Origin of the sequence: Bifidobacterium sp. UBA4282 (assembly GCF_002394995.1) — a bacterium.
GTDB classification, from domain to species: Bacteria; Actinomycetota; Actinomycetes; order Actinomycetales; family Bifidobacteriaceae; genus Bifidobacterium; species Bifidobacterium pullorum_B.
Genome location: NZ_DGVO01000040.1, coordinates 88,876 through 132,876 on the forward strand (window position 1 = coordinate 88,876; position 44,001 = coordinate 132,876).

Sequence of the window (44,001 nt, forward strand, 5' to 3'; positions counted from 1 at the left end):
TGGTGTTCCAGAACTACGCTCTGTACCCGCACATGACCGTCGCCGACAACATGGGCTTCGCTCTGAAGATCGCCGGCACCCCGAAGGACGAGATTCGCAAGCGCGTCGAGAAGGCCGCCGAGATCCTCGACCTGACCGAGTACCTCGATCGTAAGCCGAAGGCTCTGTCCGGTGGTCAGCGTCAGCGTGTGGCCATGGGCCGCGCCATCGTGCGTGAGCCGAAGGTCTTCCTCATGGATGAGCCGCTGTCGAACCTCGACGCCAAGCTCCGTGTGCAGACCCGTACTCAGATCGCCGCCCTGCAGCGTCAGCTGGGTGTCACCACCCTGTACGTGACCCACGATCAGACCGAGGCTCTGACGATGGGCGACCGCATCGCCGTCATCAAGCTCGGCATCCTGCAGCAGGTCGGCGCTCCGACCGAGCTGTACGATCGCCCGGCGAACGTCTTCGTGGCCGGCTTCATCGGCTCCCCGTCGATGAACATCAACACCCACCCGGTGATCAACGGTCAGGCCAAGATCGGTGAGGATACCATCGATCTGCCGCGCGAGGCTGTTGCCAAGCTGACCGCCGAGGACAATGGTCAGATCATCGTCGGCTTCCGTCCGGAAGACGCCGATCTCGCCGTTGCTGATGATCCCAACGCCTTCTCGCTGAAGGTTGTCAACGTCGAGGATCTGGGCTCCGACGGCTACATCTACGGCAATATCATCACCGATGGATCCGCCGCCGAGGCTTCGACGATGATGTCCGATCAGAACAAGCTCACCACGGTTCGCGTGAACCCGCGTGCGCTGCCGAAGATCGGCGACACCGTCAAGATCAAGATCGACCCGACCAAGATGCACCTGTTCGCTCCGTCGACCGAGCTGCGTCTGAACTAATGCTTGGCAGGGCTGCATAAGCCCGGTCAACCATTACACGAGGCATTCTCTTCCTCTCTTTGGCCTCGTGGGAAAAGGCTCCGCATGGCTGCGGGGCCTTTTCTTTTGCGATGTGTGCGTTTTGCATGGGAGCTGCCGCCCGCCCAGCCGTGGTCGGCGATTTGGCCTCCGTGCCGGTTACATTAGAGGCTATGGAATTGACTGATCTGCCGCAGATGGATCCGCGTGTGCTCAAGGCCACGTCGGTGAAGGCCGACCCGACCGCCCCGGCAACGGCGGAGCCGCAGGCGCTGAAAATCACCGCCGCGAGCTCGAACCCGAAGATGTTCACTCTGCCGTGGGAGAAGCCGCTGGCTACCTGGCCGGACGAGCTGCTCGCCAATCTGCCGCGAGGCATCTCCCGTCACGTCGTGCGCTTCGTGCACGTCGGCGATTCCGTGTACGCCATGAAGGAGATCACCCGCAACGTCGCCGAGCGCGAGTACGAGCTGCTGCGCCGTCTGGAGAAGCTCGAACTGCCCACCGTCGAGCCGATCGCCGTGGTGACGGGCCGTCATACCCGTGAAGGCGAGCCGCTGGAGGCGATTCTGGTCACCCGGCATCTGAAGTTCTCGCTGCCGTACCGCGCCCTGTTCGCCCGCAACCTGCGCCCGGACACGGCCGAACGGCTGATCGACGCCTTGGCCGTGCTGATGGTGCGTCTGCACCTCGCCGGTTTCTACTGGGGCGATGTCTCGCTGTCGAACGTCCTGTTCCTGCGCGACGCCGACGCGTTCTCCGCGTTCCTGGTGGACGCCGAGACCGGCGATCTGCACGTCAGCCTGTCTGAAGGCCAGCGCGAATACGATATCGACCTGGCCCGCACGAATATCATCGGCGAATTGATGGATTTGAGTTCCGGCGCGCTGCTGCCCAGCGAGGTCGACGAAGTGGAGGTCGGCAACCGTCTGGTGGAGCGCTACCATTCGCTGTGGAGCGCCCTGACCGATGTGGACAGCTTCAGCCCCGATGAGATGTGGAAGATTGAGAAGCGCGTCAATAGGCTCAACGAACTGGGCTTTGACGTGGACGAACTGGAGATGAACACCACGCCGGACGGCAACCGCGTGCTGGTGCGTCCGCGTGTGGTGGATGCCGGCTATGCCTCGCGCAAGCTGCTGCGTCTGACCGGTCTGGATGTGCAGGAGAACCAGGCCAAGCGATTGCTCAACGACCTGGACGCCTACCGCGCCTCCACCTGGCGTCAGGGCGAGGATCTGGAAATCGTGGCCACCGACTGGATGCGCGAGGTGTTCGAACCCACCGTGCGCATGATCCCGGCCGAATACCGCTCCCAGATCGAGCCGGCGCAGTTCTTCCACGAGGTGCTGACCCACCGCTGGTTCCTGGCCGAGCAGGCCGGGCACGACGTGCCGATGGTCGAGGCCGTGGAGAGCTACATCGCCAGTGTGTTGCCGAAGTACAAGCTGGATGCCTCGGTGATGGCCGCCATCAACTCTGAGGCTGATTCCGGCGTGATTGACGACGAGCGCACATTCGACACCAACACGTACGGCAATGGTGTATTCGACGCCGACGGTCGTCCCGTGCACCTGCGGGCTGACGATGACGACGATTACAACCCCGACGACGACCCCGACGCCGCCGTCTGGAGCCACTGAACGTTTGCAAACCGGAACCGGTTGACGGGGCCGCGACGCATCCAGGCGTCGCGGCCCCTGCCGTATGCGCCCGCCATGACTCCGGCGTCGTGCCCCGCTCGCATGACAGAATCGTGGCGTTGTCTACAGCAGAATCATGGTAATCTCTACTGCATAATTATGGTAATTTCTACAGCAGAATTATGGTAAACTCTATAGCAGGATTATGGGAGTTTGCTTCTTGGAGGAAAAATGATCATTCCTCGGGCGATGGCGCAGTTAGCGTCGCGAATGGCCGGTTGGTTCCCTGTGGTGTCGGTCACCGGCCCTCGGCAGAGCGGCAAATCGACACTGGTGCGTGAGGTGTTTCCGGACTATGAGTACGTCAATCTGGAAGATCCCAACCTGAGGGCTGTCGCCGCCGAGGACCCGGTGGGGTTCATCAGGAATCGGGCGCCGCATCTGGTCGTTGATGAGGCGCAGTATGTTCCCGATTTGTTCTCGATGATTCAGGTGGTGTCTGATGAGAACGGGACTCCGGGGCAATATATCCTGTCGGGCTCGCAGAACTTCTTGCTGTTGAAGAGCATCACGCAGTCATTGGCCGGCCGTGTGGGGTTGCTGAAACTATTGCCGTTGTCATACGCGGAACTGCTTGGCGGTGGGATCTCCTCCGGCGTGGACGAGCTTATGATTCGCGGTGGCTATCCACGTCTATATGACGTTGATATGGATGCCGACATCTTTTTTGAGGCCTATATCAGTACGTATGTGGAGCGTGATGTTGCCGGGTACCTTGATGTGCGCGATGCAGCTGCATTCCGGACGGTGTTGAGACTATGCGCATCCAATGCGGGGAATCTCATCAATTATTCCAACCTTGCGAGGGATGCGGACGTCGGTTTCCGGACGGTGAAGTCGTGGATGTCGATTCTGGAATCCAGCTATATCGTTTTCCCTTTGGAGCCATGGCATAGCAATCTGGGGAAAAGACTGACGAAAACGCCGAAGTTGTATTTCTATGATACGGGTTTGCTGTGCCATCTGCTTGGCATCCGTACGGTACCGCAACTGCTGTCGCACCCTATGCTGGGCGCGGTGTTTGAGAATCTGATTGTTTCTGAGACAGCAAAGCGGTATCTGAACCGGGGGAAAAATCCGGAGCTGTATTTCTACCGTGATGACAGCAAGCGGGAGATTGATCTCTTGGACTTTACCGACCCCAACAATAGGCTCGCGATTGAGATCAAGTCCTCGCAAACCCATCACGGCAGGTACGGTAAAACGCTTGTGGACGTTGGCGATATGCTGGGCGTTCCGGCTGATGGCCGCATGGTTGTGTACCGCGGTGACGTGGGGTTGCAGGCCAACGGGTTCGCTGTGACCACCGCCGCTGATTACATCGGGCAATCGGCGTGACATGATGTCGGGGAATGCTTGGTTAAGCGGTTAAAGTAGAGGGTATGCGCAAGACAACGGTCTACGATGTGGCGGAACGTGCGGGGGTGTCCACCGCCACGGTGTCGTTCACGTTCCGCCGCCCGGACAAGGTCAAGCCCGCCACCCGCGAACGGGTGCTCAAGGCCGCGCGCGAGCTCGACTACGTCCCCTCGGCCAATGCCCGTGGTCTGGCCCGCGGCAAGACCGGTGCGCTGGGTCTGTACTCCTTCGACATGATGATCGAACGTCCGCAGGGCAGCGATCTGGAGGATTTCGCCACCGAGGACATCTTCGAGCGTCCGGATGTGCTGGTGTACCCGTTGTATGCCGACGAAGTGCAACGTGGTTTCGAGGTGGAATGCTGGCATCGCGGCCAGACCGTGCTGTTGGGCACGGCGGTCTCGAAGCGGGACAATGGCTCGATCACCGATATCGCCGGCCGGGTGGACGGTTTGGCGCTGTTCCCGAACCGCGGCACGGATGACCTGCCGGTGGCGCGGTTGTGTCGAAGCATCCCGGTGGTGCGCATCGGCGAGACCGATGGCGAGTTGCCGTCGGCCGACGTGATCTGCGACAACGAGGGCGGCATCGAGGCACTGGTCGACCACCTGGTGGATGTGCACGGCGTCACCGAGATGTCGTTCATCGGCGAACTGGCAACCTACGACATGCATCAACGGTTCGAGATGTTCCAGTCGAGGGCGGCGGAGCGCGGCATCGCCATGGGCCGCCCGCTGCTGGACGATTCGACCTCGTCCTCCCGGGAATGGCTGGTCAACCTGTGCGAAGCCATCGACGCCGAACAACTGCCGCGCGCCCTGGTGTGCGGTAACGACCAGACGGCGTTGGCGGTGATCGACCTGCTGCGCGATGCGGGGGTGCGTGTGCCGCAGGATGTGATCGTGACTGGTTTCGACGGCATCCTGGCGTCGGCGCTCGCGCCGGTGACGTTGACGACGGTACGTCAGCCGTTGGGAGCGATGGGGCGTCTGGCGGCGAAGCTGCTGGCCGAATGTGACGGCATGCCGTGGGACGAACCAAGCGTGCACCGGATGCCGGTGAAGTTGGTGTTGGGTAACAGCTGCGGCTGCGCGTGACCGACGGTCGTATGGGGACAAGCGTCGCAGTGTCCGATCCACGGGGATATGTGTCCTAGGGTGGGCGTGATGCCTGATTTTCTGATGTCCTGATATTCGGCGTGTCGAAAATCTACGCGGTTTGACAAACATAAATCTACGCGATTAAATTTATATCGTAATCTACGCGGTTAGATTACGAGAATGGTTCAAGGAGGAGCAATGAAACATACACCGTGGAAAACCGCTGTGGCCGCAGTGGCCGGAACATCGCTGCTGCTCGGATTGGGCGCGTGCGGGCGTAGCGAGGACAAGCCCGCCGGCGCGTCCGAGGGCGCCGTCACCAGCATCGATTCCGAACCCGCCACCGGTGACCTGACGGTCTGGGCGATGGGCAACGAAGGCGACCTGCTGGGTGATTTCGTCGACGGGTTCAAAGAGGAAAACCCCGACGTCAACATCACCGTGACCGCCATCCCGTGGGCCTCCGCGCATGACAAGATCCAGACCGCCATCGCCGCCGGCACCGTGCCGGACGTCATCCAGATGGGCACCACCTGGATGGCCGACTTCGCCGATGCCTTCGCGCCGGTGTCTGAGAACTTCGATCTGAGCGACTTCTCGGCCGGTCCGCTGGAGGCCGGCCAGGTCGACGGCGAGCAGCTGGGCGTGCCGTGGTACGTGGACAGCCACGTCCTGTACTACCGCACCGACATCGCCGCGCAGGCCGGGTGGGATCACGCCCCGGAGACACTTGACGAACTCAGGCAGATGGCCGCGGACGTCAAGCAGGTGGACGGCGTGGAGAACGGCATGTACATCTCCCCGTCCGGCGCCGACTCCTGGCAGGGCACCCTGTGGGCGTTCTTCTCGTCCGGCGTCTCGCTGATGGACGACGAAGGCAACTGGACCCTGGACACCCCGGAGATGCACGAGGCCACCGAGTACATCGACGGCTTCTTCAAGAACGGCATCATCGGCACCAACCTGGACGTCACGCCGGGTGTATCCATCACCCAGTTCATCAACGGCCAGACCCCGATCATGACCGGCGGCCCGACCACCATCAGTCAGATCGCCGATCAGGGCGGCGACCCCGATACGTACGCCACCGCAGTCATCCCGAAGGGCGTGAGTTCCACCTCCTTCGTCGGCGGCGCCGACTTCGTGGTGATGGACGAGGCCGCCAACCCGGAGGCCGGCTGGAAGTTCATCCAGTGGATGACCCAGCCGGAGACGCAGGTCGAATGGTACAAGACCGCCACTGTGCTGCCGTCATCGCAGTCGGCCTGGGAGGACGAGGTCCTCGCCGGCGACGAGAAGCTGGCCGCCTACGGCGAGCAGCTCAAGAGCACGCAGGCCCCGCCGGCCGTGCCGACCTGGGCGCAGGTGTCCGCCGCGGGCGATCGCATCATGGAACAGATCTACAAGGGACAGCTCACGGTCGATGAGGGGTTGAAGAACCTGCAGGCCGAAGCCGAGTCGATCGGAACCGGTGAGTGACGATGGGCAAGCGTGCTCGTCGTGGGGCTGAGGGCGGCTGCAACGGCGCCCTCAGCCGCCGCCAGGCGCTAATCGCCTGGGGGTTCTGCCTTCCCTTCGTGCTGGTCTTCGGCGTGTTCATGCTGGTGCCGCTGCTCTCCTCGATGGGCATGTCGTTCACCGACATCACCTCGCGGGACCTGCGCACGCCGTTCAACGTGAACATCGTCGGGTTCGACAACTACGTCACGCTGCTCACCGATCCCCGGTTCCACAAGGCGTTGCTGACTACGGCGATCTTCGTCATCGTCGGCCTGCCGATCACCATCGCCATCGCCATGGCGTTCGCCGTGGCCCTGAACAAGGGACTCAAACACCTCAACGCCTTCTTCCGCGCCGTGTTCTACGCGCCGGTCGTCGCCAGCGTCGTCGCGGTCTCGGTGGTTTGGCGGTACATCCTGCAGGACGACGGCCTGCTGAACTCGCTGCTGGCCGTCTTCGGCATCGACGGCCCTGACTGGCTGCACGACACCAGGTTCGCCCTGCCGGCGCTGATGATCATGACGATCTGGCGCAACATGGGCACCCTGATGATCATCTTTCTGGCCGGCCTGCAGGCCATCCCCACCGAACTCAAGGAGGCCGCGGCCGTGGACGGCGCCGGCAAGTGGCGCACGTTCACCAGCATCACCCTGCCGCTGATGAAGCCCACGATCCTGCTGGGCGCCGTGCTCATCTCGGTGGCCTACCTGCAGTTCTTCGAGGAATCGTTCGTCATGACCCAGGGAGGGCCGCTCGACTCGACGTTGTCGGCCGCCTACTACGTCTACCAGCAGTTCGGATTCGGACGCTACGGCATCGCCTCGGCCGCCAGCTGGGTGCTGTTCGTCATCATCGCGGTGGTGAGCGTGCTGCAGTTCCGCATCCTCGGATCCGATGAGTGAAAGGGGAACGCACATGACCGCAATGACGCAACCCGTCGACGTGCCGGAGAACCGCCCCTCGCTGTGGAACAGGTTCCTCAAGGCCCGTGGCCCCGTGTACTGCGTTTTGGCAGTGATCGGCGTGGTGTGGATCTTCCCGTTCGTATGGATGGCCCTGGGCTCCGTCAAGACGCAGCGCGAGATCCTCGCCATCCCGCCCAAGCTGCTGCCCGAGCACGCCACGCTTGAGAACTTCACCAAATGGTTCCAGGAGCTGAACTTCGGCTCCTACTTCAGCAACAGCCTGATTGTGGCCGTCATCACCGTGCTGGGCAACATCGTGTTCTGCTCGATGGTCGGCTACGCGTTGGCCAAGATGAAGTTCGCCGGCAAGAACATCGTGTTCGGCGCGGTGATGGTCACCCTGATGGTGCCCAGCGTCGCCACGTTCGTGCCGTTGTTCGTCGTGGTCTCCAACATGGGGCTGTCGAACACGTACGCGGCGTTGATTCTGCCGTTCCTGACCCAGCCGATCGGCGTGTTCCTCATGCGTCAGTTCATCGCGGGCATCCCCGATGCGCTGATGGAGGCCGCACGCATCGACGGCGCGGGCGAACTGCGCATCTTCTTCCAGATCATCCTGCCGCAGTGCGGTCCGGCGATGGCCACGCTGGCCATCCTGACGTTCCTGTCCAGCTGGAACAACTTCCTGTGGCCGCTGGTCGCCGCGCAGACCGACGATATGTACACGCTGCCGGTCGCGCTCTCGCTGTACTCCACCGGCCAGAACGCCACGAACTACAGCGTGCTGCTCGCCGGCGCGGTGCTGATCATCACCCCGATCCTGCTCCTGTTCGTCTTCCTGCAGCGCTACTTCATCCAAGGCGTGGCGATGACGGGCATCAAGTGACCTAAGAAAGGCAAGGTTTCTATGACAGCACTTTCCTACACGTTCCCGAACGATTTCATCTGGGGCGCCGCCACCGCGGCACACCAGATCGAAGGGAACAACGTGTCCAGCGACTGGTGGGCGCGCGAGCACTCACCCAACACCGATCTGAGCGAAGCGTCCAACGACGCCTGCGACAGCTACAACCGCTTCGAGGAGGACATCCGCCTGTTGGCGGCCTCCGGGCTGCGGATGTACCGGTTCAGCATCGAATGGGCGCGCATCGAACCGGAATGCGGCTGCTTCTCCAAGGCGCAGCTGCTGCACTACCGCCGCATGATCGACACCTGCCGCCAGTACGGTGTGGAGCCGATGGTGACGCTGTACCACATGACGCTGCCGCTGTGGTTCGCCGAGCAGGGCGGATGGCGCCGGGCGGACGCGGTGGAGCGGTTCCGGCGGTACATCGAATATGTGCTGCCGATTCTGCACGACGTGACCTGGGTGTGTACGCTCAATGAACCGAATATGGTGGCATTGACGCGTGGCGGCACGGAGGGCTCCGACTTCATCGCCGCGTCGCTGCCCTATCCGGATCCGGAGATCTCGGAGAATCTCGTCGCCGCGCACCGCAGCGCGCGCGAGGTGCTCTCGTCCGTTCCATCCATCAAATCCGGCTGGACGATCGCCTGCCAGGCCTTCCACGCCGTACCCGGATGCGAGGCCGAGATGGAGGCGTACCAGTACCCGCGTGAGGACTACTTCACCGAAGCGGCCGCCGGCGACGACTTCATCGGCGTACAGGCCTACCTGCGCACCTTCATCGGCAAGGACGGCCCGGTGCCGACCGACCCGAACGCCGAACGCACGCTGACCGGATGGGAGTACTTCCCGCCGGCGCTGGGCATCGCCGTGCGGCACACATGGGAGGTCGGCGGGCATACGCCGATCTTCGTGACCGAGAACGGCATCGCCACCGCGAATGACGCGCGGCGCATCGACTACACCTACGATGCGCTCGCCTGCCTGCACGACGCGATGGACGACGGCATCGACGTGCGCGGCTACCTGCACTGGTCGCTGCTGGACAACTACGAGTGGGGATCGTTCCGTCCCACCTTCGGCCTCATCGGCTGGGACAAGGACACATTCGAACGTCACCCCCGTCCCTCGCTGGAGTGGCTGGGCAACGTCTCGCGCTCCGGCGTGCTGAGTCATCCCTCACGCTAGCGGTATCGCGTGCGGGATATCCCGGGGAGGGCCGACCATCGCGGGCCCTCCCCGTTTTCATATTTGCGACCGTCGTATCGCGACCGTCAGTTCGCGGCGGCCTCGCGGCGGGCGCGGGCGACCGCGTACAGGCTGATGCCCGCGGCCACGGAGGCGTTGAGCGACTCGACCATGTCGGAGATCGGGATGCCGGCCACGGCATCGCAGGCCTCGCGGACCAGACGGCTCACGCCCTTGCCCTCCGAGCCCAAAACCACAATCAGCGGGTCGGTCTCGAAACCGGTCTCGCCGACCAGCGCGTCGCCGCCGCCATCCAGCGCCACGGCGTAGTAGCCGCGCTCCTTCATGCTCTCGATGGCCTTGGTCAGGTTCACCACGCGGGCCACCGGCATATGCGCGGCGGCGCCGGCCGAGACCTTCCACGCGGCGGCCGTCACCGAAGCGGAACGGCGCTCGGGCAGGATCACGCCGTTCGCGCCGAACGCGGCGGCCGAACGGATCACGGCGCCGAGGTTCTGCGGATCGGTCACGCCGTCGAGCGCGATGAACAGCGGGCGTGCGGCCATGCGTGTGGCGGCGGAGTTCACGGCCTCCATGGCCTTGGCCTTCCTGTCGGCGGCCTCCACCAGATCATGCAGCGAGGAGTACTCGAACGGCTGCACCTTGAGCACCACGCCCTGGTGGTTGCTCGAACGGGCGATGCGGTCCATCTCCAGACGGTCCGCCTCCAGCAGATGAAGCCCCTGCTGGCCGGCCAGGCGCACGATGTCGCGCGTGCGGTCGTCATGTTCGATGCGCGTGGCCACGTACAGTGTGGACGAGGGCACGCCCACGCGCAGCGCCTCCAGCACGGCGTTGCGGCCGATGACCAGATCGTCTGAATCGGAGGTGAACTTGGCCGCGCGGCGGCGGGCCGCCAGACGCGGATCGGCCATCTTGCGGCGATCGGCCGCCTTCTTGGCCCGGTATGCCTTGTGGTAGACGCGATCCTCGGCCTTGGGCGTGGGGCCCTTGCCCTTCAGCTTGTTGCGGTGCTTACCGCCCGACCCCTTGGTCGGTCCTTTCTTCATAGCCATGCGCACCATTCTCCCAGCACCCCTCAACCTGCGCGGTGCGGTTCGGCGTTCATGACGGCGAAGTTCAGGCCAATCAGCACGCCGCCGCCCACGAAGTTGCCCAGCAGGATCACGCCGACCGCCGCGACCTCAAGCAGCGGATCGCCCACGCCGTGCAACCCCGCGATGAGGAACAGCACCGAGTCGGCCACCGAATGTTCGAATCCGAGGAACGCGAATACGAAGACCACCGTCACCATGATCACGCATTTGGTGAAGTCGTTGGTGAGCTTGCCGTTGTAGACCATCAGCATGCCGACGTTGATGCAGAAGTTGCACAGGATCGCCCGTACGAACAGATCGGCCACGCCGGCCGCCCCGGCCTGGAGGTATCCGGTCTTCAGCTGTACGGCGGCGACCATCTGTTCGAGCACCATGCCGTCGGTCACGGTCGAGCAACGCAGCAGCGCCGCCACGACCAGCCCGCCGATCAGATTGCCTGCGAAGCACAGCGCCAGAATCCGCAGGGACCGCGCCCACCCGATGCGGTGATGGTAGGCGCCGATCGACACGATCATCATGTTCGAGGTGAGCAGTTCCGAGTTCGTGTAGAAGATGAGCACCAGCGCCCACCCGAAGGTGACCGCGCCGAGTACGCGGCCCACCGTCGGCGCCCAGGCTGGGGCTCCGGCCGTCGAGAACGCCGCGACGATCGCGAAGTATGTTGTGAAGAAGATGCCCACGAACAGGCCGGCCATGATGGCTCGCTGCAGGTACTTGCCCGTCAGCTCGCCGGTCATCGTCTTCTTGCTGTCCAGCGCGTCGAGCACGGTGCTCACGAAGGTGCGCCCGGGGAACAGCGGGTCCACGGGCCGGGCGGAGGATGTGGTGGGCGATGGGGGTTGTACGTTCATGATTCCAGTGTGGCACGCCGCGGCCGCATCCGCCCCGCGTACGGGTGTGAGCTATCTCGCAGTGGCGGGCGTCGGGGTGCGCGGGCCGTGACCGGAACGGGGCAGAAACCGCTGATATGACCGGTTTCCGTGGCTCGCGCCGGGTAGAGGGTTTGCTTATAATAGCTGGGTATGCGTCGGCGGCAAAAGCCCCGGCGCCCATATCCGCGCAGTCGTGACTCGGCCGTGTGCGCACGCCGCCCGCGCCGGGAGGACTGAATACTCCGCGGCCTATTGAGGAGAACAACAACCATGGTTGATCGCAATGATCAAACCGATGTGTCGGAGGCGACGAAGGCGCAGGAGGCCCTGCTGCATGACGTTGACCCGTCGCTGACCGATGCCAATGATGTAGCCAAGGCGCTGAACGTCGACCCGGCCACCGGCCTGAGCTCCGACGAAGCCAAGCGCCGTCTTGAGAAGTTCGGCCCGAACGAGCTGGCCAGCGCGCCGCCGGTGCCGAAGTGGAAGAAGTTCCTGGCCCAGTTCGAGGACCCGCTGGTCTACCTGCTGCTGGCCGCCACCGTGATCTCCACGATCGCGTGGTTCGTCGAGCGCATGAACGCGGCCCCCGGATCCGAAGGCGGCGAACCGCTGCCGTTCGATTCGATCGTGATCGTGCTGATCCTGATCGTCAACGCCGTGCTCGGCTATATTCAGGAGGCCCGCGCCGAACAGGCCGTGGCCGCGCTCGCCCAGATGACCGCCCCGCAGACCTCCGTGCTGCGTGACGGTCAGGTCGTGCGCGTGAACACCTCCGAGGTCGTCCCCGGCGATATCGTCGTGCTCGGCGAGGGCGACACCGTCTCCGCCGACGGCCGACTGCTGACCGCCGCCTCGCTGCGCATCGCCGAGGCGAGCCTGACCGGCGAATCCGTGCCGGTCGGCAAGAAGCCGGAGACGCTGGAAAGCGCCAAGGCCCTCGGCGACCGCGCCAACATGGTGTTCAACGGCACGTCCGTGACCCAGGGCACCGGCCGTGCCGTCGTGACCGGCACCGGCATGAACACGCAGGTCGGCAAGATCGCCGACATGCTCTCCCAGACCGAGGATGAGGCCACCCCGCTGCAGAAGGAGCTCGCGCACGTCTCGAAGATCCTCGGTATCGCCGTGTGCATTATCGCCGCGCTGGTGATCGTGGCCCTGTTCATCACCGAAGGCTTCACCGGCATCGAGGACGTCATCGACTCGCTGCTGCTGGCCGTCTCGCTGGCCGTGGCCGCCGTGCCCGAGGGCCTGGCCGCCATCATGACCGTCGTGCTCGCGCTCGGCGTGCAGCGCATGGCCAAGCACCACGCCATCGTCAAGAAGCTCAGCTCCGTGGAGACGCTGGGCTCCGCCTCCGTGATCTGCTCCGACAAGACCGGTACGCTGACCCGTAACGAGATGACCGTCGAGCGCGTCGTCACCCCGTCCGGCGAGGTCTCGATCACCGGCACCGGCTACGCGCCGGTCGGTCAGATGGTCGGCGTGGACGGTTCCGACGTCAGCGAGGCCGTGCGCGCCGAGGTGCTGTCGACGCTTGTCGCCGGCACGCTCGCGAACGACGGCGACCTGCGCGAGAACAACGGCAAGTGGGAGATCGTCGGCGACCCGACCGAGGTGTCGCTGATCGTCGCGGCCCGCAAGACCAAGGCCGACAAGGCCACCGAGCGCTTCACCCGCGTGGCGGAGGTGCCGTTCACCTCCGAGCGCAAGCGCATGTCGATCATCGCCAAGGACAACACCGAGGGCGGCAACCTGACCGTGTTCGCCAAGGGCGCCCCGGACGTGCTGCTGAGCTTCTGCACGCGCATTGCGGTCGGCAACCAGGTCCGCCCGCTCACCGACGGCGACCGTCAGGACATCCTGGCCGACGTCGAGCGCCTGTCCGGCGAGGCCTACCGTACCCTCGGCGAGGCCTACCGCCCGCTTGAGACCGCGTCGCTGGCCGCGGTGCCGGGCATCCGCGCCAACGCCGCCGGCGAGGTCTCCGACATCGCCGAACAGAGCGACGTCATCGAGAACGACCTGATCTGGACCGGCATGGTCGGCATCATCGACCCGCCGCGCACCGAGGTGCGCGACTCCGTGGCCGAGGCCCGCCGCGCCGGCATCCGCACCGTCATGATCACTGGCGACCACCCGCTGACCGCCGCCCGCATCGCCTCCGACCTCGGCATTATCGCCAAGGACGGCAAGGCGCTGACCGGCGACCAGCTGGACGCGCTGACCACCGACGAGGAGTTCGACAAGGCCACCTCCGAGGTCTCCGTCTACGCCCGTGTGGCCCCGGAGCACAAGCTCAAGATTGTGTCCTCGCTGCAGCGTCAGGGCAACATCGCCGCCATGACCGGCGACGGCGTCAACGACGCCCCGGCCGTCAAGACCGCCGACATCGGCGTGGCCATGGGCATCACCGGCACCGAAGTCACGAAGGAATCCGCCAAGATGATCCTGGCGGACGACAACTTCTCCACCATCGTGGCCGCCGTGCGCGAAGGCCGCGGCATCTTCGACAACATCCGCAAGTTCCTGCGCTACCTGCTGAGCTCCAACGTCGGTGAGGTGTTCACCGTGTTCGGCGGCGTCATGCTGGCCGGCGTGCTGGGCATCACCCAGCCCGAGTCCACCGGCGTGACCCTGCCGCTGCTCGCCACGCAGCTGCTGTGGATCAACCTGCTGACCGACGCCGCCCCGGCCCTGGCCATGGGCGTCGACCCGCAGACCGAGGACGTCATGAACCGCAAGCCGCGCAAGCTCACCGACCACGTGATCGACCGCGATATGTGGATTGACATCGCGTTCATCGGCATCATTATGGCCGCCGTCACGTTGATCGGCATGGACATGCACCTGGCCGGCGGCCTGTTCACCGACCGCTCCGTGGACGCGCTCGGCCACGAGGCCCAGCTGACCGAGGCCCGCACGATGGGCTTCACGATCCTCGTGTTCGCCCAGCTGTTCAACGCGATTGCCTCGCGTTCGTCGCGCCAGTCCGCGTTCGTCGGCCTGTTCTCGAACAAGTGGCTGTGGGGTGCGATCGCCCTGTCCGTCGTGTTGCAGCTGCTGGTGATTTACGTGCCGTTCCTCAACGGCCCGTTCGGCACCACGCCGCTGAGCCCGCTGGCCTGGGTCGAGTGCATCTGCCTGGCCGCGTTCGTGCTGATCGCGTCCGAGATCTACAAGGCCATCATGCGCGCCATCGACAAGGCGCGTGGCAAGGAGCTGAGCCACTGAGCCCGGCTCTCCGCCCAGGCCTGACGGCCTGATGGCCTGATCCGAAACGCTAAGGTGCCCGCCCCGTTGATTGGGGCGGGCGCCTTGCCATATGGTAGCTAACTGGCCTATTCGTTGCAGTGCAACAGCGCCGGTGCCATGCTCAGTCGGTGATGTCGGCCTTGTAGAAGTTCACGTAGGAACGGCTCGGGGTCGGGCCGCGCTGGCCCTGGTAGTGCGAGCCGGTCTCCTTGGAGCCGTACGGGTGCTCGGCCGGCGAGGACAGCTGGAAGAAGCACATCTGGCCAATCTTCATACCCGGCCACAGCTTCACCGGCAACGTGCTCACGTTCGAGAGCTCCAGCGTGATGTGCCCCTCAAAGCCCGGGTCGATGAACCCGGCCGTCGAATGCGTCAGGATGCCCAGACGCCCCAGCGAGCTCTTGCCTTCCAGACGGGCGGCGATCGTGTTGTCCAGCTTGACGTACTCCCAGGTGGAGCCCAGCGCGAATTCGCCGGGGTGCAGGATCCACGGTTCATCCGAAGCCACTTCGAACTGCTCGGTCAGCGCCCCCTGATTCTCCGCCGGATCCACGTAGGTGTAGGCGTGGTTGTTGAACAGACGGAAGAAGCGATCGAGCCGTACATCGATCGACGCGGGCTGGACCATCTCAGGCGTCCACGGGTCCAGCGAGATATGGCCATCGGCCTGGGCGGCCAGAATGTCGCGATCGGACAGCAGCATCGGGGTCTCCTTTGCATTGCCGCGCATCCATCCGGTCGCGCGGTCGGGCAATGTAACGTGTTCTCTGCTCACCAGTCTAGCGTCCCGCAGACGCAAACACCGCCTAGATGGACGAGATGGCATCGTGACGGGCACCGCCCTTGGGACAGATGACCTGTGTTACAGCGAGGTTCGTCATGCCTTTGTCCGGCGACGTTCATCTGACGTCCAGAATTCTCAGGAACTTATCAGAAAACCTCAGACATGCGCCCAGCATCGGGTGGTTACATAATAACTGTCAGCACAACAGCTGGCCAGGAGCCGCAGCAGTTCCCGACAATTGAACCCTTTCTTCTTCTCTCTCCTTTCTCGCCCCGGTGGTCAACCCCACCGGGGTTCTTTCTTGTTCCGACCATCCGTAACTGTGCCCGTAACCGAGCCCGGAGGGGGTGGCTGAAACGAGGGCGGGATATAGTGTGGGTATGAGCGAGCATGAGCAGCAGCCTTTGATCGGACGTGAATCCACCGTAGTGCCGGGTCGGTTCGGCGAGCCGTTGACGGTGACCGACGTGGTGTGGTCCCGCGGCGGAGGCAACGCGGCACCCCGACGTCCGATGTTCCTATGTCTGCACGGTTGGGGCTCCAACGAGGAGGACCTAGCCGACCTGATGCGGCATATCGCCCCGTACAACGACTTCGCGTCGCTGCGGGCGCCGCTGCAGGTGCCCGGGTTCGGCCCGGGGGCATACTCGTGGTTCCATGACGGCGTGCCGTCCGGTGAAGACCTCGACTACGACGCATACGCGGCGGCGACCGCAATCGATGCGTGGGTGGCGGTGAACGTTGCCGACGATCGCGATGTGGTGCCGCTCGGCTTCTCGCAGGGCGGTGCGTTGGCGATCCACCTGTTGCGCGTGCATCCGGAACGCTACCGCGCCGCGATCAGCCTGTCCGGATTCCTTGCACCTGGCGTTGTGGCCGGTACCGCGCCGGCGGACGATCGCCTGCCCGAACGGGAGACTCCGATGTTCTACGGGTACGGCGACCGCGACGGGGTCATTCCCCGCAGCGAGCTGCACGCCACGGAGGCCTGGCTGGAGGAGCATACGTGGCTGACGTCCGAGCGCTACCGGGGCCTGGACCATGCCGTGAACCTGGAGGAGCTGGCCGACATCCGCCAGTGGCTGGTCATGCACGACATCGCCTCCGGCATGATGTGAGGCCGCTCAGAGGCTGGCGTCGGCGTCCACGCTCATCACGTACACGTTGCGGCGCAGTGCGCGGGCCTGCGCGCGCGTGATGTCGCCCGTCTCGAACATGTCCTGGATGATGCCCATCTCGATGCCGTAGCTCTCGCGTTTGACATCATCGGCCATCGTGAACGCGGCCGCGCCGGCGCCGACGCTCGGCCGCGCCCGGAGCGTGGCCTCCGCGCGCCGGTAGTCGAGCAGCAGCAGCGAACAGTGCTCGGTGCTGTACCTGGTGCCGCGGATTTCGTCGTACAGGCGATTGATGACGTGCTCGATGGCCTCGACCTGCAGCGTGCGTACGCGCTCGGTCACCTCATCCTCGCTGAGCAACGGCGTGGTGCGTTGGATCTTGCTGATGACGCGGCGGGTGAGCGCCTCCGTGCGGCGTTGCAGGGCGCGCACGCGTCCACGGATCTGGGAGACCGCGTGCCCCGAGAAATCGTGGTCGGCCGCATGACGCAGGGTGTCCATGATCTGATCGAGCATGCGTTCGCAGGCCTCGATGGCCAGATCCCGCTCGTGGTCGTCGGGGGAGGGCTGCGCCCGCAGCGTGGCCAGCCGTTCCTTGATGAAGTCCTTCTCCCAGTACAGTGCGTCGATCTGCAGCTGCTCGAAGCCGTGCGGATCCACGCCGCCGATGCGCTGCTTGAGTCGGGTGATGCGCTTGGTGTACGAGTCGATGACCATCAGCACCGCGCGTCGATTCTCCGGGGTGATGCGCTGGGTCAGCTCCTCCACGGTGCGCCGCAGCACGTCGATGGTGATCTCGGTGATCTCGTGCGAATCGTCCGCGCCGTGGTTCGGCGCGATAAGCGGCAGCAGGAAGTTCGCCAGCAACAGCGTGACGATGATGACGCCGGAGGCGATGAAGATCAGCTCGTCGCGCATCGGGAACAGGTCGCCGGACGATGTGAAGAACGGGATGGTCAGCATCAGGGACAGCGTGATCGTGCCCTTCGGCCCGCCGAACGTCATCACGGCGGCGGACCGCCAGCGTTCGGCCGTCATGCGTCGGCGTTTGCCGGTGTGCTGGTCCTTGGTGATGCGCAGCATCGCCGCCACCCAGAGGAAACGCATGACGATCACCACCAGCGCCACCAGCAGAATCACCGAGATCAGCATCGGATTGCTGACGCCCGGATCCTCCCAGCTGCGGCTCATCGCATCCGGCAGCAGCATGCCCAGCAGGATGAACACCGCGCCGTTCAGACTGAACGAGAGCACCGCCCACACACTGGAGGAGACGATGTTGGTGCGCGCCACGTTCGGGCCGATGCCGGTATGGTCGAACCGGACCAGCAGCCCACAGGCCACCACCGCCAGGATGCCGGAGACGTGGGCGATGTCCTCCGCCGCCAGATACAGCAGGAACGGCAGGAACAGCTCCATCAGGATGCGCGTGGTGGTGGTCTCCCAACCCAGCGAGCGAATCGTCTCGAACAACCAGTTGACCACCAGACCCACGGCCAAGCCGACCAGCGTGCCGCCGATGAACGAGACCACGAATTCGCCGGCCGCCTCGCCGACCGAGAACACGCCGGTCACCGCGGCCAGAATCGAGAACTGGAATCCCACAATGCCGGAGGCGTCGTTGAACAACGATTCGCCCTTGAGCACGCTGAGCTGGCGTTGGGTCAGGGCCGCCTCCTTTCCCAGCGAACTGACTGCCACCGCATCGGTCGGCCCCAGCGCGGCGCCGAGCGCGAAAGCCGCGGCCAATGGAATCGCCGGCCAGAACGTGTGCACGGTGAACCCCACGGCCACCATGGTGGCAATCGCCAGCCCGATGGCCAGCGACAGCGAGATCTTCAGCGACTTGAACAACGCCGACTTGTCGATCTCATGCGCCTCCAGATACAGCAAGGGCGCGATGAACAGCACCATGAACAGTTCAGGATCGAGCTCGGTGTCGGGGAAGAACGGCAGATAGGTGGCCAGCACGCCGAGCGCGATCTGCACCAGCGGCGTGGAGATCTTCGGCAGGAACCGGCTCAGGAACGAGGAGAGCACCACCGCGGCCAACACACAGAGAATCAGGGTGAACGTATCCATGGTGCTCCTCTCTGCGCGGCGGTGGCCGATGGGTCGTGGCCGGGCGCGAACGCCGCTTATTACTCATCGTAGGAAAACCCGCCGATTGTGTAGGGCGAAGCCTGTGCGGATGGGTGTAGCCGTGGCCGGTGGCGGTCGGCTGGCCAACTGTCACCAACTCGGCAGCCGGCGTCTGCGCGGAGGGTGTGGGTGTGGCCGGCGACGGTGCCCGACCGTGTTCGGTACGTGTTCCGTCGCGGGGCGGCACTCCGGGCGGCCGTTAGACTGGACGGCATGACGAATGACGAGGCGATGGGACGTGCACTGGCGCTCGCGCAGCAGGCCGCGGCCGAGGGCGATGTGCCGGTGGGCGCCGTGGTGCTCGACGCCGAGGGCCGCGTGATCGGCGAGGGGCGGAACCGGCGTGAGGACAACGGCGATCCGTTGGCCCACGCCGAAGTGCTGGCGATGCAACAGGCCGCAGCCGATGCCCGTCGGGCATGGAATCTGGCCGATTGTACGCTGGTCGTGACGCTGGAGCCATGCCCGATGTGTGCGGGTGCCTGCCTGCAGACGCATATCGGACGCATCGTGTTCGGCGCGTGGGACGCCAAGCTGGGTGCCTGTGGCTCGGTGTGGGATATCCCGCGTGATCCGCACATCGGCCACAGCCCCGAGGTCATCGGCGGCGTCCGGGAGGGGGAGTGCGCGGCCCTTCTGGGGGAGTTTTTTGCGGCCCGTCGCTGAGGGCGGTTCGCACTACCTCGCGGTATCAGATGGCGAGGGTTGAAATTCCGCCACTGTGGTTGTTGTAAGTCGAGGTAGTGCGAACCCTTATTTTTTTCCAAAACTTAAAACACTCCGTTGCCGGTCAAATAAAGCCGTTCGCTCTACCATCGGAACCATCGACCAACCGATCCAACCCATGAAGGAGTGGTGCAATGGCGCGCATCGTTGCATTGTCCAATGAATCCGCCGCCGTGGTTGCGGTGTATGCGGAGCAGCCCGAAGCCGGCGTGGCGTTCGCGCTGGCGTTCCCCGAAGGGGAGCTGCCGCGACTGGTGTACTGGGGCCGCCCCATGACCCACCCCGAAACGGTTGTTGACGCCGCCGACGCCCTGCGCCCCCAGCGCGTGTCCGGCGCGCTTGATTACACGCCGTGGCCGAGCGTGCTGCCGACCCAGGCGGAGTCCTGGATCGGCGAGCCGCGCCTGACGCTGCGCCGCGACGGCGTGGAGGTGTTCTGCCGGTTCACCGTAACCGACACCACATTGACCGAGGGCAATCGCCCCGCCGTCACTGTGACCGCCGAGGACGCCGAACAGCAGGTGGCCCTGACCTGGACGATGGAGCTCGACCCCTCCGGTCTGCTCCGCCAGCGTGCAGCCATCCGCAACCTGGCCTACGGCGAACTGGAAATCGGCAAGGTCGAACTCGGCTTCGCCGTCCCCGGCTGGGCCGCCGAGATCCTGACCACCACCGGCCACCACCTGCGCGAGCGTTCCCCGCAGCGCCAGCCGCTGACCATCGGCCGGTTCCAGCGCACCTACGTGGCAGGCCGCCCCGACTTCGACGCCTCGTTGCTGCTGACCGTGGGCGCCCCCGGATTCGGATTCGAACACGGTGAGGTGTACTCCACGCATGTGGCATGGAGTGGTAACAGCCTGCTGTCCGCCGAACGTCTGCCCTATACGCAGCCCGTGATCGGCGGCGGGGAGATCCTGTTCGGTGGCGAGGTGACGTTGCCTCACAACGCCGCATACGAGACGCCGTGGGTGTATGGCGCGTACGGCGACGGCCTGAACGAGGTCGCCTCCCGCTTCCACCGGTATGTGCGCTCCTGCCATCCCGAGATGGCCATCAAGCCGCGTCCGGTGATCCTCAACACCTGGGAGGCCGTGTACTTCGACCAGAACTATGACACGCTGGTCGCGCTCGCCGACAAGGCCGCCGACAGCGGCGTGGAGCGTTTCGTGGTGGACGACGGCTGGTTCGGCTCCCGTCGCGACGACACCTCCGGTCTGGGCGACTGGCAGATCGCCCAGGAGGTGTGGCCGGAAGGCCCGAAGAGCCTCAAGGCGCTCGCCGATTACGTGCATGGCAAGGGCATGCAGTTCGGCCTGTGGTTCGAACCGGAGATGGTGAACCCGGATTCCGAGATGTTCCGCAACCATCCGGATTGGGTGCTCAAGCCCACGGCCAACCGCCTGCCGATGCAGGGCCGTTGCCAGCAGGTCGTTGACCTGACCAACCCGGAGGCCTACGACTACGTGTACGGCTGCATGGACAAGCTGGTCGACAAGTTGGGCATCGACTATATCAAGTGGGACCACAACAAGCTGGTCACCGAGGCGTTCTCGCCGGAGAACGCGCGTCCCGCCGTGCACGAGCAGACGTTGGCCGTCTACCGCATCTTCCGTGATCTGAAGGCCGCCCACCCCGGTCTGGAGATCGAGAGCTGCTCGTCGGGCGGCGGTCGCGTGGATCTGGGCATCCTGGAGGTGGCGGACCGCATCTGGGCCTCCGACTGCGTGGACCCGGTGGAGCGTGCCGACATCCAGCGCTACACGTCGCTGCTGGTTCCGCCTGAGATGATCGGCGAGCATGTGGGTGCCAGCCCCGCGCATTCCACGCATCGCAGCACGAGCCAGGAGATGCGCATGGCCATGGCGTTCTTCGGGCATATGGGCATTGAGTGGAACCTGCTGAAGGAGCCGCAGGCCGACCTGGACAAGCTGGGCGTGTGGGTGGCCGAGTACAAGCGTCATCGCGCCGATTTCGCCACCGGCACGGTGGTGCATGGCGACGAAGGCGATCCCGCGGTCCGTCTGGACGGCGTGGTCAGCGCCGACAAGGCCCGCGCCGTGTACCGGTTCACTCAGCTGACCACATCGCAGACCTATCCGGCCGCTCCGGTGCGTCTGCCCGGCTTGGATCCGGATGCGGTGTACCGGGTGACGCCGCTGGACATGAACCGCGAGTTGAAGCTCAACGTCACCGACGGGCAGAGTCTCGACATCACCAACGGCCAGTCGCCGCTCGGCTGGTGGGACGACGACGGCGTGTGCCTGACCGGCCGCGCGCTGCAGACCTACGGCATCCGTCCGCCGTCCCTGCATCCTGCTCAGGCCGTGCTGTTCACTGCCGTGAAGCAGTGAACACGGCCCGCGCAGGATGCCTTCGCGGTCTTGGCGACCGCGTCAGCGTTCGATGTAGCGGATGAGGACGCGGCTGGCCGCCGCCTTGGCCCAGAGCGCCCAATCGTGGTCGATGATCTCGAAGACCACCGGGGCGCTCTGGTTGTGCCGGTAGTTGTTGATGCCGTCGCGGATGGCGTCGGTGCCCAACCGGGCGATGAACGCGGACTCGCCGGCGATCATCACCTTGTCCGGCATGGCCAGGTTGGCGATGGCGGCGATCAGCGTGCCCAGCCGGAAGCAGGTGCGGTTCACCAGTCTGGTGGCCAGCGCCCGTCCCGCTCGGGCATCGCGACCGAAGTCGTCGAAGGTGACGGCCTTGCCGATCATCTGCGAGTATTCCTCCGCAATGGAGTCGCTGGTCAGGCATTGCGCGCAGCCGCGGTGCCCTGACACGCAGCGGGGGCCGTCCGGGTCGATCAGGATATGTCCGGCCAGACCGTATGTCTTGTCGGGGTAGTTGATCGGCGTGCCGTGGAAGGCCAGCGAATAGCCGATGCCGGTCCCGATGGTGAGGATCGCGAAGTTGTCATACCCCACGCCGCCGCCGAACCAGCAGGCGTCGACGAGCAGCGAGTCGATGTCGTTGTACAGGCGCGTGGGCAGTCCGGTCGACTGCTCGACGAGTGCGGCGAACGGTATCCGCCCCTCCCAGTGCAGGAACGGCGCGAAGGTCACGATGGTGTCGTCTACGATATGGCCGCCGACGGCGATGCCGATGGCCGTCGGCGTTGGCAGGTGCGCATCCGCCAGATCGGCCGTGCATGCGGTCACCAGTTCGGCGACGGTATGAGCCAGGACGTCAGGCGTCTGTTCTGCGATCGCGTGGCTGTGCGGGCGTGAGACGATGATGCTGCGCGCGTCGATGGCGACCGCGGTGGCCAGGTGCGCGTTGATCTTGACGCCGACGAAGGTGCGCGCGTTCTGACGGATGCGCAGCGCGGTCTGCGGTCTGCCGCGCCGCTCGCGTGGCTCGGCGGCTCCGTCGGGTTCCGTGGAGGACTCCTCGACGACGCCGTCGTAGATCAGGTCGCTGGTGATGCGCGACAGTGCGCCTTGGGACAGCCCCAGGTCCTGGGCCAGCGTGGTCCGGGCGATCGGCCCGTGCTTGAGGATGGCGGCGGCGACGCGGTGGGTGTGGTCCGACCGGTGGAACCAGTGGGGGAACTCCATGACGTGGAGGTCGGTTCGGTCTGTGCGGCTGAGGTTGGTGTCCATAAATCCCCTCTGACGTGTGTGCTGATTACCAGTATAGGTATTTTCTTTCCGTCTGAAAGAAATGACGGTCCATTTTGTTGCGGATTGGTGGTGGGCACGCCAAGACTGGGAATGAAAAAGCCGGGGTGGCAACGTTGAACACGGGACAGGGTAACGATGCCCTGGCCGGGACATGAGGATAAAGGAGTCGATAATGCAACCTGTTTTCCGTACGATGCGGTGGTCCGCCGCGGAGCCGGGACGGCAACACCCGGCATCGCGCTGGCCGCGTCGCCTCGCCGGAGCCGCCGTTGCGGTCGCGTTGGGCGCATCCCTTGCGGGATGTGGTGCGGCTGATGCTGGCACGGTGACGATTGATTTCTTCCAGTACAAGACCGAAGCCAGCGACTGGTTCACGCAGAAGGCGCGCGAATTCGAGGAGACGCACCCGAACATCAAGATCACGGTGAACAACTCCCCGAACGCGGTCACCGATCTGCGCACCCGTCTAGTCAAGGACCGCGAGCCGGATGTGATCACCATCAACGGCGACATCAACTACGGTCTGTTGGCCGAGGCCGGCGTGTTCCATGATTTCACCGACGATCCGATCGTCGACGAGCTGAACGAGGGCATGGTCGAGATCGCCAAGAACCTCGTGCAGACCGACGACCCGGACGGCAAGCGCCTGTACGCGATCCCGTACGCGGGCAACGCCTCCGGATACATCATCAACGTGGAGCTGTGGGAGTCGGTCGGTCTGGACCCGTACAACCCCCCCACCACCTGGTCGGAGTATCTGGACGCGCTCCAGACGTTCAAGGACGCCGGCATCACCCCGGTGGAGGCGTCGATGGCCGAGGCATGGACCCTGCAGGCGCCGCTGTCGTCGCTGAACTCCACACTGGTGCCGGAGAGCGAATACCAGAACATCAAGGACGGCACGAAGACCTTCGGTGACCTGTGGCGGCCGGTGAGCGAGAAGCTCGTCGAGATCTTCCAGAACTACACGCAGACCAACCCGTCGGTCACCTACCAGCAGGCCACGCAGGACTTCGCCAACGGCAAGGCGGCCACCCTGCCGCTGGGCACCTACGCCATCCCGCAGGTGCGGCTGATCAACCCGGATATGGAGCTGGTCTTCGCGCAGATGCCGGCCACCGACGACGCGGACGAGCAGAAGCTGACCGCCGGCGACGACGTGATGCTGACCATTGGCGCGCACACCGACCATTACGACGAGGCCCGCGAGTTCGTGGACTTCCTGATGGAGGAGAAGACGCTCGAGGACTACTGCGATGCGCAGTCCGCATTCGGCCCGCTCAAGGAGACCTACGTGGGCGAACCGGCGCTGGAGACCGTGCTGTCGTTCTTCGAGGAGAACCGGATCACCGACTTCTGCGACCACTACATGTCCTCGTCGATCAACATCGCCGGCTTCCTGCAGACGCTGGTGAACACCGGCAACGTCGACCAGTTCCTCAACTCGATGCAGACCGAGTACGACAAGGTCCAGGCCCGTAACTTCAGGTAGGAGACAACAATGGCAAAGGCAACAAAGAACAAGGTCAGCCGGTACTCCACCCGCAAGGTCGATCCGGCGTTCTACTGGATGACCGTGCCCGCGGCGATCCTGGTCGCGATCTTCCTGTACTGGCCGTTCCTGCAGGGCGCGTTCTACTCGCTCACCAACTCGCAGGGATACGGCACCTGGGACTTCATCGGTCTGAAGAACTTCATCGCGATGTTCTCCGACAGCCGTGTGGGCAACGCGTACATCTTCACCATCGTGATGGCGGTGGTGATCACCATCGGGCAGAACTTCCTCGGCCTGTTCCTGGCGGTGCTGCTCAACTCGAAGATCGCGTTCAAGAACGGGTTCCGCGCGCTCTTCTTCGTACCGTACATGCTGGCCGTGCTGGTCATCGGCTACGTGTTCAAGTACATCTTCATGGTCCCGATCCCCGAGATCGGTCAGGCGCTCGGCATCGACTGGCTGTCCACGTCGCTGCTGACCAACCCGGACCTGGCGTGGTTCCCGATCGCGTTCCTGTCAATCTGGCAGGGCGTGGCCTACTCCACGCTGCTGTACCTGGCCGGCCTGCAGACCATCGACACCGAGGTCTATGAGGCGGCCGACATCGACGGCGTGAACGCCTGGCAGAGGTTCTGGCTGATCACGTTCCCGCTGATCGGCCCCTTCTTCACGATCAACATGGTGCTCAGCCTGAAGAACTCGCTGAGCATGTTCGACCAGGTCGTGGCCCTGACCGGTGGCGGCCCGGATTCCAAGACCGAAACGGTTTCGTACCTCATCTTCTCGAACGGTCTGGGCAACGGCGAGTACTCGTACCAGATGGCCAACGCCGTGACGTTCTTCATCGTCCTGGCCATCCTCGCATTCATCCAGTTGAAGTTCTTCAGCGGCAAGGAGCAGATCTGATGACCAGCACAACGAAGTCGCCCAAGAGGGCATACACCAAGCGGGAGGGTTTCCGCAAGGACCACAAGATCAACTGGTGGCTGACCGCGGTGGTGGCCGTGTTCTCGCTGACCATCCTCATCCCGCTGTACTTCACGATCGTCACCGCGCTGAAGACGCCGGCCGAGGCCGGCACGTTCAGCCTGCCGACCACCTGGGAATGGCATAACTTCGCCGACGCGTGGAACTACATCGACTACCCGAAGGCGGCGCTCAACTCGGCGATCATCACCGTGGTGGCCGTCTGCCTGACGCTGCTGACGAACACGTTCGTGGCGTATGCGGTGGCCCGGAACATGGACAAGCGGTTCTTCCGCTTCCTGTACTACTTCTTCCTAGCCATGATGTTCGTGCCGTTCACCGTCATCATGCTGCCGATCGCGCATCAGATGGGTTCGCTGCATCTGGACAACCAGCTCGGACTGATGCTGCTGTACACCATCCTGGGCCTGGGCACCAACCTGTTCATCGCCATCGGCTTCATCCGCTCGATCCCGGTGTCGTTGGAGGAGGCCGCCCGCGTGGACGGCGCCAGCACCTGGCGCATCTTCTGGACCATCATCTTCCCGCTGATGGGCCCGATTAACTCCACGATCGCCATCCTGACCGTGCTGTGGGCGTGGAACGACTTCCTGCTGCCGTTGATCACGCTGACCGATCAGGGCAACCAGACGATCCCGCTGGCGCAATACGTGTTCCAGAGCCAGTTCACGTCGAACTATCCGATGGCGTTCGCCTCCTACCTGATGGCGATGGCCCCGGTGCTCATCGTGTACGTCTTCGCCCAGAAGTGGGTCATCAGTGGCGTAATGAGGGGCGCGGTCAAGTAACGGACAGTCCTGTGCTTATAGGGTGTTGGCGGTTAACCCGCCAACACCCTTTTCAGTTATTGTCCGGCGTGCGGGCCGGGCCGGCGGTGCCGCCGGGCTCCAGCGTGGTCGGCACGACGATGGTCGTCGCATCCGGCGTGCCGCCGTCAACGAGGTTCAGCGCGTGGCGTGCCGCCATCCGCCCGATGTCTCGTGCGGGCTGCGCCATCGTGCTGATGGTGCTGGTGCTGCTGGTCGTCGGCCCGCTGCAGCGGCTCGTCCAGGGTAAGGGGGAGTGAGATGAAGCAGTCCATGTCCGTGCGCACGATCGGCAACCTCGTGCTCGCCCTGACGATCATCTTCTCGATCATCCCGTTCATCTCGATGCTCTCCGCGGCCCTCCAGCCGCAGGGCTCGATGCCCACCGGCATCCAGTTCACCACCGCCCCGCATTGGGAGAACTTCATCGACGCGTGGAACATCGCGAACATCACCCCGCTGCTCAAGTCCAGCCTGATCCTGGTGATCGGCGTGGTGCCGGCCGTGATCCTGTTCTCCGCGCTCGGCGGCTACGCCATGGCCCAGCTCAAGGTGCCGGGTCGCGGCCTGATCATGCTGCTGTTCATGATCGGTCTGACGATCCCGTTCGAAACGCTCGTCACCCCGCTGTACTACGAGGTGGACGCGATGGGCATCCTCAATACCCGTTGGGCGCTCATCCTGCCGATGATCGGCCTGAACATGCCGTTCGGCATCATGTGGATGCGTTCGCACTTCGAGCAGATGCCGCGCGACCTGATGGAGGCCGCCTCCATCGACGGCGCCGGCCACTGGCGCACCTTCGTGTCGATCCAGCTGCCGTTGGCGCTGCCCGCGCTCTCCTCGCTCGGCATCCTGACGTTCCTGTCCACCTGGAACCAGTTCCTGCTGGCGGTTGTGCTCATCAACGATCCGAACAAGCGCACGATGGCCGGCGCGCTGCAGTCCTTCGTGGGCCAGTACCAGACCGACGTGGTGCTGCTCAATGCGGGCGCGCTGCTTATCATGGCGCCGACGATGATCCTGTTCATCATCCTGCAGCGGTACTTCATCCGCGCGATGCTGGCAGGCTCCGTCAAGGGCTGACCGCATCCCGCCCAAGTGTTGCGGCCGTCGGCATCCCCGTTCGACGGCCGCAACGCAACGTGAATTGTGAGGCATGACTATGACCATCGACGAACAGCGAGACTGGTGGCGCGACGCCGTCATCTACCAGATCTACCCGCGGTCCTTCGCCAACTGCGACGGCGACGGCGACGGCGATCTGAACGGCGTCATCGCCCGTCTCGATTATCTGAACGCCCTCGGCGTGGACGCCGTCTGGCTCTCCCCGTTCTACCCCTCGCCGCAGGCCGACGGCGGGTACGACGTGGCCGACTACTGCGCCGTCGACCCCCGATTCGGCACGATGGACGACTTCGACCGGCTCGTCGCCGAGGCGCACGCCCGCGGCATCCGCGTCATCGTGGACATCGTCCCGAACCACACGTCGGAGCGGCACCGGTGGTTCCAGGAGGCGATCGCCGCCGCCCCCGGCTCCCCGGAACGCGACCGGTACGTGTTCCGGCGCGGCCGCGGCGACCACGGCGAACTGCCGCCGACCAACTGGCTGAGCAACTTCGGCGGCTCCGCGTGGGAGCCCTGCGGCGACGGCTGGTACTACCTGCACCTGTTCGCCAAGGAACAGCCGGACCTGAACTGGGATAACCCGGAGGTCCGCGAGGAGTTCCTGCGCGTGCTGCGGTTCTGGTGCGACAAGGGTGTGGACGGGTTCCGCATCGACGTTTCGCACGGTCTGGCCAAGGACCTGCGCGACCCGTTGCGCGACCGCCCGGACCCGAACGTCATGGGCCCGCAGGCCGCCGACGGCTCCGACCCGATCTGGGATCGCGACGAGGTACACACGATCTACCGCGCCTGGCGCGAACTGTTCAACGAGTACGTGCCCGCCAAGTACGCGATCGGCGAGTCCTGGCAGCCGTTCACCCCGCGCATCTTCCAGTACGCGCGGCAGGACGAGCTGGGTGCCGTCTTCGATTTCTCGTTGGAGAAGGCGGTCTGGGACCGCGACGATTACCGGTCGATCATCGAACGCACCGTCGATTGCGCCCGCCAGGCGGCCACCGCGCCCACCTGGGTGCTCGGCAACCACGATGTGCCGCGCGTCGCCTCCCGGCTCGGGGTGCCGGCCGGTGCGGACATGGAGGCGTGGGTGACGTCGAACGGGACTGATCCGGTCATCGACGCCGCCTCGGCATGGCGTCGCGCCCGTGCGGCCGCGCTGATCATGCTCGGCCTGCCCGGCACCGCGTTCATCTACCAAGGCGAGGAGCTCGGTCTGCCCGAGGATCTGGAGCTGACGCCCGACCAGCTGCAGGACCCGAACTGGGAACGCAGCGGACACCGATTCAAGGGTCGGGACGGTTGCCGCGTGCCGCTGCCGTGGTCCGCGGAGGGCCCGTCGTTCGGGTTCAACGACACCGGTGCCGCATGGCTGCCCCAGCCCGCCTGGTTCGCCGACTATGCGGCCGACACCCAGGACGGGGTCGACGGCTCCACGCTGGAGCTGTACCGTGAGGCCGTGGCGTTGCGCCGGACCTGGGTGGCCCGCGGGGCGGACACCGCAATGACCTGGCTGGACGGCCTGTCCGCCGAGGAACCCGACCTGCTGGCCTGGCGGCTGCCTTCCGGCATGACCGTGATGGTGAACTTCTCGGGCGAGCGCAGTGTGCCGCTGCCCGAGGACGCCACCGTGCTGGTCTCGTCGGATGAGGGGTGGGTGCCCGGCGGCTCCATGGAAGCGTTGCCTCCGGAAACCGCCGTCTGGCTGGCCTGACCTGGTGACGGGGCGCTGACGACCGATCGCACGGCCGTCGGCGCCCCCCCGTCATCTGTGCCGTAGCTTGTTGGGCGTGGTGCGGCCGGTCCCGTGTGCCGCCGCTGTTGGGCGTGGTACGGTCGGCCCCGTGTATTGCCGCAGCTATTGGGCGTGGGGCTGTCCCGTGTATCGCAACTGTTGACTTATGCGCGTAAACCGGCCCGTTGGCACCGGTTTATTAACTGTTGACTTATTGCCGCTGTGGATAATTCTGCGCAAATGGCTCCGTTTTCGCCACCTCTTCAACTGTTGATAATCTGGCGGTATGCGCCGCTGTCAGCCGACGAAGGAGACCGCCATGCCCGACATCGTTGTACCGGACTCCCCGTCCAGCTCCGCCGAACTCTGTATGGCGGCAGACTGCCCGGTGGCTGTTCACCAGGTGGTCGCACAGGTGATCAACGGAACCCGATATTACGGCGGTGCCACAGGTCGTGCCGTACCCCTGCTGGACGATGTGGTCCGGATTTCCGCCGACCCCAGCACGGACCCCAACCCCGACTTGGGCCCGGGCCTCGGCATGGGCCCCGGCCCCGACGCGGATTGTCCGACGTGGCGCATCGACGTGCACGCCGCGGTTCCGCAGCCGGACGGTTATGACAAACGATTCCAGGAGCAGGACACGTTCAACCCCGATTGCGCGCTTGAGGTGACCTTCGACGTCCGGCCTGCGCCGCATGGCCCGATGCTGTGCCTGTATCAGCACAAGGAATGGTGGATGCGCCCGGCATGGTGCACCAATCCCGCCGATATCCCGCCCCGCACGCAGCTGGTGCTGTGGCGCAGCGACGAACGTGGCGACCTCCCCGCAGCGGCTAAGACCGACGTGCCGACGGGCGGCGTCTTGGCGGGCGGCAAACCGCAGCAGGACACCGATGAGCCTGCTCCCGCCGCAACATGGACCGCCGTCATGGCGTTCAGCGGCGATGATGTCCGCGCCGACCTGCACGGCGGCATAAGGCCGGAATCCGACGGACAGGAGTCCGTCGACGGCCGTTTCCGGCTCAACGTCGCCTCCAACCGCGCGGGACGCACCGCGCTCGCCGACACCGTCGCCTACGTGGCGCAGGGCGCCGATCCGTACGCCGTCATCCGCGTCTGTGTCGCGGCCGGCGCGCGTCGCAACGGCATCGCCACGGTTGACCGACGGCCGCTGCCGGAAGCCCTGTCCGGGTTCGGCTGGTGTACGTGGGACTCACTCGGCCGTGACGTCAGCGAGGCCGCGATCATCGAGAAGATGGAGGAGTTCCGTGCTAAGGGCGTTCCCGTGTCCTGGGTGATGATCGATGACGGCTGGTCGCGCACCGACCGCGAGGCCGAAACATTGATCGGGCTTGACGCGGACCCCGAACGGTTCCCGCACGGTTTGGCGCACACCGTCGATCTGCTGCGGGAGCGGTACGGCGTGCGCCACGTCGGCGTCTGGGCCGCGTTCCAGGGCTACTGGAGCGGCCTGGAATCGAACGGACAGGCGGTGGCGCTGATCGGCGCCGAGCATCTGACTGCGACGTCGAACGGCTGCCTGATCCCCGGCCCCGGCCGTCGGCAGGCGACGATGTTCTGGGCGACATGGCTGTCACTGCTGAGGGACATGGGCATCGACTGCGTCAAGATCGATTCGCAGAGTTCCATGTCCACGATGACCCGCGGCGTGGAAAGCTATGGCGAGGCGACGATCGAACGCCATGCCGCGCTCGACCGGCTGGTCGAAACCGAAATGGGCGGCGCGATGATCAACTGCATGGGCATGGCGCCGGAGAGCTACTGGCATAGGCCGGTCTCCGCGGTGACCCGCACCAGCGACGACTTCCTGCCGCACGACCCGGCGTCCCTGGCCGAGCACCTGCTGCAGAACGCATACTGCTCGCTGGTGATGGGGGAGTTGTACCGCTGCGATTGGGACATGTTCTGGACCAGCCATCCGCATGCGCGGACCCATGCGCTGATGCGTGCGCTGAGTGCGGGGCCGGTCTACTGTTCGGACGCCGCCGGGCGGACCGATCCGGCCGTGCTCGGCCCGTTGCTGTTGAGCGATGGTCGTGTGCCCAGGCCGGATACAGCCGCGGTGCCGGTGCCGTCGGCGTTGCTGGCCGATCCGACGTGTACGGAGTCGGCCTGGTGCGTGACCGCGACGTGCGGCGACTGGCGGCTGCTGGCGTTCGTCGGGATGAACCCCGACCGGTCGCAGCGGATCCGGTTGCGTGAGGCGTTGCGGGGGCTGCCGGCATGCGCGGACGGCGGCGAACGCTGGGTTGCGGACCGGGAGGCGATGACCGCGGAACGGCTCCGCCCGAGCGTTGATGAGGGGAACGCCGGGCCGCTGTTGGCGTATGGCGAGTCTCGGCTGTACTACGTGTGGAATGGGCCGCGGGATGCGGCGGTGATGCCGCTCGGGTTGATCGACAAGATCGTGGCCCCCGCCACGGTCGCCGTTGGCACCGACGACGATTCCGGAATCGGTACCGGTGATCAACTGTCCGGTTCGGAGGCGATGACGGTGAGGTTGGCGGAACCGGGGCGATTCGCGTTCCTGGATCCCGATGCGCGGTGCGTGGACGTGCGTTGCGACGGGGAGACGGTGCCCGTACATCGGAACGGGGCGTTGTGCATGGCGGACTGCGACGATACCAGGGTGGATATCCACTGGAAGGCATGACCGGGATACCGACTGTGGGCCGACGGTATCGGTCAGCAGCCGTGGCACCGGTTGTCGGGTTGCCGGTGGGCGTTGCGCTGGCCGGTGGGCGTGATGCCGGCCGGCGCGGCACCGAACTGTCGCTGGCGCATGCCTGTTGGCCGGTGCCGGCCGGGAGGGAGTGTATGCGTATTCAAAATGGCTGTGCGATGACCAGAGATTACATGATTTCAATGCGTGCCGAAACGGCGTTGTCCTGCGGAAAATGGTATGGAAACGCGGGATTGACGGCCTGTTGAAGATGGTGGATACTGGGAGTGCGATACCGGACGTCTGGAATGTAAGCGTATGCAACACGACGGTCGCCCGGGGCAATGCAGCAGGAATCAATCGATGACGTAACGGTTCGTCGCCATCCACGGCGGCGGCCGCAAGATCGGCAGGCACAGCGGGCTCGTGGCGGAACCGCTGGCAGGAAAGGAAGGACCCTATGACCACTCCGCAGCGTACCGCACTGCCCGACTCGGTGCGTACGAACGGCGCGACCCCGAACCCCTGGTGGGCGAACGCGGTCGTCTACCAGATCTATCCGCGCAGCTTCCAGGATTCCAACAACGACGGCATGGGCGACATCAAGGGCATCACCTCGCGCCTGGACTATCTGGCCGGTCTGGGCGTGGACGTGCTGTGGCTGTCGCCGGTGTTCAAATCCCCGCAGGACGACAACGGCTACGACATCGCCGACTATCAGGACATCGACCCCATGTTCGGTACGCTCGCCGACATGGACGAGCTGCTGGCCGAAGCCCACAAGCGCGGACTGAAGATCATCATGGACCTGGTGGTCAACCACACCTCCGACGAGCACGCCTGGTTCCAGGCTTCGCGCGATAAGAACGACCCGCACGCCGACTGGTACATCTGGCGTCCCGCGCGCGAGGGCCACGAGCCCGGCACCCCCGGTGCCGAACCGAACCACTGGGGCTCCTACTTCGGCGGCTCCGCCTGGCAGTATGACGAGCAGCGCGGCGAATACTTCCTGCACCAGTACTCCAAGAAGCAGCCGGATCTGAACTGGGAGAACCCGGACGTGCGCCATGCGGTGTACGCCATGATGAACTGGTGGATGGACCGCGGCATCGACGGCTTCCGCATGGATGTCATCACCCAGATCTCCAAGACCTACGACGCCAACGGCAAGCTGCCTGGCGAGGACGGTTCCCTGATCGAGGACTACCCGGTGGGCGAGGAGGGCTATTCGTCGCCGTTCCCCTGGTGCTCCGACGGGCCGCGCGTGGACGAATACCTGCAGGAGATGCGCCGCGAGGTGTTCGCCGGCCGCGACGGGTTCATCACCGTGGGCGAGGCCCCGGGCATCGACGCGGCGCGCAACAGCGTGATCACCGACCCGAAGAACGGCGAGCTCGACATGCTCTTCGTGTTCACCCACATGGACTTCGACTGCGACGGCACCAAGTGGAACCCCGTGCCGTTCAAACTCACCGCGCTCAAGCAGACGCTGGGCGACCAGCAGCGCGCCGTACATGAGGCCGGCTGGACGAGCCTGTTCGACAGCAACCACGACCAGCCGCGCCCCGCCTCCCGCTGGGGCGACGAATCCCCGCGCTCCGCGAAGGCCATCGGCCTGATGCTGCACATGCACCGCGGTACCCCGTACATCTATCAGGGCGAGGAGCTGGGCATGACCAACGCCCACTTCACCCGCCTCGACCAGTACCGCGACCTGGAGACCCTGAACGCCTACCGCCAGCGTGTGGAGGAGGCCCAGGTGCAGACCGCCGAATCGATCATGGACGCGTTCGCCAAGCGCAGCCGCGACAATGCGCGCACGCCGATGCAATGGGACGATTCCGCCTATGCCGGCTTCATGGATGCGGACGCCGCCGTCAGGCCGTGGATCTCGGTCAACCCGAACCATGACGCCATCAACGCCGCCGCCGAGGTCAACGACCCCGATTCAGTGTACGCGTTCTACCAGCGTCTCATCGCGCTGCGCCACGAGAACCCGGTGGTGGCCGCCGGCGACTGGGAACTGGTCGACGCCGACGACGAGCGGGTCTACGCGTTCACCCGCACGCTCGGCGGCGAACGTCTGCTGGTCATGGTGAACATGACCGCCGACGAGACCGCCGTGCCCGCCGAGTCCGCCGCCCTGCTGCCGGCCGATCCCACGGCCGACGCGGTGGTGATCGACACTTACGACGCGCCCGCCGGCAACGGCTATGACGCCGCCCACGCGGTCGCCTCCCTCAAGGCCGGCACGTTGGCCCCGTGGGAGGGCATCGTCGTCCGTATCTGACCGGTTCGGTCCCGACGACTTCGAGCTCGTCGGTAATCGCCTGTCGCGGCACATACCCCCACCCGCGGGGGTATGTGCCGCTTGGCGTATATGCGGGACTCGCCCCAACGAAAATGGACGCTGGCGGACGTGGTTCGCCGCACCCGCCTACAATGCCGTGTATGGAACAGAAAGACGTCCTCAAAGCATTGCAGCGCGACCACGCCGCCGAACTGAAGCTCGCCGCCGAGCGCCTGAGCGGCACAGCCAAGCACACGGAGATCATCCCTTCGCCGGTCCTGTCGGAGATGACCGGCCACACGGTACTGCTCAAGCCCGAGAACCTGCAGGTCACCGGATCGTTCAAGATCCGCGGCGCCTACAACAAGATCGCCTCCCTGAGCGAAGAGGAGCTGGGCCGCGGCATCGTCACCGCCTCCGCCGGCAACCACGCCCAGGGTGTGGCCTACGCCGCCCGCGAACGCGGCGCGAAGGCCACGATCCTGATGCCCACGATCACCCCGCCGTTGAAGGTCGACGCCACCAAGGCCTACGGTGCCGACGTGGTGCTGCATGGCGACGTGTTCGACGAGGCCGCCGCCTACGCCGCCGAGCTGAGCGAGAAGCAGGGCATGGTGTACGTGCCGCCGTTCGACGACTACGAGGTGCTGTGCGGCCAGGGCACGATTGCGATGGAGATCCTGGACGACGTGCCGGACGTCACCGACATCGTCGTGCCGCTGGGCGGCGGTGGGCTGGGTGCCGGCGTGGCGCTCGCCGTCAAGACCTTCCGCCCCGAGGTGCGGGTGATCGGCGCGATTCCGGAGGGTTCGCCCGCGTTCAAGAACTCGCTGGCCGCCGGCCGAGTGGTGGCTGCCGATCAGGTGGTCACCTCGGCCGAGGGTGTGGCCGTCAAGCGTCCGGGCGACCTGACTTTCGCCCTGCTCAACGAATTCCTGGATGACCTGGTCACCGTCAGCGAACGCGACATCAACGAGATGATCCTGCTCATGCTGGAGAAGCACAAGCTGGTGGTGGAGGCCGCGGGCGCGGTGTCCCTGGCGGCGCTGGAGCATCTGAACCTGCGCTCGCGCAAGTTCGCCTCCGCGCCCGGGCCGCACGTGGTCGTGCCGATCATCTCCGGCGGCAACATCGATACCGTCACCATCGGCGCGGTCATCCAGAAGGGCATGATCGCCCGCGGGCGCATCATGAACTTTGAGGTCGAGCTGCCGGACACCCCGGGCCAGCTCGTCAAGGTGGCCACCATCCTGGCGCAGGAGCGTGCGAACGTCATCGCCCTGGACCACGACCAGTTCAAGGCCAGCGGCGTCTACGCGAACGCCGTGGCGCTCGGCGTCACCGTGGAGACCAACGGCCCCGACCATATCGACCGCATCCTCGCCGCCCTGCGCGAGGCCGGCTACCAGCCGCGGCGGATTTACTGAGCGAATACTGGCGCCCGTTCCGCGCGACAAAACGAGATCAGACCTTGTGACGGTATGGCATCGCCCGTGCCGCCACACGGTCATCTATGTTCAATCATTTATTCAACCATTCATTAATTGAATGCAATCATTGAACATATTCTTGCAAGATTTAAGTAAAAGTCTTCATTCTTTTATTTATTTTATGTCAATCTTACAAGATTTGTTATAAGATTTGTTCACTGGATTCAATTGTATGCATTGATTTTGATCAAATGTTGATTTGATTCTACAATCATTGGTATCTTTCAACATTGATATCACATGATGACAGCATGATGTGGAATGAGGTGGAGCCGTGTTAGAAACTGAGCTCATACAGCTGGTGAAGAAGATTCAGCTGCATCATGCGGAATCGCAGATCATTGAGTTGAAAGCTGCGGCACAAGGGTGTCCGACTCGCCTGTATGACACATTATCCAGCTTTTCCAATCAGGATGACGGCGGCATCATTGTGTTCGGGGTGGATGAACGTCGTGATTACGAAGTGGTGGGAGTCTACGACGTCCAGGATCTGATGAAGCACGTTGTCGAGCAGTGTAATCAGATGCACCCGAAAGTGCGAGCAGTCTTCACCGTATGCCGAATTGATGATCGAAATGTGGTGAGTGCCGAGATACCGGCATTGGACATCGCCGATCGGCCGTGTTTCTATGAAGGACGAGGGCGTTATCGCGGGTCATATGTGCGGGTTGGAGATGCCGATGAGCCTATGACCGAGTACGAGGTGTATAGCTACGAGGCGTTTCGTCGAAAATATGAGGACGAATTGCGGGCCGTTGACCGGGCGACAGTCGCCGATCTCGACAGTGATCAACTGTTGCGATATACGCTTGCGTTGAAGGATGGGCGTCCGAATCTGGCTCGAATGGATCAGCAACGGGTGCTGGAATTGATGAGCATCGTCAAGGACAATCACCCGACATTGGCTGGAATGATGCTGTTTGGATTGTATCCACAGGCGTTCTTACCTCAGGTTTCGATTGTTGCCACACGATTGCCCGGTACAACGGCTGGAGAAGGTGATGTCGAGGGCGCGCGTTTCGTGGATAATATGCGTATTGAGGGAACGCTGTCCGAACAGCTCCAGGGAACGCTTGCTTTTGTTCGGCGCAATATGCGGGCCAAAACAATCATCGATACGGTCAGCGGAAATCGTGTGGATCATGAGGAATATCCCATTGAGGCCGTGCGTGAATTGGTATTAAATGCACTGATCCACAGAGATTACAGCATCCATACTCAAGGAATGCCTATACAAGTGCAAATGTTCTCCGACCGTCTGGTCATCACCAATCCTGGAGGTCTATATGGGCGGCTGACTGTCGATCAACTTGGCCGAGTGCAGCCGGATACCAGGAATCCGGTAATCGCGACGGCGATGGAACTGCTTAAGCAAACCGAAAACCGGTATTCCGGCATTCCTACCGTTCGTCGCTTGGTGGCTGAGGCGGGAATGCCTGAGCCGGAATTTGAAAATCGTCGTGGCGAATTCCGTGTGACGCTGCGGCTGAACGCCCAAGACCACGCAGACGGCAAGGAATCCCCTCAGTCCAACGTTCGTCGCTCCGATCTGGAGCCCAGGCAGCGGGACGTGCTGGACTTCTGCAGTGAGCCGCGTACGCGAAGCCAGATTGCCGAGCATCTGGGCATCGTCAGCACCGCATATGCGATGAACCGTTATGTATATCCGTTGGTGGAACGGGGACTACTTGAACTGGGAATCCCGGACAAGCCGGCTAGCCGCCGCCAGACATACCGCACGGCGGAATAGCCGACTTTAGGATTTCAACCCCATGACGGTACATATCTCGTCGAGTGTATTCGCGGCTTGGATGCGTGGAAGGTTGCTATCTGACTCAAGAGCTGGTGTCGCCGCAACCGGATACGTTGCGGCGACCAGTCACGTTGCGTTTCTGTTCGGCTGCACGGCGCGGCAGCCGAACAGAAACGGAAATCAGTACTTCATGCCCATGGCGGCGCGCACCTCGTCGAGGGTTTCCTCGGCGATCGCGTTCGCGCGCTTGTTGCCGTCGTGCAGGATGTCGCGGATCGTGTCCATGTCCTTGGCCAGCTCGGCGCGGCGCTCACGGTGCGGGGCCAGGAACTCGTTCACTGACTCCGTGACGTACTTCTTCAGCGCGCCGGCGCCGGCATCGCCGATCTCCTCGGCGATCTCCTGCGGGTCGCGGCCGGTCACCAGCCCCGCGGTGGTCAGCAGCGCGGAGACCTGCGGACGGTTGATCGGGTCGAAGGTGATGCGGCGTTCGGAATCGGTCGGGCTCTTCTTGATCAGCTTGGCCGTCTCCTCGGCGGTGGCGCCCAGCATGATCGAATTGCCGTACGACTTGCTCATCTTGCGGCCGTCGAGCCCCGGAATCTCCGGCGCCTCGGACAGGATGGCGGCCGGCTCCGGGAACACCGGATGCTTCTTGGCGTAACGCTCGTTGAACCGGCGGGCGATGGTGCGGGTGATCTCCACATGCGGCAGGTTGTCCTTGCCGATCGGCACCACGTTGGCCTTACAGAACAGGATGTCGCATGCCTGATGCACCGGGTAGGTCAGCAGCAGGCCGGTCAGCGCGTGGCCCGAGGCCTCCATCTCCGACTTGACGGTCGGGTTGCGGTGCAGCTCCGCCTCGGTGACCAGCGAGAGGAACGGCAGCATGAGCTGGTTCTCGGCTGGCACCGCGGAATGCGTGAAGATCATGGTTTTGGCCGGGTCGATGCCGGCGGCCATGTAGTCGAGTACGAGGTTGAGCACGTTGTCGTCGATGTGCTCGGTGGTATCGCGGTCGGTGATGACCTGATAATCCGCGATGATGATGTTCGTGTTCACGCCGCGCTCCTGCATGGCCACGCGCTCGCGGATCGAACCGAAGTAGTGGCCCAGATGCAGGCGTCCGGTCGGGCGATCACCAGTCAGCATCGTGAACTTGCCCGGGTTGGCCTCCAGCGCGGCCATCGTCTCATCCGAACGCTTCTTGGCGGCGAGGAAGCTGGCGCTCACCTCATTGCCGGCCGCGGTGATCTCGGGTTTCACTGTCTCGTTCGTCATCTTCGCATCCCTTGCAATAGTCCGGTTTTCGGCTGTTTTTCATCGTAAAAGGCTGAGCCGACAACGAAAGGGGAAAACTAGTGGTACGCTCTAATGTGATGAATTGAACACGCAGTAATCCTCAGGGGGTCAGATGGGCCGCGGACGACAGAAGGCAAAACAGCAGAAGATAGCCCGAAAGCTCAAGTATCTGACCACCGACACCGATTACGACGAGCTCGCCAAGGAGCTCAGTGCCCAGGAGCCGGGCACCGGTTCGGTCGATCCGTTCTCCCATGAGGAAGTCCAGTACGTCCATGATGTGGACGACGACGTCGAGGACGCGTACGACGGGGAATCCACCGCACCGGTTGACGACGATCTGGACGAGTACGCCAAGTGGGCCGCCGAAGCCGCCGCCAAGGCGACGAGCGGCGAGATGCCCGCGGTGAAGGCCGCGCCGAAGCCGCGTCCCATCCCGATGCCGATGCCGAGCGCCCTCAAGCCGAAGCCCGCCGCCGGCAAGTAGTCGGTACCCCGTTCCCTACGCCAGCGGCAGCAGGCCGCTCAGGTCGTCGCGTTCGCCGACGGCGCTGATGCGTCCGGCCGTCTTCTCCTCATCCCACGTGGTGACGCCCGTGGCCAGGCGTAGCCATACTTCCGGGTCGAGTTCGATGACGTCGGGCGGGGTCAGGTTATGCGGATCCGAGGCTGGGCCGTCGAGGATCTTGATCGCGCCCCACGGGGCCACGCGCACCTCCACGCCGGGGCCGGGCGCCTTGCGTTCCAGCAGGTGCAGTGAATAGCGCACCGCCATCGCCCACACCGGCCGCGGCAGACTTGGTTTTAACGCGAGTCGGAACGCCGCCGTTGATGCCTGCGTCCCCGCATTGTCGAGCATGCTCTCCGCCGCGTCTCGCCACTGGGCGAACGCCGCCCGTCCCTTGTCCAGATCCTGTTCCCGTATCACTGCCATGCGAGCCATTGTTCCTCGGGCCGATGACCGTCGATGCCCATTGAAATGTTCCGGGCTTTCGGATTCTATCCAATCTGGAATCTCGCCATATAGGGTAGAGTGTGAGCGATAACACCCGCCAGATCCCTTGTTTTGGCGGCAATGGGGGCGCCGTGGGCGGGTTTCGGACCATCGTTTTTTCAGTAGGGGTCGTGCTAGGCTCAAGGATGAAAACGTATGCAAGACGTCATGCGCCGTTCATGTTGCGGAAGGACGGAACGGGCTGGCTCAAGGCATAATGTTTCTCGGAGTATTATCCGTCAGAGGGAGTCAGATAATGACTGAAATTACCGCACCGAAGTCCCCCATCACGACTGCGGAGTTCGCGGATGAGATCCGCGAGCAGCTCAAGTACACGCAGGGCGTGACCGTTGAGCAGGCCACGCCGGCCGACGTGTACGTCGCCGCCTCCACCGCCGTGCGCCGTCATCTCATGGATTCCTGGATGAAGACACAGCAGGACATGGTCAACGGCAACACCAAGGCTGTCGGTTACCTGAGCGCCGAATTCCTGATGGGCAAGCAGCTGCGCAACGCGCTGCTCAACGCAGGCCTGACCGAGCAGTTCGACGAGGCCGTCGAGCAGCTCGGCTTCGATTACCAGGACGTCGTCGATGCCGAGTACGAGCCCGCGCTCGGCAACGGTGGCCTGGGCCGTCTGGCCGCCTGCTTCATCGACTCGCTGGCCTCGCTGGGCGTGCCGGCATTCGGCTACGGCATCCAGTACCAGTACGGCATCTTCAAGCAGTCCTTCAACGAGCAGGGCCAGCAGATCGAGAACCCGGAGTACTGGCTGGCCAACGAGGAACCGTGGGGCCATGTGGACTACAACCGTTCGCAGCGCGTGGACTTCGGCGGCTACGTGGCCGACGAGGACGGCAAGCGCGTGTGGCATCCGGCCACCTGCGTGCGCGCCGTGCCGGTCGACTACATGGTGCCGGGCTACGCCTCGGGTCGCGTGAACACATTGCGCTTGTGGACCGCCAAGAGCTACGACGAGTTCGACCTGCTCACCTTCAACCGTTCCGACTATCTTAACGCCGTTCGCCCGCAGGTCGATGCGGAGAACATCTCCAAGATCCTGTACCCGGAGGATTCCACGCCGCAGGGCAAGCGTCTGCGCCTGCAGCAGCAGTACTTCTTCGTGTCCGCGTCCATCCACGACGCGATCCGCGTGTTCTACCCTGGCCAGGACAAGCCGGACCTGACCACCTTCCCGGACAAGATCACCTTCCAGCTCAACGACACGCACCCGGTCATCGGCATCCCCGAGCTCATGCGCGTGCTGATTGACGAGTACGGCTACGACTGGGACACCGCGTGGGACATCACCACCCGCACGTTCAACTACACCTGCCACACGCTGCTGCCGGAGGCGCTCGAGGTGTGGCCGGCCAACCTGATCGGCGAGCTGCTGCCGCGTCATCTGGAGATCATCTACCAGATCAACGACCACTTCATGAACGAGATCGCCGGCAAGACCCGTGACAAGGCCAAGATCGAGCGCATGCGCATCGTCACCGAGGGCGACGACCCGCAGGTGCGCATGGCTTACCTGGCCGTGGCCGGCGGCTCGCACGTCAACGGCGTGGCCGAGCTGCACTCGCAGCTGCTCAAGGACATCACGCTCAAGGACTTCTCCGACCTGTACGGCGAGAAGTTCACGAACGTGACCAACGGCGTGACCCCTCGTCGTTTCATCAAGCTGGCCAACCCGCGCCTGTCCGACCTGATCACCGAGGGCCTGGGCACCGACAAGTGGCTGAGCGACCTGGAGCTGCTCAAGGGCCTCGAACCGCTGGCTCAGGATGACGAGTTCGTCAAGAAGTTCGCCGAGGTCAAGCACGCCAACAAGGTGAGCTTCGCCAACTACGCCAAGCGTCAGTACGGCTTCGACATGAACCCGGACACCATGTTCAACTCCATGATCAAGCGTCTGCACGAGTACAAGCGTCAGAGCCTGAAGATCCTGGCCCTGATCGCCCGCTACGCGGACATCAAGAACGGCAACATGTCCGCCGACGACGTCATGCCGCGTACCGTGATTTTCGGCGCCAAGTCCGCCCCGGGCTACTACATGGCCAAGCTGACGATCCAGCTGATCAACAACGTGGCCCGCGTGGTCAACAACGATCCGGACGTCAAGGGCAAGCTCAACGTGTTCTTCCCGTGGAACTACAACGTGCGCCTGGCCCAGCACCTGATCCCGGCCACCGACCTGGACGAGCAAATCTCGCAGGCCGGCAAGGAGGCCTCCGGCACTGGCAACATGAAGTTCGCCCTCAATGGCGCGCTGACCGTCGGCACCCTCGACGGCGCGAACGTGGAGATCCGCGAACGCGTCGGCGCCGAGAACTTCTTCCTCTTCGGCATGACCGTGGACGAGGTCGAGGAGCTCTACGCCAAGGGCTACGGCCCGGCCGCCTACTACGAGGCCAACCCGCGTCTGAAGCAGGCCATCGACATGATCTCCAACGGCACCTTCTCCAACGGCGACCGCAACACCTTCGCGCCGCTCGTTGCCGACTGGCTGACCAAGGACTACTTCATGACCCTGGCCGACTTCGACTCCTACACCGCCATCCAGTCCGACATCGAGGCCCTGTACCGCACCCCGCTCGAATGGCACCGCAAGGCCCTCATCAACGTGGCGAACTCCGGCTACTTCAGCTCGGACCGCTCGATTGAGGATTACCTCGAGCGCATCTGGCACACCGGCCCGCTCGCCGACTGACGGAGTGTCCGCTCACTGAGCGTTGAACTGCAACGGGGCCCGCACCAGCAGGTGCGGGCCCCAACTTATATCGTGCCGTATTGCCGCTGGGCGGTTCCGGACACAACGAAAAGGTCCGCCCCTGTGAAGGGACGGACCTTATCAAGTCCATATTGCGGATGGAACCCCGATCAGGCCTCTTCCGGAGTCTCCTCGGCTTCGGCTTCCTCGGCCTCGACAGCCGGCGTCTCGGTGGCGGCTTCCTTAGCCAGGCCCAGATCAACGGGCGAGGAGCTGTTCTCCCACGGTTCCTCCCACGGATCATAATCCGGATTCTGCTGCTTGTAGATGTACAGGCCGACGACTGCGGCAAGCAATGCACCGAACAGCAACGCGAAGAACTTCCAACCGCTGGACGACTTACGCTCCATAGCGGCCTCCTTTCCGTACATGTGGCCTGCTCATCCAAGCCAACTCTGCTATCCATCATACGGCGAGGTTTGTAACGATTGGGTGGATTTCCGCGATGCGGCACCGGCGGTGTGGCGGCGGCGGAACGGTAATCCGACCGCCCGCTAGAGTGGATGCCATGGCATACCGTCGTTTCAGTCTGTTCCCCGAGTCGCCGACCCTGCGCGACATGTTCTCCAAACGTGCGATTCGCTACCATTGGCGTGACAATGGCCCGGTATTCTGTGCGGCGATCGCGATCATCTGCATCGCCATCTGGCTGATCGAACTGCTGTTGTCGATCGTGTCGCCGTCCGCGTTGAACGCGCTGGTGAACTTCGGCGCGATCCAGCCGATGCTGGCCGTGAGCCGTCCATGGACGTTCATCACCTCGATGTTCCTGCACCAGCCGACCTCGATCCTGCACATCCTGTTCAACATGCTGACGCTGTGGTCGGTGGGCCCGATGCTGGAACGTCTGATGGGGCATTGGCCGTTCCTGGCGCTGTACATGCTCTCCGGCATCGGCGGCGGCATGGGCATGATGCTGTGGGGCGCGCTGGCTCCGGGCCAGGCCGGATGGTTCACGGCCGCCTACGGCGCTTCCGGCGCGCTGTTCGGCCTGTTCGCGGCGGTACTGATCGTCTACCGCCGTGTGGGGGCGGATATCACCTCCATGCTGGTGTGGATGGTCATCAACTTCCTGATGCCGGTGGTGGTCCGCAACGTGGCCTGGCAGGCGCATGTGGGCGGCTTCCTGGTCGGAGCGCTGTTCACCTGGCTGCTGGTCTCCGGCCTGCATGCGCTGCGCGGCAAGAGCCTGGCCTACCGTTCGGCGGTGTATGGCGCAGTTGTGTTCGTGCTGATGGTGGTGGTGATCCTGCTGTGTGATCTGGGCAACCCCATCGGCTGGATGCTCCGGCTGTTCTGACGGACTTCGACGCCCCCGCATCGTAACGGTGTGAACCGCACCCCGATTGTTGGA

The 44,001-nt window shown here is 64.2% G+C and carries 33 protein-coding genes; 24 read left to right on the top strand and 9 right to left on the bottom strand.

The annotated features are described in order from the left end of the window. From B4C31_RS06350 to B4C31_RS06385, 8 genes are all read left to right on the top strand, one after another. A partial coding sequence (locus B4C31_RS06350; RefSeq protein WP_291531791.1) for an ABC transporter ATP-binding protein occupies positions 1-887 on the top strand: 887 nt, incomplete at its 5' end. A 191-nt stretch (positions 888-1,078) separates the two neighbouring features. Continuing rightward, positions 1,079-2,548 (top strand): DUF4032 domain-containing protein, encoded by a 1,470-nt coding sequence (locus B4C31_RS06355; protein ID WP_291531792.1) that lies wholly within the window; start codon positions 1,079-1,081, stop codon positions 2,546-2,548. A 249-nt stretch (positions 2,549-2,797) separates the two neighbouring features. Then, a complete protein-coding gene (locus B4C31_RS06360; protein WP_291531793.1) occupies positions 2,798-3,946 on the top strand; it encodes an ATP-binding protein in 1,149 nt (382 codons plus the stop codon). 44 nt (positions 3,947-3,990) lie between these two features. Continuing rightward, positions 3,991-5,064 (top strand): LacI family DNA-binding transcriptional regulator, encoded by a 1,074-nt coding sequence (locus B4C31_RS06365; RefSeq protein WP_291531794.1) that lies wholly within the window; start codon positions 3,991-3,993, stop codon positions 5,062-5,064. Between the two features lie 201 nt (positions 5,065-5,265). Beyond that, positions 5,266-6,546: an extracellular solute-binding protein gene (locus tag B4C31_RS06370; protein WP_291531795.1), complete on the top strand. Its 1,281-nt coding sequence runs from the start codon at positions 5,266-5,268 to the stop codon at positions 6,544-6,546. 2 nt (positions 6,547-6,548) lie between these two features. Further along, entirely contained in the window at positions 6,549-7,469 is a 921-nt protein-coding gene (locus B4C31_RS06375; RefSeq protein WP_033508995.1) for a carbohydrate ABC transporter permease, read from the top strand. A gap of 13 nt (positions 7,470-7,482) precedes the next feature. Then, positions 7,483-8,358: a carbohydrate ABC transporter permease gene (locus B4C31_RS06380; protein WP_033507643.1), complete on the top strand. Its 876-nt coding sequence runs from the start codon at positions 7,483-7,485 to the stop codon at positions 8,356-8,358. Positions 8,359-8,379: 21 nt separating this feature from the next. After that, on the top strand, positions 8,380-9,567 hold the full coding sequence (locus B4C31_RS06385; protein WP_291531796.1) for a glycoside hydrolase family 1 protein: 1,188 nt from the start codon (positions 8,380-8,382) through the stop codon (positions 9,565-9,567). A gap of 86 nt (positions 9,568-9,653) precedes the next feature. Here B4C31_RS06385 and rlmB read toward each other — a convergent pair whose 3' ends face one another. Both rlmB and B4C31_RS06395 read right to left on the bottom strand, forming a co-directional pair. Then, a complete protein-coding gene (gene rlmB, locus B4C31_RS06390; protein WP_291531797.1) occupies positions 9,654-10,643 on the bottom strand; it encodes a 23S rRNA (guanosine(2251)-2'-O)-methyltransferase RlmB in 990 nt (329 codons plus the stop codon). Positions 10,644-10,666: 23 nt separating this feature from the next. Further along, positions 10,667-11,536, bottom strand: coding sequence for a formate/nitrite transporter family protein (locus tag B4C31_RS06395; RefSeq protein WP_291531798.1), 870 nt, complete (start codon positions 11,534-11,536; stop codon positions 10,667-10,669). Positions 11,537-11,827: 291 nt separating this feature from the next. On the opposite strand from B4C31_RS06395, the gene B4C31_RS06400 reads away from it, so the two are divergent. Further along, on the top strand, positions 11,828-14,794 hold the full coding sequence (locus B4C31_RS06400; protein WP_291531799.1) for a cation-translocating P-type ATPase: 2,967 nt from the start codon (positions 11,828-11,830) through the stop codon (positions 14,792-14,794). A gap of 142 nt (positions 14,795-14,936) precedes the next feature. Here B4C31_RS06400 and dcd read toward each other — a convergent pair whose 3' ends face one another. After that, positions 14,937-15,518, bottom strand: coding sequence for a dCTP deaminase (gene dcd / locus B4C31_RS06405; RefSeq protein WP_033507640.1), 582 nt, complete (start codon positions 15,516-15,518; stop codon positions 14,937-14,939). Positions 15,519-15,979: 461 nt separating this feature from the next. Here dcd and B4C31_RS06410 point away from each other — a divergent pair, with 461 nt between their 5' ends. Next, positions 15,980-16,717 carry an alpha/beta hydrolase gene (locus tag B4C31_RS06410; protein WP_291531800.1) on the top strand — a complete coding sequence of 246 codons (738 nt, stop codon included), beginning with the start codon at positions 15,980-15,982 and terminating at the stop codon, positions 16,715-16,717. Positions 16,718-16,723: 6 nt separating this feature from the next. On the opposite strand, the gene B4C31_RS06415 is transcribed toward B4C31_RS06410, so the two are convergent. Then, positions 16,724-18,799: a Na+/H+ antiporter gene (locus B4C31_RS06415; protein WP_291531801.1), complete on the bottom strand. Its 2,076-nt coding sequence runs from the start codon at positions 18,797-18,799 to the stop codon at positions 16,724-16,726. A 273-nt stretch (positions 18,800-19,072) separates the two neighbouring features. On the opposite strand from B4C31_RS06415, the gene B4C31_RS06420 reads away from it, so the two are divergent. Further along, positions 19,073-19,525: a nucleoside deaminase gene (locus B4C31_RS06420; RefSeq protein WP_291531802.1), complete on the top strand. Its 453-nt coding sequence runs from the start codon at positions 19,073-19,075 to the stop codon at positions 19,523-19,525. A 194-nt stretch (positions 19,526-19,719) separates the two neighbouring features. Next, positions 19,720-21,936, top strand: coding sequence for an alpha-galactosidase (locus B4C31_RS06425; protein WP_291531803.1), 2,217 nt, complete (start codon positions 19,720-19,722; stop codon positions 21,934-21,936). 42 nt (positions 21,937-21,978) lie between these two features. Here B4C31_RS06425 and B4C31_RS06430 read toward each other — a convergent pair whose 3' ends face one another. Continuing rightward, positions 21,979-23,148, bottom strand: coding sequence for an ROK family transcriptional regulator (locus B4C31_RS06430; protein ID WP_033515588.1), 1,170 nt, complete (start codon positions 23,146-23,148; stop codon positions 21,979-21,981). A gap of 259 nt (positions 23,149-23,407) precedes the next feature. Between B4C31_RS06430 and B4C31_RS06435 the strand changes: the two genes are divergently transcribed. Genes B4C31_RS06435 through B4C31_RS06445 form a run of 3 tightly spaced genes read left to right on the top strand, consistent with a single transcriptional unit; the run spans position 23,408 to position 26,484 of the window. Continuing rightward, the gene (locus tag B4C31_RS06435; RefSeq protein WP_291531816.1) at positions 23,408-24,706 is read left to right on the top strand and encodes an ABC transporter substrate-binding protein; all 1,299 of its coding nucleotides are present in this window, start codon (positions 23,408-23,410) and stop codon (positions 24,704-24,706) included. A 9-nt stretch (positions 24,707-24,715) separates the two neighbouring features. Further along, positions 24,716-25,615, top strand: a complete 900-nt coding sequence (locus tag B4C31_RS06440; RefSeq protein ID WP_193531420.1) for a carbohydrate ABC transporter permease — start codon at positions 24,716-24,718, stop codon at positions 25,613-25,615. Further along, positions 25,615-26,484: a carbohydrate ABC transporter permease gene (locus B4C31_RS06445; RefSeq protein ID WP_291531804.1), complete on the top strand. Its 870-nt coding sequence runs from the start codon at positions 25,615-25,617 to the stop codon at positions 26,482-26,484. The genes B4C31_RS06440 and B4C31_RS06445 overlap by 1 nt, the downstream gene beginning before the upstream one ends. Before the next feature lie 52 nt (positions 26,485-26,536). Here the strand turns inward: B4C31_RS06445 and B4C31_RS06450 are convergent, their stop codons facing one another. Beyond that, positions 26,537-26,662, bottom strand: coding sequence for a hypothetical protein (locus tag B4C31_RS06450; protein WP_291531805.1), 126 nt, complete (start codon positions 26,660-26,662; stop codon positions 26,537-26,539). A 101-nt stretch (positions 26,663-26,763) separates the two neighbouring features. Here B4C31_RS06450 and B4C31_RS06455 point away from each other — a divergent pair, with 101 nt between their 5' ends. The 6 genes from B4C31_RS06455 to B4C31_RS06480 all read left to right on the top strand — a co-directional run bounded on the left by B4C31_RS06455 (position 26,764) and on the right by B4C31_RS06480 (position 37,575). Further along, positions 26,764-27,588, top strand: a complete 825-nt coding sequence (locus tag B4C31_RS06455) for a carbohydrate ABC transporter permease (protein WP_033515482.1) — start codon at positions 26,764-26,766, stop codon at positions 27,586-27,588. 73 nt (positions 27,589-27,661) lie between these two features. Further along, entirely contained in the window at positions 27,662-29,338 is a 1,677-nt protein-coding gene (locus B4C31_RS06460; RefSeq protein WP_291531806.1) for a glycoside hydrolase family 13 protein, read from the top strand. A gap of 340 nt (positions 29,339-29,678) precedes the next feature. After that, positions 29,679-32,036, top strand: coding sequence for a Sip1-related alpha-galactosidase (locus B4C31_RS06465; RefSeq protein ID WP_291531807.1), 2,358 nt, complete (start codon positions 29,679-29,681; stop codon positions 32,034-32,036). Positions 32,037-32,505: 469 nt separating this feature from the next. Continuing rightward, positions 32,506-34,335 carry an alpha-glucosidase gene (locus tag B4C31_RS06470; RefSeq protein WP_291531808.1) on the top strand — a complete coding sequence of 610 codons (1,830 nt, stop codon included), beginning with the start codon at positions 32,506-32,508 and terminating at the stop codon, positions 34,333-34,335. A 161-nt stretch (positions 34,336-34,496) separates the two neighbouring features. Next, positions 34,497-35,762: a threonine ammonia-lyase gene (gene ilvA, locus B4C31_RS06475; protein WP_291531809.1), complete on the top strand. Its 1,266-nt coding sequence runs from the start codon at positions 34,497-34,499 to the stop codon at positions 35,760-35,762. A gap of 337 nt (positions 35,763-36,099) precedes the next feature. Continuing rightward, positions 36,100-37,575, top strand: coding sequence for an ATP-binding protein (locus B4C31_RS06480; protein ID WP_291531810.1), 1,476 nt, complete (start codon positions 36,100-36,102; stop codon positions 37,573-37,575). A 183-nt stretch (positions 37,576-37,758) separates the two neighbouring features. Here B4C31_RS06480 and trpS read toward each other — a convergent pair whose 3' ends face one another. Next, positions 37,759-38,859 (bottom strand): tryptophan--tRNA ligase, encoded by a 1,101-nt coding sequence (gene trpS, locus B4C31_RS06485; protein ID WP_291531811.1) that lies wholly within the window; start codon positions 38,857-38,859, stop codon positions 37,759-37,761. Between the two features lie 133 nt (positions 38,860-38,992). On the opposite strand from trpS, the gene B4C31_RS06490 reads away from it, so the two are divergent. Continuing rightward, on the top strand, positions 38,993-39,367 hold the full coding sequence (locus B4C31_RS06490; RefSeq protein ID WP_291531812.1) for a DUF3073 domain-containing protein: 375 nt from the start codon (positions 38,993-38,995) through the stop codon (positions 39,365-39,367). Positions 39,368-39,382: 15 nt separating this feature from the next. On the opposite strand, the gene B4C31_RS06495 is transcribed toward B4C31_RS06490, so the two are convergent. After that, a complete protein-coding gene (locus B4C31_RS06495; protein ID WP_291531813.1) occupies positions 39,383-39,814 on the bottom strand; it encodes a sterol carrier family protein in 432 nt (143 codons plus the stop codon). A 316-nt stretch (positions 39,815-40,130) separates the two neighbouring features. On the opposite strand from B4C31_RS06495, the gene B4C31_RS06500 reads away from it, so the two are divergent. Then, positions 40,131-42,587: a glycogen/starch/alpha-glucan phosphorylase gene (locus tag B4C31_RS06500; protein ID WP_204387905.1), complete on the top strand. Its 2,457-nt coding sequence runs from the start codon at positions 40,131-40,133 to the stop codon at positions 42,585-42,587. A gap of 170 nt (positions 42,588-42,757) precedes the next feature. Here the strand turns inward: B4C31_RS06500 and B4C31_RS06505 are convergent, their stop codons facing one another. Then, positions 42,758-42,997, bottom strand: a complete 240-nt coding sequence (locus B4C31_RS06505) for a hypothetical protein (RefSeq protein ID WP_033506943.1) — start codon at positions 42,995-42,997, stop codon at positions 42,758-42,760. Between the two features lie 158 nt (positions 42,998-43,155). Between B4C31_RS06505 and B4C31_RS06510 the strand changes: the two genes are divergently transcribed. Then, complete coding sequence (locus B4C31_RS06510) at positions 43,156-43,947, top strand: rhomboid family intramembrane serine protease (protein WP_287544052.1); 792 nt, start codon at positions 43,156-43,158, stop codon at positions 43,945-43,947. Positions 43,948-44,001: the final 54 nt, after the last annotated feature.

What these genes read in the sequence shown, in the direction of transcription:
- B4C31_RS06365 (WP_291531794.1), top strand. Translation starts at nt 3,991, where the DNA reads ATGCGCAAGACAACGGTCTACGATGTGGCGGAACGTGCGGGGGTGTCC.
- B4C31_RS06370 (WP_291531795.1), top strand. Translation starts at nt 5,266, where the DNA reads ATGAAACATACACCGTGGAAAACCGCTGTGGCCGCAGTGGCCGGAACA.
- B4C31_RS06445 (WP_291531804.1), top strand. Translation starts at nt 25,615, where the DNA reads ATGACCAGCACAACGAAGTCGCCCAAGAGGGCATACACCAAGCGGGAG.
- B4C31_RS06380 (WP_033507643.1), top strand. Translation starts at nt 7,483, where the DNA reads ATGACCGCAATGACGCAACCCGTCGACGTGCCGGAGAACCGCCCCTCG.
- B4C31_RS06490 (WP_291531812.1), top strand. Translation starts at nt 38,993, where the DNA reads ATGGGCCGCGGACGACAGAAGGCAAAACAGCAGAAGATAGCCCGAAAG.
- B4C31_RS06400 (WP_291531799.1), top strand. Translation starts at nt 11,828, where the DNA reads ATGGTTGATCGCAATGATCAAACCGATGTGTCGGAGGCGACGAAGGCG.
- B4C31_RS06505 (WP_033506943.1), bottom strand. Translation starts at nt 42,997, where the DNA reads ATGGAGCGTAAGTCGTCCAGCGGTTGGAAGTTCTTCGCGTTGCTGTTC.
- B4C31_RS06470 (WP_291531808.1), top strand. Translation starts at nt 32,506, where the DNA reads ATGACCACTCCGCAGCGTACCGCACTGCCCGACTCGGTGCGTACGAAC.
- rlmB (WP_291531797.1), bottom strand. Translation starts at nt 10,643, where the DNA reads ATGGCTATGAAGAAAGGACCGACCAAGGGGTCGGGCGGTAAGCACCGC.
- B4C31_RS06440 (WP_193531420.1), top strand. Translation starts at nt 24,716, where the DNA reads ATGGCAAAGGCAACAAAGAACAAGGTCAGCCGGTACTCCACCCGCAAG.
- B4C31_RS06395 (WP_291531798.1), bottom strand. Translation starts at nt 11,536, where the DNA reads ATGAACGTACAACCCCCATCGCCCACCACATCCTCCGCCCGGCCCGTG.
- B4C31_RS06360 (WP_291531793.1), top strand. Translation starts at nt 2,798, where the DNA reads ATGGCGCAGTTAGCGTCGCGAATGGCCGGTTGGTTCCCTGTGGTGTCG.
- B4C31_RS06430 (WP_033515588.1), bottom strand. Translation starts at nt 23,148, where the DNA reads ATGGAGTTCCCCCACTGGTTCCACCGGTCGGACCACACCCACCGCGTC.
- B4C31_RS06425 (WP_291531803.1), top strand. Translation starts at nt 19,720, where the DNA reads ATGGCGCGCATCGTTGCATTGTCCAATGAATCCGCCGCCGTGGTTGCG.
- B4C31_RS06465 (WP_291531807.1), top strand. Translation starts at nt 29,679, where the DNA reads ATGCCCGACATCGTTGTACCGGACTCCCCGTCCAGCTCCGCCGAACTC.
- ilvA (WP_291531809.1), top strand. Translation starts at nt 34,497, where the DNA reads ATGGAACAGAAAGACGTCCTCAAAGCATTGCAGCGCGACCACGCCGCC.
- B4C31_RS06510 (WP_287544052.1), top strand. Translation starts at nt 43,156, where the DNA reads ATGGCATACCGTCGTTTCAGTCTGTTCCCCGAGTCGCCGACCCTGCGC.
- B4C31_RS06420 (WP_291531802.1), top strand. Translation starts at nt 19,073, where the DNA reads ATGACGAATGACGAGGCGATGGGACGTGCACTGGCGCTCGCGCAGCAG.
- B4C31_RS06500 (WP_204387905.1), top strand. Translation starts at nt 40,131, where the DNA reads ATGACTGAAATTACCGCACCGAAGTCCCCCATCACGACTGCGGAGTTC.
- trpS (WP_291531811.1), bottom strand. Translation starts at nt 38,859, where the DNA reads ATGACGAACGAGACAGTGAAACCCGAGATCACCGCGGCCGGCAATGAG.
- B4C31_RS06455 (WP_033515482.1), top strand. Translation starts at nt 26,764, where the DNA reads ATGAAGCAGTCCATGTCCGTGCGCACGATCGGCAACCTCGTGCTCGCC.
- B4C31_RS06460 (WP_291531806.1), top strand. Translation starts at nt 27,662, where the DNA reads ATGACTATGACCATCGACGAACAGCGAGACTGGTGGCGCGACGCCGTC.
- B4C31_RS06435 (WP_291531816.1), top strand. Translation starts at nt 23,408, where the DNA reads ATGCGGTGGTCCGCCGCGGAGCCGGGACGGCAACACCCGGCATCGCGC.
- B4C31_RS06375 (WP_033508995.1), top strand. Translation starts at nt 6,549, where the DNA reads ATGGGCAAGCGTGCTCGTCGTGGGGCTGAGGGCGGCTGCAACGGCGCC.
- B4C31_RS06495 (WP_291531813.1), bottom strand. Translation starts at nt 39,814, where the DNA reads ATGGCAGTGATACGGGAACAGGATCTGGACAAGGGACGGGCGGCGTTC.
- B4C31_RS06410 (WP_291531800.1), top strand. Translation starts at nt 15,980, where the DNA reads ATGAGCGAGCATGAGCAGCAGCCTTTGATCGGACGTGAATCCACCGTA.
- B4C31_RS06385 (WP_291531796.1), top strand. Translation starts at nt 8,380, where the DNA reads ATGACAGCACTTTCCTACACGTTCCCGAACGATTTCATCTGGGGCGCC.
- B4C31_RS06450 (WP_291531805.1), bottom strand. Translation starts at nt 26,662, where the DNA reads ATGGCGGCACGCCACGCGCTGAACCTCGTTGACGGCGGCACGCCGGAT.
- dcd (WP_033507640.1), bottom strand. Translation starts at nt 15,518, where the DNA reads ATGCTGCTGTCCGATCGCGACATTCTGGCCGCCCAGGCCGATGGCCAT.
- B4C31_RS06355 (WP_291531792.1), top strand. Translation starts at nt 1,079, where the DNA reads ATGGAATTGACTGATCTGCCGCAGATGGATCCGCGTGTGCTCAAGGCC.
- B4C31_RS06415 (WP_291531801.1), bottom strand. Translation starts at nt 18,799, where the DNA reads ATGGATACGTTCACCCTGATTCTCTGTGTGTTGGCCGCGGTGGTGCTC.